Origin of the sequence: Streptomyces microflavus (genome assembly GCF_014650075.1) — a bacterium.
Taxonomy (GTDB): domain Bacteria; phylum Actinomycetota; class Actinomycetes; order Streptomycetales; family Streptomycetaceae; genus Streptomyces; species Streptomyces microflavus.
In genome coordinates this window covers 57672-115342 of record NZ_BMUG01000006.1, presented here as the reverse complement: position 1 = coordinate 115342, position 57671 = coordinate 57672, and the positions used below count along the sequence as shown (strand labels likewise).

Below are 57671 nucleotides of genomic sequence, written 5' to 3'. Positions count from 1 at the left end.
GATCCCCTCGGGGGCGGAGAGCAGGTTCACGAAGACGATGTGCTCCTCGGGCACGCCGTGGTCGAGCAGCACGCCGATCGCGGCGAGTGCGGTGCCGCCGGTGGCGAGCATGGGGTCGAGGAGGAGCACATGTCCCTGGTCGATGCCCTCGGGCAGCGCCGCGTAGTGCAGGTGCGGGAGTTTGGTGGTCTTGTCCCGCTGGATCAGGATCTTGCCCAGCCGGGTCTCCGGCGCCATCAGGCGCAGCTCGGACTCCATGCTGTCGCCGGCCCGGGCGATGGAGACGCCGTAGACCCGGGAGGCCGGGGAGAGGCCGTGGTAGGTCCGGCCGACCGGGGTGCGGACGTCGCGGGGCTCGTACGGGAGGAGGTCCAGCGCGGCGTCGAGGAGCCCGCGGATGATCCGGTTGGCGGCGGGGACGAAGTCCTCCCGCTTGGCCTGGTGGTCACGGACGATCGAGTGCAGGGCGCGCAGCCGGTTGGTCTGCGGCAGGAGGTGGATCCCGTCCTCCGCGGCGACCCGGGCGAAGGCGGCGCGGGCCTCCTGCACGAAGGTGCGCACCTTCTGGCGGTCCTTGCGGCGGGTGGTGGGGTCCTCCAGGCCGGTGTGGGAGTCCACCGCGGCGGGGCGGACGGCCTCGATGGCCGCGCCGACGTTCTCCGGGGTGAGCCCGCCGGCCATCATCAGGGGCTTGGGTGAGATCCGTACGAGTTCGGCGCTGACGGACCAGTCGTGGGTCAGCCCGGTCGCCCCCTTGGCTCCGGTGGCCGGGTTGAAGCTGTCGGTGATGAACATGTCGACCCACTCGGCGGAGGTGTCGACGATCTCGCGGAGCTCGTCGATGTTGTCCGACTTCACCACGAGGCTCTTGAGGACGTAGAGGTCCGGGGCCAGGGTGCGCAGCCGGCGCAGCTCGCCGGGGGTCACGTCACCGTGGAGCTGGATCGCGCCGACGCCCATCTCGGCGCAGAAGGCGGCTATCTCGTCGGCGTCGGTGAGGTAGGTGATGATGACGCCCTTGTTGTCGGGCTGGATCGCCTTGACGATGGCGGCGGCGTCGGCCTCCGACAGGTCCTCGTTCTTGGCGGGAAGGCGCAGGGCGAAGCCGAGCCAGTCGGCGCCCTCCTCGATGATGAGGTCGGCCTCGGACTGGTCGATGACGCCCGCGACCTGGATCAAGCCGTACATGTCTGCCTCCTCGGGCCGCGGCGGCTGGGGCCGGGGCCGGTCTGCAAGGGGAATCGTCCGGTGATGACGTCGGTGGAGCCGGGCACCGCCTCAGCGGCCGGCGGACCGGCCGAGCTCGGCGACGACGAGCCGCGCCACGGGGGCGGCGGAGGCGGGGTTCTGTCCGGTGATGACCCGGCCGTCGCTCTCGGTGTGGGCCTCGTACATGCCGGCCTTGGCGTGCAGCGCCCCGGTCTCCTTCAGCCGGTCCTCCAGGAGGAACGGCATGACCTCGACGAGGCCCAGCGAGTTCTCCTCCTCGTTGGTGAAGGAGGCGACGCGCTTGCCGCGCACGAGGAGGGTGCCGTCCGGCAGCCGCAGGTTGACGAGGGCTGCCGGGCCGTGGCAGACGGCGGAGACGATCCCGCCGCGGCCGTGGATGTCCATGGCGATACGGGCCAGGTCCGGGGAGTCGGGGAAGTCCCACATGGCGCCGTGGCCGCCGACGTAGAAGATCGCGGCGTACGGGGACGGGTCGACGTCGGCCGCCCGGCGCGTCGCCACGAGCTTGCCCTTGACGGTCTCGTCGGCCAGGAAGCCGATGATCTCCGGGTCCTTCTCCTCGCCGTCGAAGATCACGGCCGGCGGCTCACCGCCGCGCACGGAGACGAAGTCGACCTCGTGTCCGGCGCCGGTGAAGACGTTGTAGGGGTGGGCCGCCTCGGAGACGCTGTAGCCCGTGCGGTTGCCGGTGTCCCCCAAGGTCTCGTGGCTGCTGACGGCAAGCAGGATCTTGGCCATGCTTCCTCCTGGAATCGCTCGGGAATCGCTGCGGAGTGCTCTGCGGGTGGCCGGGCGCGGCCGGAGGGCCTGCGGGGCCGCGCCCGGGAGTGCGGTGGACGGCCGGGTGGGGCCGTCGGCCGTCAGGCCTTGTGGATGAAGTCCTGGACCAGCTTCACGAACTCGACCGGCTTCTCGAAGATCACCATGTGACCGCTGTCGATCTCGGTGTACGAGGAGCTCGGGATGGCGGCGGCCAGCTCGCGGGAGTGCTCGGCGGGCACCGCGGCGTCCGGGTACGGGGCGAGGACCAGGGTCTCGGCCCGTACCTTGCCGACCAGTTCGCGGATGTCGACCTCGACGAGCAGCTCCAGCTGGCGGATACGGCCGCTGGAGGGACTCAGTTCGGAGCCGAGGTTCTCGACGTCGCTCAGGCTGGGCTGGCTGCGGATGAAGCGCGGGCTGAACGCGGTGGTGCTGAGCACCCGGCCGAAGGCCTTCGCGTCGTGCTTCTGGCTCAGGGTCAGACCGATCAGGTTCTGGATGTAGAGGTCCGACTTGATCAGGCCGCCGACGGGGACCAGGCGGCGGACCCGCTCGGGGTACAGGGCCGCGGTGGCGGCGACGACCGCCCCGCCGAGCGAGAAGCCCACCAGGTCCACGGGGCCGAGGCCGGCGTGCTCGATCACGGCGCCGACCTCTTCGGCGAGCTGCTCGATGGTCAGCGGTGTGCCGTCGTCCTCGGCGGTCTCGCTGCCGGACAGTTCGGGAAGGATGACGGTGTTCCGGCGGGCGAACTCCTCGAGGAGGTGGCCGAAGGTGACCTGGCCGCCCTTGCCCACGCCGTGCACGAGCAGCAGGGCAGGACCCTCGCCGGTCACGGTGTAGTGGATACGCGAGTTACCGACGGAGATCGTGGGCATGACGGATCGCCTCCTGTGACGACGTGAAAAGGACGCGCGGGTGCGCGAAATGGGAATGTGGAACGGGAATGTGGAACGGGAATGTGGAACGGGAATGTGGAACGGGAAAGCGCGCGGCGAATTCTGTCGGCCCCGCCGGATTCGCCCGGAGGAGGGCCGCCGCGTTCCGCCGGATGCGGATGCACGGGCATTTCGCCAACGCCGTACGGCCTCGCCGGGAGGAAGCCGGACGGCTGGTGCGGAAGCCGGTCGACCGCCGGCCGTAATACCCGGGAGGCACGGTGCGGTCGCACCGGCCCCGGGGTGGAGCACAGGACAGTTGTGGAGCGGACACGGTTGTGCCGGAGATCGAGGGGCGTACCCGAGCTCACGCCCTCCGATCACCTGAAGATGAATTTATCTACTTCCAATGATCCAGTCAAGCGTTCGAGAGCCGCACCGCGACGGGTCCGGACGCCTCCCGCGCCTCGCGACAGGTGAGCGGACGACACCCCGACGGGCAGGGCCCCCCGACGGACGGGGGCCCCTCCACCACCCCCGCCCACCGGGCGGCAGCGGACCTGGCGGCGGGATTCACGGCAATTCATCCGGGCCCGGGCGGGGGTGACCCTGCGTACGCCGAGAAGAACGCGGCGGCCACCGGGAGACGACATCCGGCCCCGTGACCCCTCTGCTCTCGGTCATCGACAACCCGAGTTGGCCCCCTCACGAAAGATCAAGGCTAGAATCCTTCAACCCTCACCTTGTGGAGAATTCCTGTGCCCGACCGTGTCTTCGACGGCGATAAGTTGCGTGACCGCCGCGTCATCAAGCGCCTGTCGCAAGCCACTCTGGCCGAGGGGCTTCACGTGAAGGTAAACGCCGTCTACCGCTGGGAGAACGGCTTGGCAGCTCCCCCTCAGGAGCGATTGCCGGCGATCGCCGCATTCCTGGATGCCGATCTCGATGAACTCTTTCCGCGCACCGAATCACCGAATCTCGCCGATCTGCGGTGCGACGCCGGGATGACCCAGGCGGACACCGCGCGCTACACCAACACCTCGTCCCCCATGCCGGTGAGAGCCGCCGAGCAGGGCAAACGGCCCCTGTCCGACCAGGCGGTGAACGCGCTGACCGGCGCCTACAACGTGACCCGCGCCGAACTGCTCGCCGCTCAGCGGCGCTCCTTCGGCCAACCCGAGGAGCCGCGGGAGGAGCCGTCGGCCGAAGGGGCCCGCACAGCACGCAAGTTGGAGTCCCTGCGCACCGAGGTCTACGGAGGGGTGCTGCCGTCGGACGCACACCTCGCGTCCGAGGGGAACCGGAAGAGCGGCTCCACGGTGCTCACCGAGGCGGCGGTCAGGTCACTGCGGACCGGCGAGGCCGCCGAGCCGGCGGACGGGGCCCTCGACGCCCTGGCGCTCGCCCTCGACGTACCGCCGGTCTACTTCCGTCAGGACGATCCGGAGGTCGATGCCCTGATCCTGTCGACCCGGGCGGTGCGCAACAGGTTCACGGTGATGGTCGCACGGGGTGCGGGCCAGGACATGCCCAAGGAATCCTGGGACCAGCTCCGCGACTTCATCGGCGAGACGATGGAGGAGATCCTGGCCGACGACGAGAACGGGCGCCCGGCGTAACGGGTTCGGCCGGCGGCAGGTACCCGTCGGCGGCCCGGCCCGTGCTTCTCTCGCCGATGAGCCGCGCAACGTTGTCGGCGCGCAGTTCGATGAGCTCGTCGCGGCCCGAGGGCCCCGCCATCGGGAACTCGCCGTCCGGCTCCGTCCTGCGTGTGCGCAGCACATCGGGCGGCCCGACCGTGGCCGTGTTGTCGCCGGCCCAGAGGTGGACCAGCTGATGCACCTTCAACTGCAGTTCGTGGGGCGGCGAACAGCCTCTGTGGTGAAGTATCAGGTCGACCGGGCGGGTCTCGTGCTTGACGAGGAGGCCGCACAGACCGTCAAGTCCGGTCAGATGGTCCGGGATCGGCCTTATGACGATCTGTCGTCCGCTGACCGCGGCGATGTTCCCCACCAGCTGGTCGAAGTCGAAAGGGTCCGGGAGGGGCATGGAGGCGATCAGCTGCTCACTGTCCCGGTCGGCCTGAAAGCGCAGTCGTTCGACGCGTGGATTCCGGTATAATCCTGAGACGATTCCGGTTTCCGGATTGCTGTGGCGGGGTATCCCCTTCATTCCGCGAACCCCGTCCCGATGGGCTGCCGCCGAGCGTGGCCGCGTATCTCCGGCTCCAGACACCGTGTTTGCGAACGACCCATTCTGGACATGGTGCATTCCCCCTTCTGTGCACGGCCGCTCGCGGTTTCGCATGGGTATGCGAGCGCTGTTTACCAACTTGTCCACGTGCCGGAAACCCCTGTGCGCCATATATTCGGGAACGCGAGCATCGGTACGGACAGCCGGTGCATACGGATTGCCCACCTGTTCGGAGCGGACGCATTCCAGACCCGGTTCACGCATGCGATCGCGGACGTGAGATGAGCGCGGCGTGATGGCTTGGCTTTCTCCGTCGCGGCAGCTCATCGTCGAAATCTTCGGGCTGTGAAGTTCGCTCCTGTGGCCAGGCTGTTGATCCGGAAGCCCCCGTATACTCGCGCCTGCTGGGCGCGGGGTTTTTCAGACCGGCATAGCGAGCAAGGCGTGGTGTTGACCCCGTTTACACATACCTTATATCGCTCCCCCTGAGCCTGTCGGCCGGCCCCAGTTCCGCGCACCGAGGCTCGAACTTGCTGCAGACACGATAAATGTCAGACATCCGCAGCGGTGAGATGTTCCGAAATCTGGCCGAAACTGCGTCGGTCGAGCCGAAAGTGATGACCTTCGTCGCTGATCACGCACCTGGCGCGGCGGGCTCCCGCACGTCCGCGGGCGGCCCGGCGGCCTCACCGCGTGCCGCTGAGAACGGCAGGTCGGCCACCCGGTCGTATACCGACTTCACCCACCCTGCCGGGACAGAGACCGGCCCCGCACACATCCATGACGGCCCGGCGTCGCAGGGGATGACGCCGAGATGACCGGTATCCGAACTCCTCGCGCGGGCCGGCAGGAGCAGCGCGCGCTGCCGCTCGTTCAAAACCAGCCACCGATTCGCCCGCGGTACCGGCCGGAAATTCACAGGCGGGCCCAACTTTGGGTATTTCTTTACCCTGTCTTCCGTCCGGAGGCTGCCCTTCGGCATCCTTCTCTGCCACATTCGAGGGTGAGAAGAGAGAACCGATGAATATCCTTCGCCACGGAGCTCGGACATCTTGATTCTCACCGCCCGCCGGAGGGCGGGACCGCCTTCACTTCTTCTGCTCGCCGGGGCCGCGGGCATCGACAGCTCTCAGCCCCTCGCGCGCCATGGTGTTCTGCCGGGGGTGGTCACCGGCTCCGGGCAGGGCGAGGGCCGTCTCGAATTCGTGCCGGGCCTCGGCACGCCGGCCCGACGCCGCGTAGGTGCTGCCGAGGCGGACCCGGACCTCCATCTCCAGCCAGGTGCTCGCGCCCGGCGTGAGCGTGGACAGGGCCTCGCGGTGGATGTCGACGGCGGAGCGCAGACTGCCCTGGACGTGTTCGGCGGTGGCGAGCCGGGAGAGGCTCGCCGCGTGCAGGGGCAGGTCCTCGGCCTCACGGGCCAGTTCGACCGCCCGCCGCAGCAGATGTGTGGCCTCCGCGTGCCGGCCGAGGGCCAGGTGGGCATCGGCGGCGAAGCAGAGGGCGTTGCCGATGGCTCGGGGGCGGCCGTTCTTCTCGGCGATCGCGACGGCGGTGGCGTAGTGCTCCAGGGCCTGCTCGTGCCGCCCCTGCTGGGAGTGGACCGCCCCGAGGTTGCACAGCGCGATACCGCTCAGCCAGTCGTCGCCGAGCCGGGGGGCCAGCTCCACCGCCTCGCCCAGGTGGGCGAGGGCCTCCTCGACATCACCCAGGATCCACTCCGCGGCCCCCATCCCGGCCACCGCCCGGGCCTGCTCCCGCAGATCGTCCTGGCCCCGGCCGAGGCGCAGCGCTTCGGTGAACCAGGTGTGCGCCTGCGGGAACCGCCCCTGGTAGATGTCGACCATGCCCATGCAGTTGCGCAGCGCGGAGGGCATCCGCCGGTCGGCGGCCAGGTCCGCGCAGGGCAGCGCGAGTTCCAGGACGGCACGGCACTCGGGGTACCGGCCCTGGTGGACCAGGGGGTCGACCAGGGCTTCGGCGATCCAGCAGGCGTGGTCGAACCGGCCGGCCGCGGCCGCGTAGGCCACCACGTCGACCAGTTCGCCGCCCGCCGCCTTCAGCCAGGCCGAGGCTTCCCGCCAGCCCGGGAAGGGGGCGGGACCCGTGGTGCCGGAGCCGGTCGGGAAGCCGTCGGGGCCCCAGTCGCCGGCGATGCGGCCCGCGGCCGTATAGAGGTCCAGGACGGCGGTGCGGTACCCGGCGGCCTCCTCGGGCGCTTCGGTGGCGAGGCGCCGCGCGTGTGCCCGTACGAGATCGTGCAGCCGGTAGCGGCCGGGGTGCGGCTGCTGGAGCAGGCTCGCGTCGACCAGGTCCTCCAGGAGCTCCTCGGCCTCCTCCCGGGGGGCTCCCAGCATGGCGGCGAGGGTGAGCACATCGAAGCGTGCGGTCGGTGCCAGGCCCAACGCCCGGAATCCACGCCGCAGTTCGGGCGACAGCTGGTCGTACGACATCCGGAAGGCGGCCTCCACACTGCGGTCACCGGCGCGCAGCTCGCCCAGGCCGCGCACGTCGTCGGACATCCGGCCGGCCAGGAACGCCAGGGTCCAGGACGGCCGGTTCTGCAGCCGGGCGCTCGCGATGCGCAGCGCCAGGGGCAGGCCGCCGCACCGCCGGGCGAGCTCGGCCGCCTCCTCGGGCTCACGGTCCGCCCGGGACTCCCCGATGAGCTCCCGGAGCAGGCCGACCGCGTCGCCCGTGTCCAGCGGCTCCACGGTGAGCCGCAGATCGGCGTCGAGGCCCAGCAGCCGTTGCCGGCCCGCCACCAGGACCCGGCTCCCCGGTCCGGCGGGCAGGAGCGGACGCACCTGGGCGGCGCTGCGGGCATCGTCGACGACCAGGAGCAGCCGCAGCTCGCTCGTGGCCGCACGCCAGGCCGCCACCAGGTCCGCCACATCGTCCAGGTCGTCCGGGATCTCGTCACCGCTGCCCCGGACCGCGCGCAGCAGCCGGCGCAGGGCGCGCTCCGGGCCGACGCTCTCGTGGGCGGCGCCGTGGGTGTGCAGGTCCACGAAGAGGCAGCCGTCGGGGTAGGTGTCGCCGATCGCCCGGGCGGCGCGCACCACCAGGGCGGTCTTACCGACGCCCGCCGTGCCGTCGACCGCCACCACGGAGACGCCTTCCGGGGACACCGGGGCGGTGAGCAGGGCGAGTTCCTCCTCCCGGCCGACCAGACAGGCGGTGTCGCCGGGGAGGTCGTTACGGCGGACACGGGCGCGGGGACGGGGGTGGGGGTGGGAGCGGCCTGCGGGGCCGGATCCGTCGGAACGGCCCGGCACGGCAGGACGACCGGGCGCGTCGGGACGACCCGGCGCGTCGGGACGACCGGGCCCACCGGGGCGACCGGATCCGTCGGGACTACCGGTCCCACCAGGACGACTGGGCCCACTGGGCCCACCGAATCCGTCAGGACGACCAGTCCCACCGGGCCCGCCGGGCCCACCGGATCCGTTGGGACTACCAGTCCCACCAGGACGACCGGGCCCACCGGGATGACCTGATCCGCCAGGACGACCGTCCCTCTCGGGGAGGCGCCGCCCGGCAGAGGAGCCCTCGGCCCCGACGCCCCCGGGATCGGCCCCGACATCCCCGGGACCGCCCTCGGCGGCCCCGCGAGCCGGCTCCACGCCCCCGGCAGTCGGCGCCCCGGCAGCCGACAACCCCGCCGGGCGGCCGAGCAGCAGGTGGTCGTCCCCGCGCAGGACCGCCTGGTGCACCCGCCGCAGCTCCTCGCCGGGCTCCATGCCCAGCTCGTCCAGGAGCCGGCGCCGCGTCTCCCGGTAGAGGTCAAGCGCCTCGGCCTGGCGCCCGCTGCCGTACAGCGCGCGCATCCGCAGTCCGGCGAGCGGCTCGTCGTGCGGCTGGGCCAGGGGCGCCGCCATCAGGGCGTCCAGGGCCTCCGGGTGGCGCCCGAGCAGCACCAGGCACTCCGCCCGGTCCTGGAGCACGGTGCGCCGCTGCCGGGCGAGGCGTTCGCGCTCGGTGCCGGCGAGCGGACCGGGCAGGCCGGGCAGCGGCTCACCGCGGAACAGCTCCAGGGCACGGCCGCTCCCCACGAGCGCCGTGTCGAGGTCACCGGCGGCCTTCGCGCGGTGGATGCGGCCGACCTGTTCGGCGAGGTCGCCCAGGTCGGTCGACACCCCCTCGGGCACGAGGCGGTAGCCGCCGCGCCCGCCGCGGATCACCGACCGGGCGGCCCCTGCGCCCGCCACGTCCAGCGCCTTGCGCAGGGAGTAGACGTAGCTCGACAGGACCCGGTGGCCCGTACCGGGGGTTTCCGCTCCCCATACGTCGTCCAGCAGTTGCCGGTACGTCACGAAGGCCGGCGCCCGCAGGATCAGGGCCGCGAGGACGGCCTGCCGTCGTACCGGGCCGAGTGCGAGCGGCACCGCGCCCCGACGCGCGCTGACCGGCCCGAGCAGGTCGATCCGCACCTGCCCGCCCGTACCGGCCCGGCCCGCGGCCGAACCGCCCGCATCCGCACTCATGCCCATGTCAAGTCCCCACGTCCCCCGTGCGCCTCGTGCGCACCGTGCCCCGCGCAGCTCCCGCGACCCTGCTTCAGCGGAATTCCGTCGGCATTTCAGCGCGCCGCGACAGAGTTTGCCAGGTTGCGCCGGTACCGGCGCCGTCGGGGCGCCGGCCCGGCCGCCCGGTGAACACGGGCCACCGGGCCGGTGGAAGAGAGGAAAACAGCATGTCGCACGGCAATCGCGCGCCCGGGTCACAGCCCACCCGCCGGGGTGCGCGGTGGGAGCGCTACCGGGTCGCCCACCCGTTCTCCGCCCAGGACCTCGCGGGCCTGTGGGGGCTGATCGTGGGCGTCGTGGCCCTGGCCCTCCTGCTCGGCTGGGCGCTGGAGATGCGGGGCGGCACGGTCATCGTCCTGGCGATCCCCTTCATCATCTCCTGGTACGAGAAGCGGCGTACCGCCTTCCAGTTCGACGCGGCCGGCGCCCGGTTCGGCGAACTGCTGCTGCCGTGGCCGGACGTCACCCAGTTCGTCGTGGCCACGGTGCCGGACGGCGAACACACGCTGATCGGCGCACGGTTGCGTCCCGGCACGGGCCTGCCGCCGGGCGCGAACGGCCCCGCACCGCACCCGGCCATGCCCGCCCCGGTCCATGTCGCCGTTCCCCGTGCCAAGTTCGACCTGGACAAGATGGTCCGCAAGGCCGGCAAGTACGCCCCGCAGCACATCCAGATCGTCGTCGCCGAGCCGTCCGGCGAACGCGTCGCGTCCCGGACGAACTGATGCCGCGACCGTCACAGCCCTGGGAGCTGCCGCCCCCGGAGCACCGGCCGGTGCCGGGCAACCCGTATGCGGCCGAGGGCTTCGGCCCCCCGGTGGAACCGCCGCGCCGCAGGCGTTCCGGCAGGGTGCCGCTGATCGCTGCGGCCGTCGTCCTGCTGCTCCTGGCGGCCGGTGGCGGGGTGTACGCCGTCACCGACGGCAGGTGGGGCGGGTCCGCCGCGCCCGCGGCGCCCGCCGCGAGGAAGACGCCACCCGCCCCGGAGACACCGTCCGCTCCCCCGGCCTCCGCCGTCCCCGCACCCGAACCGAAGCGGATCCCGACGTCGGCGGAGATCAACGCCGGGCGCAAGCCGGGCGAGGCGACGGCGTGGGTCGTCGACGACCGGACGGATCTGCCGGGGCGGAGCATCCTGCTCCACGATCTGTGGGTCGTCGGTGACACCGTCGTCCAGGCCATGCACAGAAAGGTCACCGCCTACCGTCTGTCGGACGGCGCCGAGGTGTGGAGCGTGCCGTTGCCCGCCCCCGTCTGCGAGACGCCGGTCGATCCGACCCCTGACGGCAAGGTCGTCGTGGTGTACAAGAACAGCCAGGCCGTGCACGGGAACCGGTGCAACCAGCTCCAGATGATCGATCTGCGGACCGGGAAGGCGGGATGGCAGCGAGAGCTGACCGAGACCGGGTCGCTGGACGACACGATCATCGTGCACACGGCCATCAGCGGTGATGTCCTCGCGGTCGTCCAGGGCATGACGGCCGCCGCGTACCGGGTCGGCGACGGCACCGCGCTCTACGACATCCCCATGGAGAATCCCGGGAAGTGCTACCCCGACGACGTGGCGGGCGGCCCCCGGCTCCTGGTGAGCTCCAACTGCGCGATCGGCGCCGACCGGAGCAAGTCCTACAGCCAGCTCCGCGAGATCGACCCGCGCACCGGGAAGGTCCACTGGCGCTTCCGGACCCAGGCGGGCTGGAAGGTCGGCAAGGTGCTCTCCGTCGCCCCCGTCGTCCTCACCACACTCGACACCGCGGACATCATCGGCAACTGGCGGATCGTCGCGCTGGGGACCGGCGGCAAGCTCCGTACCACCATCGACGCCCGGCCCAAGGGCTTCAAGTACTGCGGCGACTCGGGCGACTCGGGCCAGGGCATCCAGAACTGTCCGGGCATGGTCGCCGGCCGGAACGCCGTCCATGTGGGCGGCACCGGGCAGGTCGGCGCCTACGACCTCGCCACCGGGAAACTCGTCTGGGGCGTGAAGTCCGAGGGAAGCACCCTCCACCCCCTGCGCGAGGAGAGCGGCACCTCCGCACTCGTCTACGAGGCGTCCCGGCCGGGCCAGGAGGGCGGGATCATCCGGTTCGGCCCGGGCGGCGTGGACACGAAGAAGCAGGTGCTGCTCCACCCGCAGTCGGCCCGTCCCACCGAGCACGCCATGCTCGCCGGGCGCCTTGCCTACGTGAACGGCCGGATCGTCATCACGCCGTCGATCGTGAGCGGCAAGGACACCGAACGCGAGGCCCGCATGATCTCGTTCGCCCCGGAGAACCCCTGAGCGTCCTGAACGGACGCCGGCCGGGGACGTACGCGTGGAGGAGTGTGCGTACGTCCCGGGCCGGTGCGCCCGTCCCCGCCTGCGGCATCCTGGGCGCATGCTCATCGTCATCGGCGGACTCCCCGGCACGGGCAAGACCACCCTGGCGCGGCTCCTGGCCGCGCGCATCGGCGCCGTCCACCTGCGCGTCGACACGATCGAGCAGGCAATCGTCCGCTCGGGCCTGGCCCGGCATCCCGTCGGTCCGGCCGGCTACACGGTGGGATACGCCCTGGCCGCCGAGCACCTCCAGCAGGGCCTGACCGTGATCGCGGAATCCGTGAACCCCCTGGCCGTCACCCGTGACGCCTGGCGCGAGGCGGGCACCGGGGCGGGCGTCCGGGTAGTCGAGGTCGAGGTGGTCTGCTCGGACCCCGCCGAGCACCGGCACCGCCTGGCCACCCGCTCCTGCGACATCCCGGGGCTGCCGCAGCCCGACTGGCAGCAGGTCCTCGACCGCGACTACGAGCCCTGGGCCCGGGAGCGCGTCGTCGTCGACACCGCGGGGCAGGACCCGCGGGAGTCCCTCGAATCGCTGGTCCACCGGCTCGGTGAACGGGGCGGGGCGGAGCCGGGCCCCCGGTAAGGAGGCGGAGTCCGGGAAGCGACCTCCCCGAGGAGGCGGAAGAACGGTCCGGTCGGCCGCGCCCGCGCTGCGCACACGGCCGCCCGCCCTTACTGTCTGTCCTGGAGCCGCCACAGAAGGTGCCGGAGTGCCGGCGCCCGGCGGGCCGCCCGACCCACCCGTACAGGAGGAGCCCATGCCGGAGCTGTTCATCGGCGGCCGGTGGACCGCCGCCGCCGACGCGGGCACGCGGGAGATCCGCTGCCCGGCCGACGGCACCCTGGTGGCCACCGTCGACGAGGGTGGGCGCAAGGACGCCGAAGCGGCCGTCGCCGCCGCCCGGGCCGCCTTCGACGACGGGCCCTGGCCCGGTACGCCGGCCGCCGAGCGCGGGCGGCTGCTGCTGCGGGTCGCGGAGCTGCTGGAGCGCGACAAGGACGTCTTCGCGCGGGCCGAGTCCCTGGACACGGGCAAGCGGCTGGTCGAGAGCGCCTACGACATGGCCGACATCGCCAACTGCTTCCGCTACTTCGGCAACCTCGTCGCCGCCGGGTCCACCGACCGGGTCGTCGACACCGGGATCGCGGACGTCGACAGCCGGATCGTGCACGAACCGGTCGGCGTCTGCGCGCTCATCACCCCGTGGAACTACCCACTGCTCCAGACCGCCTGGAAGGTCGCCCCGGCGCTCGCCGCGGGCAACACCTTCATCCTCAAGCCCAGCGAGCTGACCCCGCACACCGCCGTCCTGCTCATGGGGCTGCTCGTCGAGGCCGAGCTGCCGGAGGGGGTGGCCAATCTGGTGCTCGGGGCGGGCGCGGCCGTGGGTGCGCCGCTCACCGAGGATCCGCGGGTCGACATGGTGTCGTTCACCGGCGGGCTCACCACCGGGCGGGCCATCATGGCGGCCGCCGCGCCCACGGTGAAGAAGGTGGCCCTGGAGCTGGGCGGCAAGAACCCGAACATCGTCTTCGCCGACGCCGACTTCGAGACCGCCGTCGACTACGGGCTGATGGCGGTCTTCCTCCACTCCGGCCAGGTCTGCTCGGCCGGGGCGCGGCTCCTCGTCCAGGACGAGCTGCACGACCGGTTCGTGGACGAGCTGGTGGCGCGGGCGCGCCGGATCAGGCTCGGCGGCCCCTTCGACGAGGAGGCCCGCAGCGGTCCGCTGATCTCCGCCGCCCATCGCGACAAGGTCGAGGCGTACGTGGCCGAGGGCATCGCCGAGGGCGCGGTGCTGCGCTGCGGCGGCGCGCGGCCGGACGATCCGGCGCTGGCGGAGGGCTTCTACTACCCGCCGACGGTGCTGGACGAGTGCCGTTCGTCCATGTCGGTGGTGCGGGACGAGTCGTTCGGTCCGGTGCTCACGGTGGAGCGGTTCCGGGACGAGGACGAGGCGGTGCGGCTGGCCAACGACACGGTGTACGGGCTGGCCGGGGCGGTCTGGACGCAGGACGGGGGCCGCGCCCACCGGGTGGCCTCGCGGCTGCGGGCGGGCACCGTGTGGATCAACGACTTCCACCCCTACGTACCACAGGCGGAGTGGGGCGGCATGAAGCAGTCCGGCTTCGGCCGCGAGCTGGGGCCGGCGGGTCTCGCCGAGTACCAGGAGGCCAAGCACATCTGGCGCAATGTCGCCGCGACCCCCCAGCGCTGGTTCGAGTGAGTACGGGTACGGGCCCGGGGCCCGGCTCCGCCCCCGGAAGCGGTGACAGGACCCAGACCCAGCACGACGACGACGCGCTCGGTGAGATGGGCTACCGGCCCGAACTGAAGCGCACCCTGGGCAACTTCCACACCTTCGCCGCCGGGATCAGCTACATCTCGATCCTGACCGGCACCTTCCAGCTGTTCTACTTCGGCGTCAGCTTCGGCGGTCCCGCCTACTGGTGGTCCTGGCCGATGGTCTTCTGCGGGCAGCTGATGGTGGCCCTGTGCTTCTGCGAGCTGGCGGCCCGCTATCCGGTGGCCGGTTCGGTCTACAACTGGGCGAAGAAGATGGGCGGCCCGCACGTGGGCTGGCTCGGCGGCTGGATGATGATGACGGCCACCATGGTCACGCTCTCGGCGGTGGCGCTGGCCTACCAGATCACGCTGCCGCAGATCGACAGCTGGTTCCAGTTCGTCGGCGACGGCAGCGGGAAGAACGACCAGGCGGCCAACGCCGTCCTCCTCGGCACGGTGCTCATCCTGTTCTCCACGCTGGTGAACGCGTTCGGGGTCAAGCTGATGGCCCGGATCAACTCCGCGGGCGTCTTCATCGAGCTGATCGCGGCCGTCGCCCTGATCATCTTCCTGGCGGCCCACATCACCCGTGGCCCCAGCACCGCCCTGACGGAGACGTACGGCCTCGGCAGCGGCCAGTCGCTCGGCTACTTCGGCGCGTTCCTCACCGCCTCGCTGGCCTCCGCCTATGTGATGTACGGCTTCGACACGGCGTCCTCGCTCGGTGAGGAGTCGCACAATCCGGGCCGCAACGCGCCCCGCGCCATCCTGCGGGCGCTCATCGCGTCCTTCACGATCGGCGCGTTCATCCTGCTCTTCGCCCTGCTGGCGGTGCCGGACCTGAAGGCCGAGGAGCTGTCCACGGGCGGTCTGCAGTACGTGGTGCTGGCGACGCTCGGCGACACCATCGGGGAGGTCTTCCTCTGGGCGGTGGTCGTCGCGATCACCGTCTGCGTGCTGGCCGTGCAGGCGGCGGGGATCCGGCTGATGTTCGCCATGGCACGGGACAACAACCTCCCCGCCGGGTCGAAGCTGGCCAAGGTCAGCCCCCGCTTCCAGACGCCCGTGGCGCCCGCCGTGCTGATCGGGGTGGTGGGCGTGGTCATCCTGGTGGTGAACATCAACCAGCCGCAGATCTTCTCGGTGATCACCAGCATCGCGATCATCATGATCTACGTGGCCTATCTGCTGGTCACCGTGCCCATGCTGCTGCGCCGGCTGCGCGGCACGTGGGAGCCGCGCGAGGGCGCGTTCTCGCTGGGCCGCTGGGGGCTGCCGGTCAATGTCCTCGCGGTGCTGTGGGGCACGGCCATGTCCCTCAACCTGGCCTGGCCGCGCGCCGAGGTCTACAACGCGACCGGCCCGCAGCACTGGTACCTGCGGTGGGGCGCGTTCCTGTTCATCGGCGTCGTCGCGCTGGGCGGCTTCGCCTACTACTGGTTCGTCCAGCGGCACCGTACGGGGGTGCTCGCCGAGCACCGTTTCGAGGCCGAGGACCCCACCGTTCCGCCGCAGAATCCTTGAGTCCTGGAGACGCGATGCCCGAAGAGAGCCCTGTGCCCACGTACGACTACGTCGTGGTCGGCGGCGGTACGGCCGGTGCCGTCGTCGCCGCCCGGCTCACCGAGGACCCGGCCGTCACCGTCTGCGTACTGGAAGCGGGCCCCTCGGACGTCGGCGACGACAGCGTCCTGCGGCTGGACCGGTGGATGGCGCTGCTGGAGTCCGGCTACGACTGGGACTACCCGGTGGAACCCCAGGAGAACGGCAACAGCTTCATGCGGCACGCCCGCGCCAAGGTGCTCGGCGGCTGCTCCTCGCACAACTCGTGCATCGCCTTCTGGGCCCCGGCCGAGGATCTCGACGAGTGGGGTGCGCTGGGCTGCACCGGGTGGAGCGCGGCGGACTGCTTCCCGCTCTACAAGCGGCTGGAGACCAACGACGCGCCCGGCGACCACCACGGCCGCTCCGGCCCCGTCACCCTGCGGACGGTGCCGGCGGACGACCCGTGCGGTACGGCGCTGCTGGCGGCCTGCGCCGAGGCCGGGATCCCCACCACCCCGTTCAACACGGGCACGACGGTGGTCCGGGGCGCGCACTGGTTCCAGATCAACGCCCGCGAGGACGGGACCCGTTCCTCGGCCTCGGTCTCGTACCTGCATCCCATCCTCGGGAAGCGGCCCAACCTGGAGCTGCGGACGGGCCTCCAGGCCAAGCGCCTGCTGTTCGACGGCGAGGACGGGCAGCGGTGCACCGGGGTGGAGTACCTGGAGCCCGACACCGTTCACAGCGGCAGGGTGCACGCCCGGCGCGAGGTGGTCGTCGCCTGTGGTGCGATCGACTCCCCCAAGCTGCTGATGCTCTCCGGGATCGGCCCGGCCGGCCATCTGCGGGAGACCGGGGTGGAGGTCCGGGTGGACTCCCCCGGCGTCGGCTCGCACCTCCAGGACCACCCGGAGGGCGTGATCATGTGGGAGGCGAAGCAGCCCATGGTCACCTCCTCCACCCAGTGGTGGGAGATCGGGATCTTCGCCGACACCGAACCGGGCCTGGACCGGCCGGACCTGATGTTCCACTACGGCTCGGTCCCGTTCGACCTGAACACCTACCGGCGCGGCTACCCCACCTCGGAGAACGCGTTCTGCCTCACCCCGAACGTCACCCGGGCCCGCTCCCGGGGCACGGTCCGGCTGCGCACCCGGGACTTCCGGGACAAGCCCCGGGTCGATCCGCGCTACTTCACCGACGAGCACGACGTACGGGTGATGACGTACGGGCTCCGCCTCGCGCGGGAGATCGTCGCGCGGCCGCCGATGGCCGCCTGGGCGGGCACCGAGCTGGCCCCGGGGGCGGGCGCCACCACGGACGCGGAGCTGTTCGACTACATCCGCGAGACCCACAACACGGTCTACCACCCGGCGGGCACGGTACGGATGGGTCCGGCGGACGACCCGGACTCGCCGCTCGATCCGCAGCTGCGGGTCAAGGGGGTCACGGGGCTGCGGGTGGCCGACGCGTCCGTGATGCCGGTGCTGACCACGGCCAACCCGTGCATCACGACGATGATGATCGGCGAGAAGTGCGCCGACCTCATCAAGGGGAGCTGACCAGCCAACGCCCCCTCGTGTTCCCGTCCGGCGACTCCGGCGCGACACCTTGCTCGGCTACGCTGCGCCGGGATTCGAGGACCGGCGCGGGAGGCAGTGCGGCGTGCAGACGCAGGGGGGCGCGACGGGCGCGGGCGGGATGCAGCGCCGGCTGGGTGTGTCCGATGCCGTGGTGATCGGTCTCGGGTCGATGATCGGGGCCGGTATCTTCGCGGCGCTCGGCCCGGCGGCGGGCGCCGCCGGTTCCGGGCTGCTGCTCGCTCTGGCCCTGGCCGCGGTCGTGGCCTACTGCAACGCGACGTCCTCGGCGCGGCTGGCCGCCCTCCACCCCGAGTCCGGCGGCACCTATGTCTACGGCCGCGAACGGCTGGGCGACTTCTGGGGACACCTCGCCGGCTGGGCGTTCGTCGTGGGCAAGACCGCCTCCTGTGCGGCCATGGCGCTCACCGTCGGCGCATATCTGTGGCCCGGTCAGGAACGTACGGTGGCGGTGGCCGCCGTGGTGGTGCTGACCGCGGTGAACTACGCCGGGGTGCAGAAGTCCGTACTCCTCACCCGGGTCATCGTCTCGGTCGTCCTGGCCGTGCTCGCCGCCGTGACCGTCGCCGCCCTGACCTCGTCCGGTACGGACACGGCCCCGCTGCACGTCGGCCCGGACGCCGACGTGGGCGGGGTGCTCCAGGCCGCGGGCCTGCTGTTCTTCGCCTTCGCCGGGTACGCCCGCATCGCCACCCTCGGCGAGGAGGTCCGCGACCCCGCCCGCACCATCCCGCGCGCTGTTCCGATTGCGCTCGGCATCACCCTCGCCGTCTACGCCCTCGTCGCCGTCGCCGCTCTGAAAGTGCTGGGCCCGGCGGGGCTGGCGGACGCGGCCGCACCGCTGTCGGACGCCGTACGGGCCGCGGGGGCCGACCGGCTCGTGCCCGTCGTCCGTGTGGGCGCGGCCGTCGCCGCCCTGGGTTCCCTGCTGGCGCTGATCCTGGGGGTTTCCCGCACCACCCTGGCGATGGCCCGTGACCGGCATCTGCCGCATGCCCTGGCCGCCGTCCACGCACGCTTCGGCGTCCCGCACCGCGCCGAAGTGACCGTCGGCGCGGTCGTCGCGCTGCTCGCCGCGACCGCTGACGTACGGGGCGCGATCGGGTTCTCCTCCTTCGGTGTCCTGGCCTACTACGCCATCGCCAACGCCTCAGCCTGGACCCTCGCGCCGGACGAAGGACGCCCGAACCGCCTGGTCCCGATCGTGGGCCTGGCGGGTTGCGCGGTCCTCGCCTTCGCGCTGCCCCTGGGCAGCGTCGTCTCCGGCACCGCGGTGCTCCTGCTCGGAGCCGGCGTCTACGCCCTCCGGAAGGTCCGGGCCGGTATCTCCCGCCGCTGACGTGGTTCCGGTCCGGCCTTCACAACTCGTTCGCACACCTGTACGAATAGCGTTACGCTCGTGCCATGTCCGTACACCTGCAGACCTCGCTCTTCGACCAGGGGGACGAGGTCGCCGTCCGCCCGCTCGACGGGGTGCGCCGGGAGCAGCTCGGCCACGGCGCCTGGATCGACGTACTCCCGCAGTGGCTCCAAGGGGCCGACGCCCTGTTCGAGACGCTGGCGGGCGCCGTGGCCTGGCGGGCGGAGCAGCGGGTGATGTACGAGCGGGTGGTGGCGGTCCCCCGCCTGCTGGCCTTCTTCGGCCGCAGCGATCCCCTGCCGCACCCGGCGCTCGAAGCCGCCCGTACGGCGCTGGGCGCGCACTACGGGGCCGAGCTCGGTGAACCCTTCACCACGGCCGGGCTCTGCTACTACCGGGACGGCCGGGACGGGGTCGCCTGGCACGGTGACACGATCGGCCGAGGCTCCACCGAGGACACCATGGTCGCGATCCTCTCCCTGGGAGCCCCCCGGCACCTCGCGCTGCGGCCCCGCCGGCCGGGCCCCGCCCCCGTACGCAGGCCGCTCGGGCACGGCGACCTGATCGTCATGGGCGGCAGCTGCCAGCGCACCTGGGAGCACGCCGTACCCAAGACGGCACGGGCGGTGGGGCCGCGGATCAGCGTCCAGTTCCGGCCCGACGGCGTGCGCTGACCGCACCCGCGGGTGCCGGAGGCCGCTCCTATCGGCCGTGGCGCGGGCGTACCGCAGTTGTGCCTGCCCCGGCCAGGGCGGATTCTGAAGACCATGGACCAGGCCGGTGTGGCGCGGTGAGCGCGACCAGAGCGGCGGATGCCGCCGACTTCCGTGGCCCCCTGGACATCGCCAGGGCGGCCACGGTGGTCCTGGACGGCCGGGACACGGTCGTCGGGTGGAGTCCCGCCGCCGCCGAGCTGCTGGGCTACGGCCCGGACGAGGCCGCCGGACGGCCCCTGAGCGCGTTCCTGTCGCCCCTGCCCGTCGACCGGCCCCTCCCGGCCGCATCGGACCGCCCGGGCCCCGCCGACCGCCCGGACCCCGGCCCGTACTCCGGCAACGAGATCCGCCTCGCGCGTCACCGGGACGGCCGGGAGCTGCTGGTGGCGACCACGATGTGCCCGCTGGCGGGTGCGGCCGGAGGTGACGCGGCCGGAGCGCCGGTCCGGGTGCTGGTGGCGGCGGAGCTCGGGGCGCTGCGGCAGTGGGAGTCCCAGCTCGCCCTCCTCCAGGGGCTCGCCACCCAGTCGCCCGTGGGCCTGGCCATCTACGACACCCGCCTCCGGCTGACCTGGAGCAACACCGCCTACGAGCGGGAGATCGGCAAACCGCTCGCCGAGTACCGGGGGCAGCGGGCCGACCAGCTGTACTCCGGGGGCCGTTTCGTCACCCCGGGGTACCCGCAGACGCTCGACGCCGTGATGCACCACGTGCTGGACACCGGCGAACCCATCCTCGACCTGCACTTCCAGGGGCGGCCGCCCAGCGACCCCGGGACGGAGCACCTGTGGTCGTGCTCCTACTACCGGCTGGAGGACGCCCACGGGCATGTGTTCGGGGTCTGCGAGGACGCCTTCGACATCTCAGACCGCTACCGCGCCCAGCAGCGTCTCGCCCTGCTCGTGGAGGTCGGCCGCCGGATCGGCACGGTCCTGGACGTGGTCACCACGGCCGAGGAGATCGCCGAGGTGACCGTGCCGGAGTTCGCCTCCACCGTACGGGTCGACATCGCACGGGCGACGGTGATGAGCGGGGAGCTTCCGGCGTCCGGGAGCTCGGCGGCCATGGACCTCCTGCGGGTCGGTGAGCACTCCGTGGACCCGGGGATGGCCGATCCCGGCGAGCCGCTGTATCCGGGCGCGCCGGGGACCCAGGCCCACCGCTATCCCCCGGTCGCCTATCCGCCGGGTTCGCCGCAGGACCGCAGCCTGGCCTCCGGCGGGCTCGTGCTGGACGACAACACCCTGGTCGTCCCGTTGCGGGTCGGCGGCAGTGTGCTCGGGCTCGTCACCTTCCTGCGGAGTCCGCGCCCCGACACCTCCGGCCGTACGGTCGCCCACGGTCCGGCGAACACCTTCGACAACGGCGAGGTCGCCCTGGCGGACGAGCTGGCGGCCCGGGCCGCGGTCTGCATCGACAACGCCCGCCGCTTCACCCGGGAACGCTCCGCCTCCCTCGCCCTCCAGCGCCAGCTGCTGCCCCACCATGTGCCGCCGCAGTCCGCGGTCGAGATCGCCTACCGCTATCTGCCGTCGGACGATGTGACGGGGGTCGGGGGTGACTGGTTCGACGTGATCCCGCTCTCCGGGACCCGGGTCGGCCTGGTGGTCGGGGACGTGGTCGGCCACGGCCTCCAGGCGGCCGCCACCATGGGGCGGCTCCGCACGAGCGTGCGCGCCTTCGCCCAGCTGGACATGGCCCCAGACGAACTGCTGACCCGGCTGGACGACCTGGTGGGGCAGCCGCTGGAGGAGCGGCCGGGCACCCGGAACGGCCCGGCATCGGACGCGTACGACGAGCTGACCACGGGGGCGACCTGCCTGTACGCGGTGTACGACCCGGTGTCGCGGCGGTGCGTCATGGCCCGGGCCGGGCATCTGCCGCCGGCCGTGGTGCACCCCGACGGCCGGGTCATGTTCCCGGATCTGCCGGCCGGGCCGCCGCTGGGGCTGGGGGGCCTGCCCTTCGAGTCCATGGAGATCGAGCTGCCGGTGGGGAGCCTGCTGGCGCTGTTCACGGACGGTCTGGTGGAGGCCCGCGACCACGACATCGACCAGGGGCTCGACGCGCTGGGCCGGGTGCTCTGCGTCCCCGGCGCCTCGCTGGAGGAGCTGTGCGACCGGGCCGTCATCGAACTGGTGCCGGACGCCACGACCGCCGACGACACGGCCCTTCTCCTCGCCCGCACCCGTCAGCTGGACGAGGGGCAGGTCGCCGAGTGGGAGCTGCCGGCGGAGGCGGTGGCCGTGGGCCGCGCGCGGGAGCTGGCCACCCGTCAACTGGGCGTCTGGGGGCTGGAGGAGCTGTCCTTCGCCACCGAACTGGTCGTCAGCGAGCTGGTCACCAACGCGGTCCGGTACGCGGGCGGGCCGCTGCGGCTGCGCCTCATCCGGGACCGGACCCTGCTCTGCGAGGTCGCGGACACCGGTCACACCTCGCCGCATCTGCGCCACAGCGCCGAGGACGACGAGGGCGGGCGGGGGCTGTTCATCGTCGCCCAGCTCGTCCAGCGGTGGGGCACGCGTTACACCCCGGCCGGGAAGACCATCTGGACGGAACAAGCCTTTCCGCCGGTCGAGTTCGGCTGAATCCGATCGCTTTTCCCCACCCCATGGGCAACTTTGTTGACAACCCCAACATCACTGGACTTAGGTGTGCCTTACCTAAGTCGACTGGGTGTCCGTGGTTCTGGTTCCGATGCCGAGAAAGGTGCTCATTCGATGAGTGCTGTTCCCTCCACCCGTACCGTCGCCCGCACGGGCCTCGCCCTCTTCTCCGCCGCCGCCCTGGCGCTCTCCCTCGCCTCCCCCGCCGCCGCGGCGACCGGGACCCGCACGATCACCGACGGGGGCACCACGTACAACCTGTCGCTGACCGCCCCGGACACGGCGACCGCCACCGGGCAGAACATCACCGTCACCGGCAGCGGTTACAACCCCGGCCAGGGCGTCTACGTCAGCCTCTGCGTGGTGGACGGGGCGCAGGGCGCCAACAAGCCCTCCCCGTGTCTCGGCGGCCAGGACGAGTCCGGCACGACCGGAGCCTCGCACTGGGTCTCCAGCCTGGGCGGCGGCCTCCCCAACACCTCGCCGTTCGGCGCCGGCGGCACCTTCAGCGTGCAGATACACGTCAAGGCCGACCTCGGCGGCGGCAACGTCTGCGGCGACACCGTGGAGTGCGCCGTCGTGACCCGCGCCGACCACACCGACACCAACGACCGCAAGTACGACGTCCACACGCCGATCGACTTCGTGTAGGACACCAGCCATCGGCCCGGTCCCGGCGTTCCTCGCCGGGGCCGGGCTCCCCGCGTTGTGACGAGGAATGACATGACACCCACTCCGGGCACCCCGCCGACCGGCTCCGGCGGACCGCGCAGACCCGGCCGCCGACTCGGCGCGGCCGCCGTCGCCGCCCTCCTGCTCGCGGCGGTCCCCACCGGCGCCGCGGTCAGCGCCGACGCCGCCACCCCGAAGAGCGCCACCGGCCCCCAGGGCCAGAAGCTCACCGTCTCGGCCACCACCGGGCTCGACCCGGCGGGCGCGAAGATCCGGGTCACCGGCGAGGGGTACGGAACGACGTCCGGCATCTACGTCGCGCTCTGCAAGGACAACGGGGCGAACCGGGTCCCCTCCCCCTGCCTCGGTGGCGCCGACATGAGCGGCGGTTCCAAGAACTCGCAGTGGATCGTGCCCAAGGGCGATCCGTACGAGGGTGAGCTCGCCCTGCCCTTCGGCCCCGGCGGCACCTTCGACGTGGAGATCGAGATCCGGTCCCAGGGCGACGGCCTGGACTGCGCCGACGTGCCGTGCTCCGTCGTCACCCGGGCCGACCACCGCGCGAGCGGCGACCGTACGCAGGATGTGCGCATACCCGTGACCTTCGCGGGCCAGGAGCCCGGCGAACCGGGCGGCGGGGGTGTCGACGTACCGGCGGGGACCGTCTCCTACAAGCCCGTCGCCGACTTCACCTCGGCGGGCAAGCCGCTGGCACTCCTCCTGCACCCCGATTCGAAGAAGCTGTACGTCGGTGCGGACAACCTCCCCGACACGGCCGACACCGACGAGCGCGGGCTGTACGTGCTGAACCCCGAGGACGGGAAGGCGGAGAGCCGGATCACCGACGCCCCCGGCTCCACCGGTGCGCTGCGGGCCTCGGCAGCGGCACGGATCTCCGGGCCGCTGCCGGGCGACGGCGTGGTCTACAACTACCCGCTGCGGGGCGTCGGGAGCGCCAAGGCGGGCGACGCGGCCGCCACGGGCGTCTGGCTCGCCGGGTCGACGATCACGGACATCGCCCCCGGTACGGCTCCGGGCACGGTGCTGGTCGCCCAGGGCGCGAAGCTCTCCGAGGTCGAGCGGGCGACCGGTACGGCCACCCGGAGCCTCACACTGCCGGGCGGCACGCAGTTCGCCGCCGATCACGCCCGGGGCGCGGTGTGGTTCAGCGACTTCGCCGCCGGAAAGCTGCACCGGGTCGACCTCGCCTCCTTCGCCGTCACGGCCTCCTTCGACCTGCCGGGCACCGACTCCATCGCCGGGTTCACCGAGGTCGACCCGGCGAGCGGCGCGGTGTGGGTGGGCGTCGACCGGTCCGTGCTGGTCTTCGACGCCACGGGCAAGCCGGTGAAGACGCTCGTCGGCAAGGACCTGGCCCGGGACGCCGCGTTCGACGCGGCCGGTGGCCGCGCCTTCGTCGCCTGGCAGGACGGCGGCGACCTCTCCGACCCGGCCAACGACAACAACGGCACACTCACCGTGTACGACAGCGCGGACTTCACCCCCGCGGCGAAGGACCTCTCGCTGCCCGGCAACCAGACGCAGCTCGGCGCCGCCTCGCTCGCCGTCGAGCCGGGCGGGGCCACGGTCTTCGTGACCAGCCCCGCCGAGGGGAAGATCACCCGGCTCACCCGGCAGGTCTCGCCCCTGGTCACCCGGGCGCCCGCCGACCGCTCGGTGAGGGCCGGGGAGGAAGTGGCCCTCACCGCACGCGCGGAGGGCACCCCGGAGCCCTCGGTCCGCTGGCAGGTCAGCACCGACGGCTCGCAGACCTGGCGGGAGCTGGACGGGGCCACCGGGCCCGTGCTGACGTTCACCGCGAAGAGCGCCCAGGACGGCTACCGCTACCGCGCCGAGTTCCGCAACGACGTCGGCACCACACGTACCGCCCCGGTCACACTGACGGTCACCGAGGCCACCGGCGGCGCTGCCGGCGGGGACACGGGTGGCGGGAACGGCGGCTCCGGTGACACCACAACGGGTGGCACCGACACCGGTGGTGACGGTTCGACAGGTGACGGAAGCAACGGCAGCAGCGACGGCGGCCCCTCCACCGGGGCGTCCGGCTCCTCCGGCGACTCCGGTTCCTCGGCAGGCTCCACCGGCTCCACGGTGGGCGGCGGCAGCGTCGGGGGCAACACCGGCACGGGGACGACGTCCGGCGGCAGCCTGGCGGCGACCGGGATCACTGTGATGTCGGTAACTCTCCTTGCGGCAGCGCTCCTTGGCGGCGGGCTGCTGATCCACCGCCGGGCCAGGAGGCGCACGACCGGCCTCGCCTGACCCCGTGGGCGCCCCCTTCCACCCCGGGCGGGCCGCCCACGGACCACGAACCCCCTGGCAGCGCAGGTCGCCGCCAGGGGGTTCGTGCTTGCGCTCCGGCGTGCGCCGGAGTGAGAGCCTCCGCCTCGGGCCGCCGGGAACCACATTCCACAAGCGCTTGCCCAGCCGTTGATCCGTCAACAACCGCCCCCCATAGGCGAGATCAGCTGGTTACGGCAGATCGCGGGTGTCTGAACCGAGCCGTCTGAACTTCACGAGAACTCCAGCGAAATGGCACGTGTGTGGATATCGTGCACCGAGCGAGGGCGCATCCGTCAGTCCATGGGATCGACGGATGCGTCCCGTTTGTGGGGGTGCGACTGTGACTGGGGGGTTCATGGGGCATGTCGAAATACCGGAAACTGACATATCCGGGCCGGTAGGGCTCCGGGGCGCGCCGCGTCCCCGCACCGCCGCGTCCCGGAATCGTACGGCGGCCCTGGAACAACTGTGGCGGGCCCCGACAGCAGAGCGCGACCCGGCCGAGCGGGCTCCGGCCCGCCGGAAGCCGGGGCACCATCCGTCGGTCGGCGCGCTGACCGACCTGATAGGGCTGGCCGGGCCGGCCTGGCTGCTGCTGCACCTGGGCGAGCAGCCCCGCCCCTGGCTGGCCGCGGCGGTGGCCGGTGCGGTGTGGACCGGTCTGCGCGGTGCGCGGGGGCGGTACGCGGACCCGGTGCGGGGAGAGCCGGGCGGTGCGGTCGGCGCCCTCGGCGACTGGCTGGTGCTCCTCGGGATACTGGCCGTCCTGCACGCGGCGGCGGGGGGTTCCGTCGACCCGGCCACGGCTGTCGTGGCCGTGGCGCCGGGGCTGCTGGTCGCCACCGCCGTGGAGGGGCTGCGCCGCTGGCCCCGCACCGCACGCCGGGGCCGGGCGGTGCGCCGGGTGCTGCTGGTGGGCGAGGCCGCGGGCCTGGACCGGGCGGCCGAGCTGCTCAACTCCCGTACCGACCACGCCTATCGGCTGGTCGCCGCGATACCGGTCGGGCCCGCCCGGCCAGGGTACGAGGGGGTGCAGGTGCCGGGGCGGCTCGGCTCCGCCCCGGCGGACGACGATGTGACGACGGTGCTCGGCGGGGCCTACGCCCACGAGGCGGATCTGGTGCTGGTGGCTCCCGGGCCCCAGCTGACCGGCGACCGGCTGCGCCGGCTCGGCTGGGGACTGCACGACGCGGGCGTCGCCCTGTCCGTGGTCTCCGAGCTCTCCGGCGTCGCGGCCGGCCGGGTCCGCCCGGTGACGGCGGCCGGGCTCACCCTTCTGCACATCGCGCCACCGCTCCGCGGTGGCCCGCAGGGGGTGCTCAAGGCCGCGCTGGACCGCAGCGGCGCCCTGTTCGGGCTGCTGGTGCTCTCCCCGCTGCTGCTCGCGGTGGCGCTGTGCGTGCGGTTCTCCTCGCGCGGTCCCGTCTTCCACCGGCAGGTCCGACAGGGTCAGCACAACCGGCCCTTCACCATGTGGAAGTTCCGCACGATGGTGGCGGACGCGGAGGCGCGCAAGGAGCAGCTCACCGAGGACAACGAGGTCGACGGGCCGCTCTTCAAGATGCGCAGGGACCCCCGGGTGACACCGGTGGGACGGACCCTGCGCCGGACCTCGATCGACGAACTCCCGCAGCTGTTCAACGTGTTGCTGGGGCAGATGTCCCTGGTGGGGCCCCGGCCCCCGCTGCCCGAGGAGGCGTCCCGGTACGACGAGCGGGAGCACCGCAGGCTCGCCGTGAAGCCGGGGCTGACCGGGCTGTGGCAGGTCAGCGGGCGCTCGGACCTGTCCTGGCAGGAGACCGTCTCGCTGGACCTCTGGTACGTCGACAACTGGTCGGTGGCCACGGACATGGGGCTCCTCGCCCGTACGGTGCGCGCCGTCACCGACGGCCGCGGGGCCTACTGAGAACGGCGGGCCCGACGATGCGAGGAACCCCGGTGCGCCACTGCGCGACCGGCAAGCGCAGTGGCGAACGGTCAGGCGGTGGGAGCGAGTTGCCCCAGCCACCAGGCGTAGGTGCGGGCGATGCCGTCGCGCAGCGGGATCTGCGGCTTGAAGCCGAGGGAGGTCAGACGGGAGACGTCGAGCAGCTTGCGGGGGGTCCCGTCGGGCTTCGAGGTGTCCCAGCCGATCCGTCCCTGATAGCCCGTCACCTCGGCGATGGTCCCGGCGAGTTCGCGGATGGTGAGGTCCTCGCCGCAGCCGATGTTGACGGGCGCGTCACCGTCGTACGCCTCCAGCAGGCGTACGCAGGCGGCGGCGAGGTCGTCGACGTGGAGGAACTCGCGACGCGGCGAGCCGGAGCCCCACAGGGTGACCTCCGGCGCCCCGTCGCGCTGCGCCTCGTGGAAGCGGCGGATCAGCGCGGGCAGGACGTGCGAGGTCTCCAGGTCGAAGTTGTCGCCGGGCCCGTAGAGATTGGTGGGCATGGCGCTGATGTAGGAGGCGCCGTACTGCCGGCGGTAGGACTGGGTCTGGACGATTCCGGCGATCTTGGCCAGGGCGTACGCCTCGTTGGTGGGCTCCAGCTCCCCGGTGAGCAGCGACTCCTCGCGGATCGGCTGGGGGGCGAGCCGGGGGTAGATGCACGACGAGCCGAGGAAGAGCAGCCGCTCGGTCCCGGCCGCGTGCGCCCCGGCGATCACGCTGAGCTGGATGCGCAGGTTGTCCTCCAGGAACTGCACCGGGTAGGTGCTGTTGGCCATGATCCCGCCCACCTTGGCGGCGGCCAGCACCACGGCGTCCGGGCGGATGTCCCGCAGATACGTCTCGGTCCGCGCGGCGTCGCGCAGGTCGAGGAGGTCACGGCCGCGGGTGAGGACCTCGTGGCCGTCGTCGGCGAGGCGGCGGGCCACCGCCGAGCCGACCAGTCCGCGGTGGCCCGCGACGAATATGCGGGAGCCGGGGCGCAGTAGGGGTCGGGCGGATTCCTTGGGTGGGACGGGGAGTTCGGTCGTCATGGCTCGGATTGTGCCAGCAGTAACGGACTGCGGAGATGTTTTGCCGCAGAACGCTCTAATTCCGATATGTCGGTGACTTGTTCGTCGCACAGGCGGACAGCAGAGAAGGGGGAATCGTGGCGAAGACCGCGCTCATCACGGGAGTGACCGGCCAGGACGGCTCGTACCTGGCGGAGTTGCTGCTCGACAAGGGGTACACGGTCCATGGCCTGATACGCCGCTCGTCGAGCTTCAACACGGAGCGGATCGACCACATCTACCAGGGTCCCGAGGAGCCGGAGCGCTCCTTCGTCCTGCACCACGCGGACCTCACCGACGGTGTGGCGCTGGTGAACCTGTTGCGCGACATCCAGCCCGACGAGGTCTACAACCTGGGCGCCCAGTCCCATGTGCGGGTCTCCTTCGACGCCCCGCTCTACACCGGTGACGTCACCGGGCTCGGCACCATCCGACTCCTTGAGGCGGTCCGGGCCAGCGGGATCCAGACCCGGATCTACCAGGCGTCGTCCTCCGAGATGTTCGGCGCCAGCCCGCCCCCGCAGAACGAGAAGACCCCGTTCCACCCGCGCAGCCCGTACAGCGTGGCGAAGGTCTACGCGTACTGGGCGACGGTCAACTACCGCGAGGCGTACGACATGTTCGCCGTCAACGGGATCCTCTTCAACCACGAGTCGCCGCGCCGCGGTGAGACCTTCGTGACCCGGAAGATCACCCGGGGCGTCGCCCGGATCAAGGCCGGCCTCCAGGACCGGCTGCACCTGGGCAACCTGGACGCGATCCGGGACTGGGGGTACGCGCCGGAGTACGTGGACGCCATGTGGCGGATGCTCCAGTGCGATACCCCGGACGACTACGTGGTCGCGACCGGTGAGGGGGTCAGTGTCCGGCAGTTCCTGGAGTTCGCCTTCGAGCACGCGGGCCTCGACTGGGCCGAGCATGTGCGGTACGACCCCAAGTACGAACGCCCCAGCGAGGTCGACGCGTTGATCGGTGACGCGTCCAAGGCTGAGGAGCTGCTGGGCTGGAAGCCCGAGGTGAAGTCGCGGGAGCTGGCCCGGATCATGGTCGACGCGGACATCCGCCTGCTCTCGGACCAGCTGACCGGGGCCGCCGTCCGGGTGGACAGATGAGGGGGGCGGGGCTCCGGGAACGTACCGGCGCCCTCACCGCCGCCCTCGCGCTGGCCGCCGGGGTGCTCGCCCCGGTGGCCGCCGCGCCCCCGGCGGCCGCGCTGACCGACCCGGTCGGCTTCACCGCCGACCACCTGCCCACCTACCAGACCAACGGGATCGTGTGGGCGCTGGCGGAGGCCAACGGGGTCGTCTACGCGGGCGGCACCTTCTCCGCCGTCCGCCCGGCCGGAACGCCCTCCGGCGGCAGCTCCACGCCCGCCGTCAACTTCGCCGCCTTCAACGCGGCGACCGGGGCTCCGGCCGGCTGCCCGCTCTCCTTCACCCGGAGCAGCGGCACCGCCACCGTGCGGGCGCTCGCCGTGTCGCCGGACCGGTCGACGCTGTACGTGGGCGGGTACTTCAACGCGGTCAACGGGACGAGCGCCAACGGGCTGGTCGCCGTCGACACGGCCACCTGCACGCGGCGGGCGGGGTTCGCGCCGGACTTCTCGGCGACGGTCCGCGCGCTGGACGTGGCACCGAACGGCACGGTGTACGCGGGCGGCGACTTCCAGTCGGTGAACGGGCAGACCCGGCGCTTCTTCGGCGCGGTGACCCCGGCGGGTGCGGTGACCGGGTGGAATCCGGACGCGGACGACCCGGGGCGGACCCTGAGGGTGACGCCGGACGGGCAGTCGGTGCTGATCGGCGGCGACTTCTTCACCGTGGGCGGCGCCAACTCCCATGCGATCGCGGTGACCGGTGCCACGACCGGAGCCCTCACCCGGGGCTATCCGAACAACTTCATCCCGTCCACGGCCGTCATCAAGGACATCGTCACGGACTCCGCGTCCGGCGGCTGGTACGCGGCCGGTGAGGGCCGGGGCGGCAACTCCTTCGACGGCCGGCTCGCCATGGAGCTGGACGGCTTCGGCCAGCGCTGGCGGGACACCTGCCAGGGGGCGACGCAGGCGCTGCGGGTCCACAAGAGGGTGCTCTACGCGGCGAGCCATGTGCACGACTGCTCGACCATGGGCGGCTTCCCCAACCAGGCGCGCAAGCACCTGACCGCGCAGGGCGTCGACGATCCGGCGCTGCTGGGGTGGCTGCCCGACACGAACGACGGGATCGGGGAGCCGGTCGGGCCGCGCGCGCTGACCGTCGCCACCCGCGAGGGCCGTGACTTCCTTTGGGTGGGCGGGGAGTTCACCACCGTCAACGGGGTGCAGCAGCAGGCGCTGACCCGGTTCGCCAGCACCCCGGACACGGGTGCGCCGAGCCTTCCCGCGGCCAGTGTGTCGGCGCCGCGCGCCGGTGAGGTGCGGGTGAGCTGGCGGTCCTCGCTGGACCTGGACGACAGCCTGCTGACGTACCGGGTGTACCGGAACGGGGGTGCGGTGCCGGTACACACCACGACCGGCTCGTCCCTCTTCTTCAGCCGCCCGCAGCTGACCTTCACCGACCGCAACGTGGCCGCCGGGCAGACGTACTCCTACCGGATCACGGCGACCGACGGCGCCGGCAACACCAGCGCGCTCTCCCCCGCCGTCTCCGTGACCGCCGCCTCCACCGCCTCCCCGTACCAGGAGCGGGTGCTGGCCGACGGGGCCGATCTGTACTGGCGTTACGACGAGCCGGGCGGGGCGTTCGCGGCGGACGCGTCGGACAGCCGGAACGGCGGGGTGTACGTGAACACCCCCACGTACCGGGCCACGCCCTCCGCCGTCGCCGGTTCGGCCGCGCTCTCACTGAACGGCAGCGACGAGTACGTGTACAGCGACCGGCTGCACCGCTACACCTCGCCCACCCCGTACTCCATCGAAACCTGGTTCCGTACGACGTCGACGAGCGGGGGGCGGCTCGTCGGGTACGGCAACAACATCGGTACGGCACAGGGCCACACGAGCTCCGTCTCCGACAAGCTGCTCTACCTCACCGACAACGGCCGGCTCGCCTTCGGCGTCCAGGTCGGCAGCACCAACAGCCGCCCCACCCTGACCAGTTCGGCGGGCTTCAACGACGGGCAGTGGCACCACGCCGTCGCCACCCAGGGGCCCGGCGGGATGGCGCTGTACGTGGACGGGGCGCGGGTCGCCGCCAACACGGCCGCGGGCAACCGCTCGTACAACGGGTACTGGCGGGTCGGCGGTGACGCGATGAACAACGCCTGGCCGAACCGGCCCTCCTCCACCTACTTCGCGGGGCAGGTCGACGAGAGCGCCATCTACCCCTCCGCACTCACCGCCGCCCAGGTCGCCGCCCACCACCAGCTGGCCCAGGCACCCGCCCCGCCCGGCGACACCACGGTGAGCCTCCTGCCCACCGAGGACGCGTACGTCAACGGCGTGGCGGCCAACGCGAACTACAACGACCAGCAGCTGGCCTGCCGGGGCACCACGCCCTACCTGGGCTATCTGCGCTTCACCCTGCCCGCCGCCCCGGCCGGGCAGGTCCTCAAGGGGGCCCGGCTCCAGTTCCGTACGTCGTCGGATCCGACGGCGGGCTCCACCGACAGCCACACCGTGGTGCCGGTCACCGGCGCCTGGACCGAGTCGGCGGTCACCTACAACTCCCGGCCGGCGCTCTCCGCGTCCGTGCTGGGGACCATCACCGGCGCAACCGCCGTCTCCACCGACTACTCGGTGGAGCTCACCGCGCCGGCACTGGGCGGGGCCCTCGGCTCCGCCTACTCACTCGCCCTGACCAGCAGCGGGACGGACAGTCTCCGCATCTGGTCGAGCGAGGCAGGATCGGCGGCCTCCAGGCCGCAGCTCGTTCTCACCTTCGGAGCTGAATGATGAACGGAAGTACGGGGCAAAGATCCGGAGGACGCGGCCGTGTTCGGGCCGCCTCCGCCGCTCTCTGCCTGCTGGCCGGAGCCCTGACCGCCACGGCGGTCGGGGGTTCCCCGGCAGCGGCGCTGACCCCTCCGGTGGCCATCACCGCGGACGACCTCTCCACCTGGCAGACCAACGGCATCGTCTGGTCGATGGCGGCCGGCGACGGCGTCGTCTACGCGGGCGGCACCTTCTCCACCCTGCGGCCGCCCAAGGCCGCACCCGGGACCAATGAGCAGCCCGCGGTGAACTTCGCCGCCTTCGACGCGGCGACAGGGGCGCCCACCGACTGCTCGCTGTCGTTCACGATCTCCTCGGGGACCGCGACCGTACGCTCGCTGGCGCTCTCCCCCGACGGGGAGACGCTCTACGCGGGCGGCCAGTTCGGGGCGGTGAACGGGGAAGGGGTCAGCAACTTCGCTGCCATCGACACCGCGACCTGCACCGTCCGCTCCAACTTCAAGATCGCCGTATCGGCCACCGTTCGGGCGCTCGCCGTCACGTCCGACACGGTCTACCTGGCCGGCGACTTCACCAGCGTCGGAGGCCAGAGCAGGAGCCACTTCGCGGCCGTCTCCACCGCCGGGGCCTCCCTGCTGCCGTTCACGGCCAACGCCGACGAGGTGGCCCGGGCGATCGAGGTGACCCCGGACGGGCAGAACGTGCTGCTCGGCGGGGACTTCTTCCGGATCAACGGCACCACCACCCACGCCCTGGCCGTGGTGAACGCCACCACCGGACAACTCACCAAGACCTACGCGGGGTTCATCCACAACAACTCCACCGTCCAGGACATCACCACCGACGCCACCGGCTTCTACACCGGCAACGAGGGCACCGGCGGCGGGGTCTTCGACGGCCGGATCGCCCTGAACCTGAGCGACTTCCAGCAGCGCTGGCGCGACACCTGCCTGGGCGCCACCCAGGCCGTGGCGGTCTACTCCGGAGTGCTCTACAGCGGCAGCCACGCCCACGACTGCTCCTCCATGGGCGCCTTCCCGGACCAGCCGCGCAAGCACCTGCTGGCCCAGTCGGTCGACGACCCGACGCTGCTGCCCTGGTTCCCGGACACCAACGACGGCATCGGGGAGCCGGTCGGTCCGCGGGTGATGACCCAGACCGCCAAGGGCGACCGCCACTACCTGTGGGTCGGCGGCGAGTTCACCACCGTCAACAGCGCCCCCCAGCAGGGGCTGACCCGGTTCTCGGACGCCCCGGACACCGGGGCGCCCTGGGTGCCCAACGTCAGCCTGTCCACGCTGAATCCGGGGAAGATCGAGGTGAACTGGCAGACCAGCTTCGACACCGACGACGGTGAGCTGACCTACCGGATCTACAAGGACGGGTCGAACACCCCCATCCACACCACGACCGGCTACTCGGTCTTCTGGAACCGGCCGCAGCTGAGCTGGACGGACACCGACGTCGTACCGGGCGAGACCTACTCGTACCGGATCACCGCGAGCGACGGCACCAACACCAGCGCCAAGTCCCCAGCCCAGTCCGCCACCGTGGCCACCACGACCGAGGCCTACCCCGCCCGGGTCAAGGCCGACGGGGCGACCCTCTACTGGCGCTACGACGAGGGCACCTCCACCTTCGCCCACGACAGCAGCGGCAACCTCAACAACGGGTTCCTGCGCAACGGCCCCGCCTACCGGCAGACCCCGGCGGCCGTCGCCGGACCGTCCACCGCGATCGGGTTCAACGGCACCGACGAGTACGCGTACAGCAACCGTCAGCACGCCCAGCCGACCCGCTTCTCGGTGGAGACCTGGATCAAGACCACCACCACCCGTGGCGGGAAGATCATCGGCTTCGGGAACCTGAACCAGCAGAACAGCAGCCGCCACGACAAGCACGTCTACATGCGCAACGACGGGCGCCTCGTGTTCGGCGTCCAGAGCGGTGGAACGCGCACGGTCGCCACCTCGGCCGCCTACAACGACGGCCAGTGGCACCACGTCGTCGCCACCCAGGGCCCCCTCGGCCAGGGGATGTCGCTGTACGTCGACGGGCAGCTGCGCGCGTCGAACATCCTGTACTCCACCAACGAGAACTACCCGGGGTACTGGCGGGTCGGCGGGGACAACCTGTCCGGCTGGCCCAACCGTCCCACCAGCAACTTCTTCGCCGGGGAGATCGACGAGACCGCCGTCTATCCGACCGCGCTGACCGGTTCCCAGGTCAGTGCGCACTACGCCCTGAGGAACAGCTGATCCGATGAGGAATCCGTTCCTGGCCTGCGCCGCCGTCGCCCTGACGGCGGCGGTGCTGGCCTCCTGCGGCTCGTCCGCGGACGGGAACGACCCGGAGGCCGCGGGCGCCCAGCGCCCCGCGGCCTCCGGGCCCTCCGTCCCCGGCCCGTCCGCCACCACGCCCACCACACCCGCTCCGCCCGCCGCGCCCGCCACCGAGGAGCCGGCGGCCCCCGGGCCGTCCGCTCCCGCCGCGACCGCCGAGGGCCCGAAGACACCTTCCGACGAGATCACCCCGGCCACCGGGACCTTCACCAAGAAGCAGAAGGAGTATCTGGAGGACCGGGTGCCCAAGGGCATGGACCCGGCCGCCGTGCTCCAGACCGGCCAGGAGACCTGCGACAAGCTGCGCTACCTGGTCAAGGCCGACCGGGACACCGCCGTGGGCGCGATCGCCACCCAGGAGATCCCCGACGCCCCGGCCGCGGTGGCGGGGCTCTGCCCCCAGCACCAGGACCTGGTCGACGAGGCCGCGTACGCCTATGTGGACGGCACCCACGCCGGGAAGACGCTCCGGCCCGGCGTCTACCGCTCCGCCTCCCCCACGACGAGCTGCTCGTGGCAGATCACCGGGGCCGGCGGCAAGGAGCTGGCCTCCGGTACCTCCGACACCGGAAAGTCCCGGAAGATCACCATCCCGAAGTCCGCCCGTACGTTCACCTCCACAGGCTGCTACGCCTGGCTGGCCGAAGGAGCCAAAGGATGACCGCCGGCAAGACCAAGCTCCCCATAGCCGTGGCGATCCCCACGAAGAACGAGGGCCTGAACATCGCCGAGGCGGTGAAATCGGTGCTCGGCCACTTCGAGGCGGTCGTCGTGGTGGACTCCCACAGCACCGACGACACCGTCAAGATCGCCGAGGAGTGCGGGGCCGAGGTGGTCACGTACACCTGGGACGGGGGCCATCCGCGGAAGAAGCAGTGGTGCCTGGAGAACGTCCGCACCGACCTGGACTGGATCCTGCTGCTCGACGGCGACGAGCGGCTCAGCCCGGGGCTGCTGGCCGAGCTGCGGGAGACCTTCCGTGATCCGTCGGCGCCGAAGCCCGCCGCGTACGACATCCCGCTCGGGTACTGGTTCTCGGGGAAGCGGCTGCGGCACGGATACACCATCCGCAAGCGGTCGTTGACCGACCGCACCCGCTCCTACTACCCGGAGGTCGGGGACCTGGACGCGCCGGGCATCGGGGAGGTGGAGGGCCACTACCAGCCGGTCGCCGCGACCGTGGGGACGCTGGAGAACCCCATCGAGCACCAGGACCTCGACCCGGTCACCGCCTGGTTCGAGCGGCACAACCGGTACTCGGACTGGGAGGCGTGGCTGGAGCAGCACCCCCAGGTGAAGGAGCAGGTGCGCCAGGTCAAGTCACGCCAGGGGCAGTTGTTCCACAAGGCGCCGTTCAAGCCCGTGGTGTCGTTCGCGTACATGTACCTCTACCGGCGGGGCTTCCTGGACGGCCGGGCCGGGCTCGACTTCGCGCTGGCGATGAGCTTCTACCGCTGGCAGATCGCCCTCAAGTCCCGCGAGAAGCCGATACGTTGAACCGCGCGCCGCTCACCCTCGCCTCCGGCGGACCACGTCCTCGTAGGTCCGCCGGAGGGTGGCGGTGACGACCTCGATGGTGAACTGGTCGTTGACCAGGTCCCAGGCGGCCTTGCCCGCCTGCTCGGCGGCCTCCGGCTCCAGCAGCTCCAGGATCGCGTCGGCGACCTTGCGGGCGTTGGCCGCGTCCTCGCCGACCCGGCTGTCGATGACCCGGCCCGCCCCGGCCTCCGCCACATCGGGGGCCTGCCCGCAGGTGCGGGTGATGACGACGGGGGTGCCGACCGACATCGCCTCCAGGACCGAGACCGGGAACGGCTCCTCGATCGCGGGCAGCACGTACACATCGGCCTCGCGTCCCGCGGCGAGGACCTCGTCGTGCTCCAGCGGGCCCACATGGTCCAGGGAGTCCGTGACGCCCAGCTTCCGGGCGAGGGCGAGGGTGCCGGGCAGCGAGCCGGTGTCCGGTCCGGCCAGGACGAAGCGGGCGTCCGGGTGGCGGGCGAGGACGTGCGGCATCGCGGAGACGAAGTCCTCGGGCCGCTTGCGCTTCTGGATCCGGGCGAGGTAGAGCACGGTGGGCGGCCGGCCGGGGTCGCGGGCGGGCTTGCGCTCCTGCGGGCGGACGCCGTTGACCAGCCGTACGGTGCGGGTGAGCGGGACGGGGGCGGCGACGGCGTTCACATCGAGCCGCTCCATCTCGGTGAGGTGCAGGACGGCGTCCGCGCTGCGCAGCACCTTGCGCACCCCGAGCAGGTCGGTGAGCTGGGCGACCTTTTTCTCGGTCGGGTCGATCATGCCGTGGGTCTGGACGACCAGCGGCGTCCGGGTCGCCAGTGCGAGCAGCGCGGCGGGCAGGGTCACCAGGTCCCGCATCAGATGGACGTGTACGAGGTCGGCGCCGCGCATCATGCGGCGTGCGGTGTTCAGCAGCGCGGCGGAGGTGATACCGCTGACCTCGAACATCGGGAGCAGGTGCCGGGCCTGGAAGAGGTGGACCGGAACTCCCTCGACATGGCTGGGCAGTTCGCCGTCGGGGAAACCGTCTCCGAGGGCCATGATGCGGGCGTCGTCCCCGGCGGCCCGCTGGACCTTGGACAGGTTGAGCGCCACCCGGGTCGGACCGCCGAAGGCGTGGTCCGGGGTATGGAGCGTGACGACGTGCAGGATTTTCACCAGAGTTCCCCTCGACTGCGGCAAGTTGTTCACAGGGTAGTCATTGGATCCCCTCAAGTGGGTTGATTCGTTAGAGTGTTCAGCGGTTCACTGAACGGGGGGCGCATGACGTCGGTGCACACGTCGGCGCACGGACCGGCCGAGGAGATGGCCGGGGGACCGGCAGTCGACGCGGCCGCGCGTCCGGAGCGGTCCAGGGCCCGCGGCGGGCCCTTCGAACCCCCCGAGCGGCCGATCGCCTGGGCGATGCTGTCTCGGGCGGTGTCGGTGCCGCTCATCCTGGGTCTGGTCTGCTTCCTGCCCGCGGTGATCGCCGCACAGCCCGGCAACGGCGTCCGGGACACCGCGTACTGGCTCCAGCTGGTCCTGACCTGCTATGCGGGGGCCCGGCTGGCGACGATGATCCTCTCCACCCGGCGGCGGCTGCTCCAGGGCGTCTTCTGGATGTTCGTGTACATCGCCATGGGCGTGGCCCCCTTCGCCCAGGTGGTGATCGGGCAGACGCCGACACCGATGGTGGGGCCGCGGCAGGATCTGATCACGGCCGTCGCGATGGTCCTGCTGGGGTGTGCCGCCTACGATCTGGGGGCGCTGCTGGCCTCACGGCGCCCGCTGCGGCGCCGTACGCCCTCCGCGCGGAGCGCGGGCGGCGGGCCGGCCGTGGCCCACCCGGTGCGGCTGCGGCTGCTGGTGGTGCTGGCGTTCGCGGCGAGCGCGTTCTACGTGCTGAAGCTCGGCGGGCCGGCGGTCTTCTTCTCCAGCCGCCAGGAGATCACCGAGACCGTCGCGGCGAGCGGGGTGGTCACGGAGGGGTCCAATGTGGGCTCGGCCTTCATCAAGGGCTTCGGCCAGGTCCCGGCGCTGCTGGCGCTGCTCCTCTACACCCGCCGCCTGGCGACCTCCTACCGGGCCCGCCGCACCCCGTCGACGGTGCTGGTCTGGGTGGCGCTGGGGGCGCTGAACCTGGTGGTGAACAACCCGATCTCCAACGCCCGTTACTGGTTCCTGACGGTGCTGATGGCGTTCGTGTTCACCGCGATGCCGAGCAGTGCGGCGGTCTACCGCACGGTGCTGGCGACGGGAGTGGTGGGGGCGCTGGTGGTGTTCCCGTACGCGGACAAGTTCCGGTACGACGACGAGGGGCAGCGGCCCGCGCAGTCGGCCTCGGTCTTCGAGCCGCTGGTGACCAAGGACTACGACCAGATGGTGATGTTCGCCAACACCATCTCGTGGGTCGACACCCGGGGCCACACCTACGGCCGCCAGCTGACGGGCTCCGCACTGTTCTTCGTGCCGCGCGCGGTGTGGAGCGGGAAGCCGGAGGACACCGGGGTCCGGGTCGGGCAGTGGATGGGGCTGCGGATGACCAACCTCTCGGCCCCGCTGTGGACCGAGTTCTGGGTCGACTTCGGCGCGACCGGGATGGCCGGCGGGATGGCGCTGATCGGGTACGCGGCGGCCCGTACCGACCGCCGGTACGCGCGGGCCGTCACCCGTGCGGGGCCCGGCCCCGGGAGTGTGCTGGCCATCGCCGCGCCGCTGATCGCCGGGTACACCTTCATCCTGCTGCGCGGCCCGCTGCTCCAGGCGGCGGGGAAGCTGGCCATCGCCGCGCTCTGTCTGCTGCTGATCAGCACGTTCAGGGAGCAGAGGGCAGGACGCCGGCGGTGACGGCCTCGTCGGGGGCCGCCTTCCGGCGCCGGATCCGGGCGACCCGGATCCAGGTGGCGGCGGCCTTGCAGAGCGAGCCGAGGAAGAGCCCCCAGGCGGCGCCGAGGACGCCCCCGATAACGTAACCGCCCGCGAGGAACGCCACGGCGGTGAGCGAGAAGACCACCTGGACGGCGAGCGTGGTGCGCGGGTCGAGCATCCGCAGGGCGAGCATTCCGCAGGTGCCGACGGCCATCGCCGCGTACTGGCTGCCGGTCGCGGGCAGCAGGGCGGCGGCCACGGACCAGGTGTCGCCGAGGAGTTGGCGCCCCGCGCTGTCGGGGAGCAGGGCCAGGACGGTGGCCCAGAGTCCGGCGGTGGCGGCGAGGGCGGCGGCGAGGGCGGCGGTGGCCCGGACGCGTCGGCGCTCCTCGGTGATGCGGCCGAGCAGCGGGGGGCCGAAGGAGGTGGCGGAGGTGAACAGCACGTTGAGCGGCCCGAACAGGGTGGTCGCCCCGCGCAGGGCGCCGACGAGCAGCGGGTTGCCGACGGCGCCGAGTCCGAGGACGGAGAGCTGGCTGGTCGCGTTGCCCACCCCGAACTCGACGGTGAACCGCTGCCCGAGGTGGCCGCGCCGGAGCATCGGCCGCAGCACCAGCGGGGCCCCGGCGGTGGAGCGGTGGAGCAGGGCGGCGGAGAGCAGGAGCGCGGGCAGGGCGGAGAGGCCCCAGACGGTGATCAGGAGGGCCGGGGACGCCCCGTACACCTGGGCCCCGAGCGCCCCGAGGACGCAGGCCAGGCGCAACAGGTCGGAGAGCAGGGCGAGATGGGGCTGCTGGAGGGTGGAGAAGGCGTACCGGACGGCGTCCTGGCCCAGCACGACCGGCAGGACCAGGCCCAGCGTCAGGAGGGCCCACGCGGTGTCCCCGGGGACGAGGAAGCAGACGGCGGCCAGGAGCGCGCCGAGCGCGGCGGCGGCGAGGACGGTGAAGACGACGGCGGAACGGCAGGCGCTCCGGGTCTCCTCCCCTCCCCCGCGCCTGAGGACCAGCGGCTGCCCGGTGTACGCGCCCGAGACGCCGAGCAGCACCGTGAAGACCAGGTAGACCGCGGAGAAGCGGGCGAAGTCGGCGACGGTGGAGAGCCGGGCGGCGGCCACCAGCACGAGGATGTTGGTGAGCGCCGCCACGCCCTGGTCCGCGACCGAGCAGAGGACGGCCGTACGGGCTCTCACCGCCGCGCCGCCGGAAGCGTTAAGGAGCGCAGGCCGAGGGTCTCGGTGGGATCGCCGGTGATCTCGGGTGCGTCCGGCTCGGCGGTCGGGGTGGGCCCGCCGCCGCCGTTGCGGCGCCGGCCGGACTTCGGCCGGCGCTCCGACCGGGTCAGCCGCCGCCGGCCCGGGTGGAGCAGGGCGCCGAGGACGGAGCCGCCGGAGGCGCCGATGATCTCGCGGATGCGCTCCAGGTCGCTGCGGTGCACCGCGCGCGGGTCGCAGACGATCATGACGCCCTCCACCCGGTCCACCAGGGCGACCGCGTCCGCGTAGGAGAGGACGGGCGGGGCGAGGACGATGACGACGCTGCCGGGCCGGTCGGCCTCGGCGACGATGCGGCCGACAGGGGTGGAGGTGAGGGCGCGCGGGACGTTGTCGACGGTGGTGCCGGGGATCAGGGCGAAGGCCCCGGAGCCGGGGACGTCCACGTTGGAGCGGCCGCCGGTGGGCCAGCTGCCGTCGCCCTCCTCGGCGGCCCAGCGCGGCGGGCGGACCTCGTGCGCGGCGGGGCCCAGGGCGCGGGCGAGGGAGGGCGTACGCAGATCGGCCTCGACGAGCAGGACGTCCCGGCCCATCTCGGCGAAGGCGGCGGCCAGGTTGGCGGCGGCTGCCGCGGCCTCCTCGTTGTCGCCGCGCGGGGCGGTGACCAGCAGTCGGCGGCTCTCGGCGAACGAGGGGTCGTAGGCGAGCCGGAAGGCGACGGCCCGGTACTCCTCGGCGAGCCGGGAGCCGCTGCGGCCGATGGCGAGCACCGACCCGGTGGCGGTGCGTTCGCGGGGCAGGGTGCCGAGCAGCGGGGCGCCGAGCGAGCGGACCAGCTCGCGGCCGGAGCGTACGGCGGGGTCGAAGACGAGCCGGACCCAGGAGAGCAGCAGCCCGAGGGCGAGGCCGACGACACCGCCGAGGCCGAGCAGCAGCGGCAGGCCGGGGCCGGTGGGCGCGGTGGGGGCGACGGGCTTCTTGTTGAGGTAGCCGGGGGTGGTGTCCAGGGCCTTGAGCTCGGAGATCTTCCGGCTGAGCTCGGAGATGGAGACGATGATGTTGGCCCGGGCGCTGGTGACGTCGTCGGCCGCGCCCGAGCCGGTCTGCTTCTCCAGCAGGTCGCGCTTCTCCTCCAGCGGGTCGAGCTGGGCCCGGTAGCCGTCGGACATGTTCTTGATGGATTCCTCGGTGCGCGCCTTGCGGTGGGCCAGATAGGCGCCTGCCAGGGCTTCGGCGCGGGCCCGGGACTGCTCGGGGGTGGCGCCGGTGTAGGCGAAGCGGAGGGTGAGGGTGTTGGGCGGGTTGGTGACCTGGAGCCCGGCGAGCAGCTCCCGGGCGGTCACGTCGTCGCCCTTCTTGAGCAGGGTGCCCGCGGCGAGGGTGCCGACGGTGTCGCTGACGGCGGTCTGCCGCTCGGAGCCGATGTTGATGCCCTTGTCGGCGGTGGCGCCGCTCGCGAAGGGGTCGGAGATGGCGGAGCGGACGAGCACCTCGCCGGTGGCGGTGTAGGTGTCCTCGCCGCTGAGGGCGAGGTAGCCGCCGCCGAGCAGCCCGATCACGACACCGACCGCCAGCAGCGCCCGGTAGCGCAGGAGCTGGCGGAACTGGTCGCGCAGCAGCGCCGGTTCGTCCTGGTCGTCCAGGACACGGTTCACAGGTGTCATCGGCTCGGGCTCCCTTGTCCGTCCTGCAGGGCCTCGGCGAGCAGGGCGTCGAAGCGGGCGAGGCCCGCCTCCCGGCTCAGGTGGCGTGCGACATACTGCGGCCCCTCCGCCCCGAGGGCGTCGGCCGCGGCCGGGTCGGCGGCCAGCTTCCGCAACGCCGCCAGCAGGGCGGCCGGGTCCTCGGGGGCGACGAGCACCCCGGCCCCGGAGCGGCGCACCTCGTCGGCGGTGCCGCCCTCGTCGGCGACGGAGGCGATGACCGGGCGGCCGGAGACGAAGTACGAGGTGAGCTTGGAGGGGACGCTCATGTCGAGGACGGAGGCCCGCTGGGTCACCGCGAGGACGTCGGCGGCGGCGAGGACGTCGGTGAACTCCCCGGCCCCCGCGGGCTCCAGGAAGTCCACGTTGGGCAGCCCCTCGGCGCGGGCGCGCAGGGCGTCGCGCTGGTTGCCGTCGCCCATCAGGACGATCCGGACGTCCGCGGCGAGGCGGGCGGTGTCGATCAGGACTTCGAGGCCCTGCTTGAGGCCCATGTTGCCGGAGTGCAGCAGGACGGGTGTCGAGGGGCCCCAGCCGAGCCGGGCCCGGGTGGCGGCCCGGTCGGCGGTGGGGGCCTGCACATGGGTCCAGTTGGGGACGATCCGGATGCGGCCGGGGTCGACGCCGAGGGCGGTGACGCCGGGGACGAAGCTCTCGTGGATGACCCCGACGAGGGCCGCGCCGCTCAGGGCGTACCGCTCGGCCGCCGCGGCGACGGTGGCCGCCCGGCCGCCGCCCCGTATGCCGCTCTGGGCGGCGGCCGCGCCCATCAGGTCCTGGACGACGGGGAGGTACGGGACGCGGTGGCGGCGGGCCAGGCGGGCGCCGATGACACCGCCGGCGAGGCTGGGCATCTGCGCGATCACGGCGTCGGGTCTGCCCGGCGGCGGCGCGATCAGCCCGGTGGCGAGCACGGAGGCCTCGAACGCGGCTCTGCGCAGGGCGGTCTGACGGGGCGGCACATAGTGTCTGCGCCGGTGCACGCCGACGCCGCCGCGTATCTCCACCGTCCGCCACACGCTCCGGTACGCCTCGTCCAGCTGCCAGGACGGGTAGTGCGGCATACCGGTGAGCGCACGCACCCGGGCGCCGGACGCGGCCCAGTGCTCGGCGAGTTGAGTGGCGTACGGGCCGATGCCCGTGACCTCCGGTGCGTAGTTCGTCGAGACCACCAGAAGGCGGCGGTTCAGAAACGGCCTGTGCCGTTCGGCATCGGACATCGGACGATCGCCTTCCCCCCACGACAGCCGCTGCCCCCTGCGGGAACAGCCCCTGTCGAGCTTATCCGTTCACGGCTTGCACAAGTGTTCTTCACAGTAAGGTCGTTGGAACATCACCGGATCACGTTGACCGTGGGGGGAGAGATACGGATGGTGCAGCACAGGGTGGGGTACGCGCCCGGGGTGTACGACCTGTTCCACGTGGGCCACCTCAACATCCTGCGGCATGCCCGCAGTCAGTGCGACTACCTGGTCGCGGGGGTCGTCTCGGACGAGATGGCCGCGCTCGCCAAGGGCCACACGCCCGTGATCCCGCTGCGCGAGCGGCTGGAGATCGTCCGCAGTGTGCGGTTCGTCGACGCCGCGTTCGTGGAGACCGTGCCGGACAAGGTCGAGACCTGGCAGCAGGTCCGGTTCGACGTGATCTTCAAGGGCGACGACTGGCGGGGCACGGAGAAGGGGAAGAAGCTGGAGCGCGACTTCGCCGAGGTCGGCGTGGAGGTCGTCTACTTCCCGTACACCGTGCACACGTCCAGCACCCAGCTGCGCCGGGCGCTGGACGTCCTGGTCAGCCGGGACGGAGCGCTCTCAGCTCCCTGAACCACTTGGTGAGGAACGCCGCCAGGAAGAGCGTGTGGACCACCGCGAGCGCGGCGTACCCGGCCCGGAAGGCCCCGGGTGCGCCGAGCAGCAGGAAGACCAGGCAGAACACCCCGTAGTCGGCGGGCAGCAGGGCGACTGCCCGCGCCCTTGATACGGGAGCGGCCGTGGAGCCCGCCGGTGCGCCGGCAGCCGCCGCCTTTCCGAGCTGTTCGCGCAGCAGCCCCGCGCAGAAGGTCACCACGGCGGCCAGCTGGAAGCCCAGCGGCAGCAACAGCCATGCGTCCGAGGGCAGTTCGCCGAAGCGGTAGAAGGAGATCAGTACGGCGGCGTGGACGAGCAGCAGTTTGCCGCAGTCCACGACGTGGTCCAGCCACTCCCCGTCGGGCCCGCCCCGGCCGGTGAGCCGGGCGAGCTGGCCGTCGGCGGAGTCGAAGGCGAAGCCGACTGCCAGCGCCGCGTAGACCACGAGCCCCAGCGTCCAGGACGGCTGCACGAGTGCCACTGCCGCAAGTGCTGCGTAGGTGAAAACCGCGCTGACCAGTGTGACTTGATTGGGTGTCAGCCCGGCCCGGTACGCGCCCGCCGCGAGCACCCGCCCGGCCGGGCGGTTCACGTACCGCGAGTAGAGCGAGACGCCCTTGGCGCTCTTCTGTGCGCCGCGCAGTTCGCGCAGCACTGTGCCCGTGCTTCCCATACGCCCCCCAGCGTCCGGCATTGCCCGCATCATGGCATGCGGGCAGCGGGGCCGTGGCGTGATTGGCGGGGACGGAACAGTTCCGTGATCATGCCGGGCCGGGGGGCTGCTTCCCGTCGGTGAGCTGCTCGTCCAGTTCGTCGAAGAGCAGCTCCTCGTGCTGGACCTGTCCGGTGCGGTACGCCGAGCGGGCGACCAGGTGCGAGGCGACCGGGCCGGTGAGCATCTGGAAGAAGCCGATGAGCGAGAGCGTGGCGAGGTCCATGCCGCTGCGCAGCCGGAGTGCGACCCCTGCCAGGACCAGGAGGATGCCGAGGGTCTGGGGCTTGGTCGCGGCGTGGCTGCGGGAGAGGACGTCGGGCAGCCGGAGCATGCCGATCACTCCGAGCAGGCAGATCGCGGCGCCGAGGAGGACGAGCAGGGCCCCGGCGGTGTCGAGGATCTGGAGCCAGACGTTCACTGCGTGCCCTCCTCGGTCCGGCCGGCGTCCGGACCTGGGGAGTGGGTCGGGACCGTGACGGCGGGCCGGTCGCGTACGGCGATGAAGCGGGCGATGCCCACCGAGCCGGTGAAGCCGAGGAACGCCAGCACCAGCATGATCGGGAAGTAGAACGGGTCCCGCGCGAAGGCCGACTTGGCGCCGAGACCGGCGATGATCAGGGCGGCGATCACGTCGAGCGAGATCGCCCGGTCCAGCATGGAGGGGCCGAGCCAGATCCGGACCAGCAGCAGGAGCCCCGCCACCAGGACCAGGACGATGGCGGCGGTCAGCAGAATACGGTCGACGTGTTCGAGAACGCTCATGGTGCGGGCCTTCCGGCGGCGAGCTGTGGCGGTGGGGGCGGTGCGGCGACGCGGGCGATCTCGTCCCGGGTGCCGAAGGCCCGTACGGTCAGTTCTTCCAGCCGCCAGACCTGACGCCGGGCGGCTTCGAGCTCCTCGGGCCGGTCCGCGTCCAGGACGTGCAGGAAGACGGTGGCGGTGGCCCGGCGCACCTCGATGACGGAGCCGCCCGGCACGTTGGAGACGGCCACCGCGACGGCGGCGAGCATCAGGTCGCCGCGGCAGCGCAGGGGCACGCCCATGACGGCTGCCCGGTGCGGGGTCTCGCCGAAGATCTGCCGGGTGACCCGCACGCCCGAGGTGTACATGTCGTAGAGCAGGTATCCGGCGAGGCGGACGATGCCCCACGGGTGGAGCCGCAGCCCCAAGTCGACCGGCGGCAGCGGGAAGGCCAGGCAGACGGCGCTCGCGACGATCACGCCCGTGATGATGTTGGCCAGGTTGAAGGTCGACCAGAGCAGCACCCAGATGAGGGTGAGCCAGGCGATCAGCGGCAGGTCCAGCACCCGTCCGCGTCGGCCGACCTTGCAGCTCATCGGCGGCAGGTCGGAGTCGCGGAACGAGAGCCGCAGGAATCGGCTCACCTGCCCAGCACCTCCTCGATGTAGGGCGTGCGCTTCAGCAGTTCGACGGCCGACCGGTCGGTGAAGGTGGTGAGCGGTCCGGCGAACACCGTGAAGGACAGGGCCAGCACGATCGTCGCGGCGGTCGCCGCCATCATGGGCCGGGGAAGCCTGCTGGTGGTGATGACCGCCTTCCCCCGGAGCGTCGCCGCCACGGGTCCGCCGGCCGGCTGCCGCACGATGGTGACGCCCTCGTCACCGGTGCCGGGGACCCCGTCGGGGCCCTCGTCGGTGTCGTCGTCGCTGTCGTCCCCGGACTCCAGGACCGTCCCCGCCTCGGCCAGCCCCGGCGGAGCGGCCCGCCAGAACGCCAGGTTCCAGACCTTGGCGACCACGTACAGCGTCAGGAGGCTGGTGACCACCGAGCCGGCGACCAGGATCCAGGCCCAGGCGGAGCCGTCGGCGACGCCCGCGCGCATCAGCCCGAGCTTGCCGATGAAACCGGAGAGCGGAGGGATGCCCGCCAGGTTCATCGCGGGGACGAAGAAGAGGAGGGCCAGCATCGGCGCGGCCTTGGCGAGTCCGCCGAGCCGGGTCAGCTCCGTGGTCCCGCCCCGGCGCTCGATCAGACCGGCGACCAGAAACAGGGTGGTCTGCACGGTGATGTGGTGGACGACGTAGACGATGGCACCGCCGTACGCCTCGCGGGTGGCGAGGCCGATCCCGAAGACCATGAAGCCGATGTGGCTGATCAGAGTGAAGGAGAGCAGCCGTTTGAGGTCGGTCTGGGCCACTGCGCCGAGGATTCCGATGATCATGGAGGCCAGCGCGACGGCCATCAGGAGGTCGCCGATGCGGTTGCCCGGGAAGAGCAGGGTCTCGGTCCGCATCATGCAGTAGACGCCGACCTTGGTGAGGAGTCCGGCGAACACCGCGGTGACGGGGGCGGGCGCCGTCGGATAGGAGTCGGGGAGCCAGGCGGCGAGGGGGAAGACGGCGGCCTTGATCGCGAAGACGGTGATCAGCATCGCCTGGATGAGGGTCTGCACGCCGAGCGGGAGGCCGGGCAGCCGCTCGGCGAGCTGGGCGAAGTTGACGGTGCCGAGGGCCGCGTACGTCATCGCGATGGCGATGAGGAAGAGCATCGACGAGAACAGCGAAATGATCACGTAGGTGGAACCGGCCCGCATGCGGGGCCCGGTGCCGCCCAGCGTGAGCAGCACGAAGCTGGCCACCAGCATGATCTCGAAGCTGACGAAGAGGTTGACGAGGTCACCCGCGAGGAAGGTGCAGGAGACTCCGGCGACGAGGATCAGGTAGGCGGGGTGGAAGACGGCGAGCGGGGTCTCCTTGTCCCGGTCGGTCATGCCCTGGCCGAGGGAGTAGATCAGCACGCAGAGGGTGACGGCCGAGGAGACGGTGAGCATCAGGCCGGAGAGCCGGTCGGCGACCAGGGTGATGCCGAGCGGCGGGGCGAAGTCGCCGAGGTGGACGGAGAGCGGGCCCTGGCGGTCGGCGGCGATCATCAGGATGACCGAGAGCGCCAGGACGGCGGTGAGTACGGCGACGCTGATGAAACGCTGGAAGCGCTGCATCCGGGTGCCGAAGGTGAGGCTGAGGCCGGTGGCGCAGAGGGGAAGGAGCACCGGCAGCGGGACGAGCGCGTTCATCCGGTGGCTCCTCGGTCGTCGCGGGGGTAGCGGTCGTCCGCCTTGGCGTCGCCGTCGCGTTCGTAGTCCTCGGGGTCGGCGCCGATGACGTCGTTCCAGAGGTCGCCGGAGGCATCGCGGCCTCGGGCCTGGCGGGCCCGGTCGGCGCGCAGCCGGTCGCGGAGTCTGCGGCGCTCCTCGCGGTAGCGTTCGCGCTCGTCGGCGGTCGGTTCGGCGCCGGAGCGGAAATCCTCGCGCAACTGGGCGCGTTCGGAGAGCACTTCGGCGCGGAGCACGATGCGCCGGTCCTCCAGGTCGTCGTGCACCTCGTCGGTGCCGGTGATCTGGTGGCTGCGGTAGGCCATGGCGAGCAGGAACGCGGTGGTGCCGAGGGTGATCACGATGGCGGTCAGCGCGATGGCCTGCGGCAGCGGGTCGGTGACCCGGCGCAGGTCGACCCCGTAGAGGAGGGGGGCGGCGCCGGCGGTACCGGTCGAGGCGAGGATCAGCAGGTTGATCCCGTTGCTCAGGATGACGGCGCCGAGCAGGATGCGGGTCAGTGGCCGGGTCAGCATGAGGATGCCGCCGACGGCGCAGAGCACCACGGCCGTGGCGAGGAGCGAGGCGCTGACAGTCATCGGGGATCCCCCTCCGTCATGGCGCTGTTGGAGGCGGTGAGGGCTCCGGCGGCCCGTTCGATCTGCCGGTCGATCTTGGCACCGAGGGCCCGGACGATGTCCAGGACGACGCCGAGCACCAGGAGGTAGACGCCGAAGTCGAAGAGGACCGGCGTACTCATGTGGAAGTCGCCGAAGACCGGCAGGTGGCCGTGGTACGTGAAGGCGTGCAGCACGGTTCCGTCCAGGAGGCCGAGGAGCCCCACGGCGGTCGAGATGAACAGCCCCAGTCCCGTGAAGAGCCCCGGTTGCAGGGGCGCGGCCCGGGCCAGTTCGAAGCGGCCGCCCGCCAGGTAGCGGGTGATGAAGGCGACTCCGGCGACGAGCCCCGCGACGAAGCCGCCACCCGGCATGTTCTCGGCGCAGAACAGCAGGTAGACCGAGAGGATCAGGATCGGGTGGAAGATCAGCCGGGCCACCACCTCGAAGACGATCGAGCGGTGCTCGGGTGCCAGGGTCGAACCGGCGGCCAGCCAGCTGCGTTCGGGCGCGACGTCGTCGCCCTGTGGCAGCCGGGACGAGTGCTGCGCGGAGAGCGACCAGGCGGTACGGCCCTTCAGCTCGTCCTGGACCATGGATCCGTCGCTGCGGCGGTGCAGGTAGATCAGGCTGGTGACACCGATGGCGGCGGCGGCCAGCACGGCGGACTCCCCCATGGTGTCCCAGGCGCGCAGGTCGACCAGGATCGTGGCGACCACGTCCTTGTACCCGTGATCGGCGACCTCCTCGACCATGGCGGCGCCGGCGGGCTCCGCGGTGCGCGCGGCCGCGGCCACCCATACGGCGACGCCGATGGTGGCGGCCGCGAGGAGGGCCACCGGGATGCGGATCGCCCGCCGCCAGGGAGAGACGGTCTCCTCGAAGTGCACCGGCATCCGACGCAGCACCAGGACGAAGACGATCATCGCCACGGTCTCGACGCAGAACTGGGTGAGCGCCAGGTCGGGGGCGCCCTGGACGACGAAGAGCAGGGCGGTGCCGTAACCGATCAGACCGCTGAGGACGACCGCCTTCATACGGCGCCGTACGGTCAGGCAGAGCAGCGCCACGATGCAGGTGAGCAGGGCCACGCCGCCCTGGAGCACGTTGTCCCAGAGCCGGGGGGCCGGTGCGCCCTCCCACGGCTCGTCGGTGAGGAGCACGGCGAGCTGTCCGCCGACCATGACGAGCAGCGTGGTGGCCAGGTAGACGGAGAGGGAACCGCGCTGGATGAAACCGGTGACCTGGAGGGCGAGACGTTCCTGCCCGAGCAGGAGATGGCCGAAGACGCTGTCGGCGGTGGGCCAGGCGATGCGGCGGGAGACCTTGGTGACGGTGGTGCGCCCGAGGAAGAGGACGGTACCGGCGGCCCAGGCGACGGCCGACAGGAGCAGGGCGGTGCCGAGCCCGTGCCAGAGGGAGAGGTGGTAGGGGTCCGCGGGGGCGGGATAGGTGTCGGCGTACGCGCCCAGCAGCCGGTCGGTCCAGCCGACACCCGGGCCGAGGACCAGGCCGAGGACGGCGAGCAGGGCGGGCGGGGCGAGGAAGGCCCGGCCCACGCGGTGTACGGGGGTGTCGGGTACGCCGGGCTTCCGGGCGAAGGCGCCCCAGACGAACCGCAGGGTGTACGCGGTGGTCAGCGCCGAGCCCGCGACGACGACGGCCAGCGCCCACCGCTCGGCGGCCGTGCCGTGCAGCAGCGCCTCGAAGGCGGCCTCCTTGGCGGCGAAGCCGAGCAGTGGCGGCAGGGCGGCCATGGAGGCGGCGGCGAGGACGGCGACCCCGGCGACGTACGGCAGGGAGCGGCCGACTCCGGAGAGCTTGCGCAGGTCGCGGGTGCCGGTGGCGTGGTCGACGATGCCGGTGACGAGGAAGAGGGGCGCCTTGAACAGGGCGTGGCCGAGGATCATGGCGGCGGCGGCGAGGGCCGCGTTCCGGTTGCCGGTGCCGGCGAGCAGGATGAGGAAGCCGAGCTGGCTGACGGTCCCGTAGGCGAGCACGAGCTTCAGGTCGTTGAGGCGCAGCGCCCGCCAGCCGCCGAGCAGCATGGTCGCACCGCCGAGGACCAGGATGACGGGCTTCCACACGGGTACGTCGGCGAAGGCCGGGGAGAGCCGGGCGACCAGGTAGACCCCGGCCTTGACCATCGCGGCGGCGTGCAGATAGGCGCTGACCGGGGTGGGTGCGGCCATGGCGTTCGGCAGCCACATGGAGAACGGCCAGATCGCGGACTTCGACAGCGCCCCGCACAGGATGAGGACGAGGGCGATGGAGACGGCGAGGGTCGCCTCGGGCGGGTCGGCGACGATCGTGGAGATCCGGTAGGTGCCCGCCGCCTGACCGATGACCAGGAAGCCGACCAGCATGGCGAGCCCGCCGAGTGTGGTGACCACGAGGGCCTGGAGCGCGGAGCGGCGGCTGTGGCGGTGTTCGCTGCCGTGGCCGATCAGCAGGTAGGAGAAGACCGTGGTCAGCTCCCAGAAGACGTACAGCGTGATGAGGTCGTCGGCGAGGACGAGGGCGAGCATCGCGCCCGCGAAGGCGAGCAGGTTCCCGGCGAACCGGCCCAGTTGCGGGGTGTCGTCCCGGAAGTAGGAGGCGCAGTAGAGCAGGACGAGCGCGCCGACCCCGGCGGCGAGGAGCACCATGAGTTCGGCCAGCGCGTCGAGGCGCAGGTCGAAGGAGACGTCGTAGTCCGGGATCCACTGCCAGGACCAGGTGTCCGCGTCACCGGAGGCGGCGGTGTTCCAGCGGGTGAAGGCCCAGACGGTGGCGGCGGCCGGGGGCAGGGCGAGCACGAGGAAGGCGCGCCTGCCGAGCCGGTGCACCAGCGGGCCCGCGCAGGCCGCCAGCACGAAGTGGCTGACGATGAGCGCGATCACAGGGGAGTGTCCGGGTCGGGCGGCAGGGCATCCGGAATAAAGTGCACTAAATACAGATATATCCCCGGGGCCGATTCACCCGACCGGCGCGCCGCGCACCCCCCGGCCCACTGCGCAGGGAGCCGTTTCAGCCTTTTTCGGCACCTTGGTCGTGTCGGGCGCAGGCTCCGCTGTGGTCGCAGTACGGGGTGTTCCCGGTGGCGCCGCAGCCGCAGAGCATGACCCGGGTCTCGTGGTGCGGCCCGTGGGGGGTGGCGACTTCCAGGTCCCCGCGCAGGTGCAGCACCCCGTCCGGGTGCAGCGACACATGGGTGGGGACGTCGGGGATCTCGTCGGGCAGGCCGTCGGTGCGGTGGTACTGGAGGGCCCCGCTCGGGCAGCGGTGGATGACGTCGGCCACCTCGTCGGCGGGGGCGTTGCCGGGGAGGATCCATGGTTTCCGGCCGACCTCGAAGACGGCGGGGAGCCCGCGTACGCATTCGGCCGCGTGCAGGCACCGGTGCGCGTCGAAGCTGACGGTGATGCCCTCGCCGTCGTAGGACCGGGCGGCGGGGTGCGGCGGGGTCGGTCGGCTGTCGCTGGTCACCGCGGACCCTCCTGGCGGCTCGGTGTCCGTACGGGCTCCTCCAGCCTCGCCCGCCCCGCCCGGGGCCGCGACTCGGGCGGGCGGGGCCCACCGTCGCGACCACGGCTGCCGTGGAGCCACCGTCCCCGCCGTCAGGGCAGCACGGCGACCCCGTCGATCTCGACCATCGCCTGTTCGTCCCAGAGCCTGGCCACTCCGATGACCGCCATCGCCGGGTAGTCGCGCCCCGCCAGCCGGCGCCAGATCCGGCCCAGTTCGGGGGCGTTGGACCGGTAGTCGGCCACATCGGTGGCGTACACCGTGACGCGGGCCAGGTCGGCGGGGGCGCCGCCCGCCGCGTGCAGGGCGGTGAGCAGGTTGGTGAGGGCGGTGGTGAACTGTTCGGGCAGGGTGGCGCCGACGACCTTGCCGTCCTGGTCGAGGGCGGTCTGCCCGGCCAGGAAGACCAGATGGCTCCCGGTGGCGACGACGGCGTGCGAGAAGCCGGTGGGCGGGGCGAGTTCGGCCGGGTTGATCCGGTGGGACGGGCTCATACGGGCGGCTCCTGGGACTCCTGGGCGGCGGCGGACGCGTACAGCTCCTTGGCGATGATGGTGCGCTGCACCTCGCTGGCGCCCTCGTAGATCCTGGGCGCGCGGACCTCGCGGTAGAGGTGTTCGAGCAGATGGCCGCGGCGCAGGGCGCGGGCGCCGTGCAGCTGGACGGCGGTGTCGACGACGTACTGCGCGGTCTCGGTGGCGTACAGCTTGGCCATGGCGGCGCGGCGCGGCACGCCGCTCTCCCCCGCGTCGTACGCCGCGGCCGCCGCGTACACCAGGAGGCGGGCGGCCTCGGTGCGGGTGGCCATCTCGGCGACCTGGTGGGAGACGGCCTGGAGGTCGCTGAGCGGGCCGCCGAACGCGGTGCGCCGGGCGGTGTGGGCGAGGGTGGCGTCGAGGGCGGCGCGGGCCATCCCGACGGCGAAGGCGCCGACGCTGGGGCGGAAGAGGTTGAGGGTGTCCATCGCGACCCGGAAGCCCCGGTCGGGTTCGCCGAGCATGTCGTCGGCGGTGACCGGTACGCCGTCGAACTCCAGGGTGCCGATGGGGTGCGGGGAGAGCATGTCCAGGGCCTGGCCGGTGAGTCCGGGGCGGTCGGACGGGACCAGGAACGCGGTGATCCCGCGCGGACCGGCGCCGGGTGTGGTGCGGGCGAAGACGGTGGCGAAGTCGGCCTCGGGGGCGTTGGAGATCCAGCACTTCTCGCCGGTGAGCCGCCAGCCGCCCGGGGCGGGTTCGGCGGCCAGGCTCAGGGCGCCGGCGTCGGACCCCGCGCCCGGCTCGCTCAGCGCGAACGCCGCGACGGCGCGGCCCGCCCGGACCTCGGGGAGCCAGCGTGCGCGCTGGGCGGGGGTGCCCGCCCGGACGACGGGGGTGGTGCCGAGGCCCTGGAGGGCCAGCGCGGTCTCGGCCTCGGTGCAGCCCCGGGCCAGGGACTCCCGCAGCAGGCACAGGTCCAGCGCGCCGGAGCCGAACATCCGCTCCAGCAGGCCCAGCTCGCCGAGGGCGGCCAGCAGCGGGCGGTTGACGCGCCCGGTCTCTCCCTTCTCCGCCAGCGGGCGCAGCCGCTGCTCGGCGAGGGTGAGCAGCTCCTCACACCAGGCGGTCTGTGCCGGTTCGAGGGAGAATGCCGTCATGGCGGCGCCCTTCTTGTCGCGTCTCTGCTCCGGTCGCGTCTTCTTCTTGTCGCGTATCTGTCTTGTCGCGTCTCTGTTCTTACCGCGTTTCTGTCTTATCGCGGACCGTTGACTACCGTCACCCAAACGATACGCTCCAGAGGCGACAAGGGGGCGATCCTTCATGGAGCCGAATTCCTCGCCGAACACGCCCGCAGCCGCCGCCGACGCGTCCGTACGCGTCCCCGGTGCGCACACCGACACGTTCACGCGCGACCATCTGCCACCGCCGCAGCAGTGGCCGGAACTCCTTCTGGACGATCCCGCGCCGCACTACCCCGACCGGCTGAACTGCGGGCACGAGCTGCTGGACCGCACGGTCGAGGAGCGGGGTCCCGACCGCCCCGCGCTGCGCTCCGGCGACGGGGGCGTCTGGAGCTACGGCGAGCTGCGGGAGACCGTGGACCGCATCGCCCATGTGCTCACCGACGACCTGGCCGTGGTGCCCGGCAACCGGGTGCTGCTGCGCGGACCGACCACACCCTGGCTGGCCGCGTGCTGGCTCGCCGTCATGAAGGCGGGCGCGGTCGCCGTGACCGTACTGGCGCAGGCACGCACGAGTGAACTGTCCACCATCTGCTCGATCGCCCGGGTGAGCCACGCGCTGTGCGACGCGCGCTCGGCCGAGGACCTGGCCAAGGCGGACGTGGAGGGGCTGCGGACGACCCTGTTCGGTGGGGACGGCCCCGAGGACCTGACCCGGCTGGCGGCCGCGCACTCCGGCTCCGGCCCGTACCGGGCGGTCGACACGGCCGCCGACGAGGTCGCGCTGATCGCCTTCACCTCGGGGACCACCGGACGCCCCAAGGGCTGTATGCACCTCCACCGGGACCTGCTCGCCATCGCCGACACGTTCTCCCGCCAGGTGCTGCGGCCCGTCCCGGACGACGTGTTCGCGGGCAGCCCGCCGCTCGGCTTCACCTTCGGCCTCGGGGGTCTGCTGGTCTTCCCGCTGCGGGCCGGGGCCTCGACGCTGCTGCTGGAGCAGGCCGGGCCGAACCATCTGCTGCCCGCACTGGCCCGCCACCGGGTCTCGGTCCTGTTCACCGCGCCGACCGCCTACCGCACGATGCTCGGCCAGCTGGACGGCCACGACCTGTCGGCGCTGCGCCGCTGTGTGTCGGCCGGGGAGAACCTGCCCGCGGCGACCTGGCAGGCCTGGTTCGAGGCGACCGGGCTGCGCATCATCAACGGCATCGGGGCCACCGAGCTGCTGCACATCTTCATCTCCGCCGCCGACGACGCCATCCGCCCCGGCACCACCGGCGTCCCCGTGCCGGGCTGGCAGGCCAAGGTGGTCGACGAGCACGGCGAGGAGCTGCCCGACGGCGAACCCGGGCTGCTCGCAGTGCGCGGCCCCGTCGGCTGCCGCTATCTCGCCGACCCCCGCCAGACGGAGTACGTGCGGCACGGCTGGAACATGACCGGTGACACGTTCGTCCGTGAGCCGGACGGCTACTTCCGTTACGTGGCCCGCGCCGACGACATGATCATCTCGTCCGGCTACAACATCGCGGGCCCCGAGGTGGAGGACGCCCTGCTGCGCCATCCGGAGGTCGCGGAGGCGGCCGTGGTGGGCCGGGCGGACGAACTGCGCGGGGAGATCGTGGTGGCCCACGTGGTGCTGACGCAGGGGTCGGAGCAGACGGCGGACTCGCTGCGGGCCCATATGAAGGCCAACCTCGCCCCGCACAAGTGCCCGCGCGTCTTCGCCTTCGAACAGTCCCTGCCACGCACCGCGACCGGCAAGCTCCAGCGGTTCCTGCTCCGGGACCGGCACTAGAGTGATCACGTGGCCGAGCTGCGCACCCCCCGTTCCCTGATCGTCACGCTCTACGGCGCCTACGGCCGTCCGGCGGACGGCTCGCCCTTCGCGGTGGCGGAGCTGATCCGGCTGCTGCACGCCGTGGGTGTCGACGCGCCTTCCGTACGGTCCTGCGTCTCGCGGCTGAAGCGGCGCGGGCTGCTGGTCGCCGCGCGGGCGGCGGACGGCTCGGCGGGGTACGCCCTGTCGCCGGACGCCCGCCAGTTGCTCGACGACGGCGACGGGCGCATCTACGGCCGTCCGGCGCACCGACTCGCCGACGGCTGGGTCCTCGCGGTCTTCTCCGTCCCCGAGGCCGAGCGCGCCAAGCGCCATCTGCTGCGCTCCCGGCTGGCCCGTCTCGGCTTCGGCACGGCCGCCCCCGGGGTGTGGATCGCCCCGGCCGGCCTCTACGAGGAGACCCGGCACACCCTGGAGCGCCTCGAACTCGCCCCGTACGTCGACCTGTTCCGCGGCGACCACCTGGGCTTCGCCGCGACCCGTGAGTCGGTGGCCCGCTGGTGGGACCTGGACGCGGTGGCCCGCCTCCACCGGGACTTCCTGGAACTGCACGAGCCGGTGCTCCGGGAGTGGGAGTCGCCCCCGGGAACCGAGGAGGGCCCCCGGCCGCAGGACGCCTACCGGGACTATCTGCTGGCCCTGGACTCCTGGCGCCAACTCCCGTACGCGGACCCGGGGCTGCCGGAGGAGCTGCTGCCGAAGGGGTGGCCGGGCGGCCGCTCGGCGGAGGTCTTCGGCAAGCTGCACGAGAGGCTGCGGGACGCCGGGGAGCGGTTCGTGCGGGGGTGAGCGCGGGGCTCGCCGAGGGCCCGCGCGGGGAAAATCCGGGTGCCCCGGGGGTGACCCGGAGGGGAGGATGAGGCATGACCCCGCCCCTCGCTCCCCCACCCGAGCCGCTCTGGCTGATCGCCGCCAATGTGGTGCGGTGGCGGCGGTACGGGGACGGCGGGCAGGAGCTGCGGCCCGGGACCAAGGCGTACCGGGGCGGGGCGAAGGTGTACGTCATCGGCTCCCGGCCCGGCGGCCACGAGCAGGTGACGACCGTGGGGCCGGGGCGGCACACCGGTGCCTACATCACCCTGGACATGGCCACGCACCACCTGCACACCTTCCGGGCCGCCCTGGTCCGCAGCCCGGCGGTGCTGCGGCGCGAGGCGGAGAACGACGCGGGCCAGGTCTGGGACGGCCGGGAGGAGGCGGAGGAGACCGCCGCACGGCTCGAAGGGCTCGCCGCCGAGTTGCGCGCCGAACGGTGGCACACCTTGCCCCACCCCACACCCTGCCTCTGCCACACCTGCCTGACCGCGGCCGGGGCGGCGGGGGTCACTCCAGCCTGAGCCGCGGCTTCGGCCCGTCCGTGCGGCCCGTGGGCGGGGGGCGGCTGCCCGCGCCGTACGGGAGCGGCCAGGGTGCGCCCGGTCCGGTGTAGCCCTGTTCGGCCGCCGCGTGGAGCGTCCAGTGCGGGTCGTACAGGTGGGGGCGGGCCAGGGCGCAGAGGTCGGCGCGGCCCGCCAGGAGCAGGGAGTTGACGTCGTCCCAGGAGGAGATGGCGCCCACCGTGATGACGGGGACGTCCACAGTGTTGCGGATCCGGTCGGCGTACGGGGTCTGGTAGGAGCGGCCGAACTCGGGGCGTTCCTCGGGGACGACCTGGCCGGTGGACACGTCGATGGCATCCGCCCCGTGCTCGGCGAAGGCGCGGGCGATCGCGACGGCGTCCTCCGCGTCGGTGCCGCCCTCGGCCCAGTCGGTGGCGGAGATCCGGACGGTCATCGGGCGGTCCTCGGGCCAGACCTCGCGGACGGCGTCGAAGACTTCGAGGGGGAAGCGGAGTCTCGCGGCCAGTGATCCGCCGTAGCCGTCGGTGCGGTGGTTGGTGAGCGGGGAGAGGAAGCCGGAGAGCAGGTAGCCGTGGGCGCAGTGGAGTTCGAGGAGGTCGAAGCCGGCGGTAGCCGCGCGGCGGGCCGCCCGGACGAACTGCTCGCGTACGGTGGCGAGTCCGGCGGTGTCCAGCTCCTGCGGGAATTGGTTGACGCCTGGCCGGTACGGCAGGGGGGAGGCGGCCGACAGCGGCCAGTTGCCGGTCTCCAGGGGCTGGTCGATGCCCTCCCACATCAGCCGGGTGGAGCCCTTGCGGCCGGAGTGGCCGAGCTGGACGCCGATGGCCGCGCCGGGGGCCGAGGTGTGGACGAAGTCGGTGATCCGCCGCCAGGCGGTGGCCTGTTCGTCGGTCCACAGGCCGGTGCAGCCGGGGGTGATACGGCCCTCGGGGCTGACGCAGACCATCTCGGTCATGGTGAGTCCGGCGCCGCCGAGCGCCCGGGCGCCGAGGTGGACGAGGTGGAAGTCGGCGGGGAGCCCGTCGGTGGCCGAGTACATGTCCATGGGTGAGACGACGACCCGGTTGCGCAGTTCGAGGCCGCGCAGCCGCAGCGGGGTGAACATCGGCGGGGTGGCGGGCGGGCAGCCGAACTCCTCCTCGACGGCGGCGGTGAAGGAGGCGTCGCGCAGCCGCAGGTTGTCGTGGGTGACCCGGCGGCTGCGGGTGAGCAGGTTGAACGCGAAGCGGCGGGGCGGCTGGTCGACGTAGCCGGCCAGTTCCTCGAACCAGCGCAGACTGGCCGCCGCCGCCCGCTGGGTGGAGGCGACGACCGGGCGGCGCTCGGCCTCGTACGCGGCCAGCGCGGCGGGCAGGTCCGGCTGTTCCTCGATGGAGGCGGCCAGCGCGAGGGCGTCCTCGACGGCGAGCTTGGTGCCGGAGCCGATGGAGAAGTGCGCGGAGTGGGCGGCGTCCCCGATGAGGACCGTGTTCCCGTGCGACCAGCGGGAGTTGGTGACCGTACGGAAGGTGAGCCAGCTGGACCTGTTGGCGCGCAGGGGCCTGCCGTCGAGGGCCTCGGTGAAGAACTTGGCGCAGCGGGCGGTGGATTCGGCCG

At 72.3% G+C, this 57671-nt stretch carries 44 protein-coding genes and 1 pseudogene (2 of these 45 cut by a window edge); 23 read left to right on the top strand and 22 right to left on the bottom strand.

Translation table 11 applies throughout. The features are described 5' to 3' along the window. From upp to IE264_RS18650, 4 genes and pseudogenes are all read right to left on the bottom strand, one after another. A protein-coding gene (gene upp / locus IE264_RS18660) for a uracil phosphoribosyltransferase (protein ID WP_032753936.1) crosses the window boundary here: on the bottom strand, nt 1–501 show its 5' portion. The gene continues 138 nt to the left of window position 1, outside the view; 501 of the gene's 639 nt are visible here — the first part of the coding sequence; its start codon is at nt 499–501; its stop codon lies off the left edge, out of view. Between the two features lie 54 nt (nt 502–555). Continuing rightward, a pseudogene (locus tag IE264_RS37975) lies at nt 556–1188 on the bottom strand (phosphoribosylanthranilate isomerase); the annotation flags it as partial. Nucleotides 1189–1278: 90 nt separating this feature from the next. Then, nucleotides 1279–1968, bottom strand: coding sequence for a type 1 glutamine amidotransferase domain-containing protein (locus tag IE264_RS18655; RefSeq protein ID WP_015612115.1), 690 nt, complete (start codon nt 1966–1968; stop codon nt 1279–1281). A 122-nt stretch (nt 1969–2090) separates the two neighbouring features. Next, complete coding sequence (locus IE264_RS18650; RefSeq protein WP_032753552.1) at nt 2091–2870, bottom strand: alpha/beta fold hydrolase; 780 nt, start codon at nt 2868–2870, stop codon at nt 2091–2093. A 758-nt stretch (nt 2871–3628) separates the two neighbouring features. Here IE264_RS18650 and IE264_RS18645 point away from each other — a divergent pair. Then, nucleotides 3629–4489, top strand: a complete 861-nt coding sequence (locus tag IE264_RS18645) for a helix-turn-helix transcriptional regulator (RefSeq protein WP_015612113.1) — start codon at nt 3629–3631, stop codon at nt 4487–4489. On the opposite strand, the gene IE264_RS18640 is transcribed toward IE264_RS18645, so the two are convergent. Further along, nucleotides 4431–5042, bottom strand: coding sequence for a hypothetical protein (locus IE264_RS18640; RefSeq protein ID WP_143675032.1), 612 nt, complete (start codon nt 5040–5042; stop codon nt 4431–4433). The two genes, IE264_RS18645 and IE264_RS18640, sit on opposite strands and share 59 nt — an antisense overlap. Nucleotides 5043–6151: 1109 nt before the next feature. Then, nucleotides 6152–9550, bottom strand: coding sequence for an AfsR/SARP family transcriptional regulator (locus IE264_RS38420; protein ID WP_267884095.1), 3399 nt, complete (start codon nt 9548–9550; stop codon nt 6152–6154). 209 nt (nt 9551–9759) lie between these two features. On the opposite strand from IE264_RS38420, the gene IE264_RS18630 reads away from it, so the two are divergent. The 12 genes from IE264_RS18630 to IE264_RS18575 all read left to right on the top strand — a co-directional run bounded on the left by IE264_RS18630 (nt 9760) and on the right by IE264_RS18575 (nt 26912). Next, complete coding sequence (locus IE264_RS18630) at nt 9760–10317, top strand: hypothetical protein (protein ID WP_229887624.1); 558 nt, start codon at nt 9760–9762, stop codon at nt 10315–10317. Next, complete coding sequence (locus IE264_RS18625; RefSeq protein WP_032753548.1) at nt 10317–11873, top strand: outer membrane protein assembly factor BamB family protein; 1557 nt, start codon at nt 10317–10319, stop codon at nt 11871–11873. The genes IE264_RS18630 and IE264_RS18625 overlap by 1 nt, the downstream gene beginning before the upstream one ends. Before the next feature lie 97 nt (nt 11874–11970). Then, nucleotides 11971–12498 (top strand): P-loop nucleotide/nucleoside kinase family protein, encoded by a 528-nt coding sequence (locus IE264_RS18620; RefSeq protein WP_032753546.1) that lies wholly within the window; start codon nt 11971–11973, stop codon nt 12496–12498. A gap of 175 nt (nt 12499–12673) precedes the next feature. Continuing rightward, nucleotides 12674–14143 carry an aldehyde dehydrogenase family protein gene (locus IE264_RS18615; protein ID WP_032753545.1) on the top strand — a complete coding sequence of 490 codons (1470 nt, stop codon included), beginning with the start codon at nt 12674–12676 and terminating at the stop codon, nt 14141–14143. Next, nucleotides 14131–15726: an APC family permease gene (locus tag IE264_RS18610; protein ID WP_051821687.1), complete on the top strand. Its 1596-nt coding sequence runs from the start codon at nt 14131–14133 to the stop codon at nt 15724–15726. The genes IE264_RS18615 and IE264_RS18610 overlap by 13 nt, the downstream gene beginning before the upstream one ends. Before the next feature lie 14 nt (nt 15727–15740). Then, on the top strand, nt 15741–17309 hold the full coding sequence (locus IE264_RS18605; RefSeq protein ID WP_015612105.1) for a GMC family oxidoreductase: 1569 nt from the start codon (nt 15741–15743) through the stop codon (nt 17307–17309). A 139-nt stretch (nt 17310–17448) separates the two neighbouring features. After that, the gene (locus IE264_RS18600) at nt 17449–18687 is read left to right on the top strand and encodes an APC family permease (RefSeq protein WP_051821686.1); all 1239 of its coding nucleotides are present in this window, start codon (nt 17449–17451) and stop codon (nt 18685–18687) included. 65 nt (nt 18688–18752) lie between these two features. After that, nucleotides 18753–19382, top strand: coding sequence for an alpha-ketoglutarate-dependent dioxygenase AlkB (locus tag IE264_RS18595; protein WP_031127026.1), 630 nt, complete (start codon nt 18753–18755; stop codon nt 19380–19382). Between the two features lie 116 nt (nt 19383–19498). Beyond that, nucleotides 19499–22012: a SpoIIE family protein phosphatase gene (locus IE264_RS18590; protein WP_032753537.1), complete on the top strand. Its 2514-nt coding sequence runs from the start codon at nt 19499–19501 to the stop codon at nt 22010–22012. A 132-nt stretch (nt 22013–22144) separates the two neighbouring features. After that, nucleotides 22145–22681, top strand: coding sequence for a hypothetical protein (locus IE264_RS18585; protein WP_015612101.1), 537 nt, complete (start codon nt 22145–22147; stop codon nt 22679–22681). A gap of 72 nt (nt 22682–22753) precedes the next feature. After that, entirely contained in the window at nt 22754–24985 is a 2232-nt protein-coding gene (locus IE264_RS18580) for an LPXTG-motif cell wall anchor domain protein (protein ID WP_032753535.1), read from the top strand. A 376-nt stretch (nt 24986–25361) separates the two neighbouring features. Further along, nucleotides 25362–26912, top strand: a complete 1551-nt coding sequence (locus IE264_RS18575) for a sugar transferase (protein ID WP_051821673.1) — start codon at nt 25362–25364, stop codon at nt 26910–26912. Nucleotides 26913–26983: 71 nt separating this feature from the next. Here IE264_RS18575 and IE264_RS18570 read toward each other — a convergent pair whose 3' ends face one another. Beyond that, on the bottom strand, nt 26984–27967 hold the full coding sequence (locus tag IE264_RS18570) for a GDP-L-fucose synthase family protein (protein ID WP_032753533.1): 984 nt from the start codon (nt 27965–27967) through the stop codon (nt 26984–26986). A gap of 116 nt (nt 27968–28083) precedes the next feature. Between IE264_RS18570 and gmd the strand changes: the two genes are divergently transcribed. From gmd to IE264_RS18545, 5 genes are read left to right on the top strand one after another with little or no spacing between them, the layout of a single operon-like run. Further along, on the top strand, nt 28084–29097 hold the full coding sequence (gmd, locus tag IE264_RS18565; RefSeq protein ID WP_015612097.1) for a GDP-mannose 4,6-dehydratase: 1014 nt from the start codon (nt 28084–28086) through the stop codon (nt 29095–29097). Further along, nucleotides 29094–31877 (top strand): DNRLRE domain-containing protein, encoded by a 2784-nt coding sequence (locus IE264_RS18560; protein ID WP_051821672.1) that lies wholly within the window; start codon nt 29094–29096, stop codon nt 31875–31877. Before gmd ends, IE264_RS18560 begins: the two co-directional genes overlap by 4 nt. Further along, a complete protein-coding gene (locus tag IE264_RS18555; protein WP_032753532.1) occupies nt 31874–34135 on the top strand; it encodes a LamG-like jellyroll fold domain-containing protein in 2262 nt (753 codons plus the stop codon). The genes IE264_RS18560 and IE264_RS18555 overlap by 4 nt, the downstream gene beginning before the upstream one ends. A gap of 4 nt (nt 34136–34139) precedes the next feature. Next, complete coding sequence (locus IE264_RS18550) at nt 34140–34880, top strand: Rv1352/Rv1906c domain-containing protein (protein WP_015612094.1); 741 nt, start codon at nt 34140–34142, stop codon at nt 34878–34880. Then, on the top strand, nt 34877–35716 hold the full coding sequence (locus IE264_RS18545; protein WP_032753531.1) for a glycosyltransferase family 2 protein: 840 nt from the start codon (nt 34877–34879) through the stop codon (nt 35714–35716). The genes IE264_RS18550 and IE264_RS18545 overlap by 4 nt, the downstream gene beginning before the upstream one ends. Nucleotides 35717–35728: 12 nt before the next feature. On the opposite strand, the gene IE264_RS18540 is transcribed toward IE264_RS18545, so the two are convergent. After that, entirely contained in the window at nt 35729–36892 is a 1164-nt protein-coding gene (locus tag IE264_RS18540) for a glycosyltransferase (RefSeq protein ID WP_032753530.1), read from the bottom strand. A 105-nt stretch (nt 36893–36997) separates the two neighbouring features. Between IE264_RS18540 and IE264_RS18535 the strand changes: the two genes are divergently transcribed. Beyond that, nucleotides 36998–38563 (top strand): hypothetical protein, encoded by a 1566-nt coding sequence (locus IE264_RS18535; RefSeq protein ID WP_032753529.1) that lies wholly within the window; start codon nt 36998–37000, stop codon nt 38561–38563. Here the strand turns inward: IE264_RS18535 and IE264_RS18530 are convergent. From IE264_RS18530 to IE264_RS18520, 3 genes are read right to left on the bottom strand one after another with little or no spacing between them, the layout of a single operon-like run. Then, nucleotides 38532–39776, bottom strand: coding sequence for an MATE family efflux transporter (locus IE264_RS18530; RefSeq protein ID WP_032753528.1), 1245 nt, complete (start codon nt 39774–39776; stop codon nt 38532–38534). The two genes, IE264_RS18535 and IE264_RS18530, sit on opposite strands and share 32 nt — an antisense overlap. After that, a complete protein-coding gene (locus tag IE264_RS18525; RefSeq protein ID WP_032753527.1) occupies nt 39773–41461 on the bottom strand; it encodes a tyrosine-protein kinase domain-containing protein in 1689 nt (562 codons plus the stop codon). Before IE264_RS18525 ends, IE264_RS18530 begins: the two co-directional genes overlap by 4 nt. Next, nucleotides 41458–42720 (bottom strand): glycosyltransferase, encoded by a 1263-nt coding sequence (locus tag IE264_RS18520; RefSeq protein WP_032753526.1) that lies wholly within the window; start codon nt 42718–42720, stop codon nt 41458–41460. Before IE264_RS18520 ends, IE264_RS18525 begins: the two co-directional genes overlap by 4 nt. Nucleotides 42721–42870: 150 nt before the next feature. On the opposite strand from IE264_RS18520, the gene IE264_RS18515 reads away from it, so the two are divergent. After that, complete coding sequence (locus IE264_RS18515; RefSeq protein ID WP_015612087.1) at nt 42871–43320, top strand: FAD synthase family protein; 450 nt, start codon at nt 42871–42873, stop codon at nt 43318–43320. Here the strand turns inward: IE264_RS18515 and IE264_RS18510 are convergent. From IE264_RS18510 to IE264_RS18465, 10 genes are all read right to left on the bottom strand, one after another. Further along, nucleotides 43289–44017, bottom strand: coding sequence for a CDP-alcohol phosphatidyltransferase family protein (locus IE264_RS18510; RefSeq protein ID WP_032753524.1), 729 nt, complete (start codon nt 44015–44017; stop codon nt 43289–43291). The two genes, IE264_RS18515 and IE264_RS18510, sit on opposite strands and share 32 nt — an antisense overlap. A gap of 88 nt (nt 44018–44105) precedes the next feature. Then, nucleotides 44106–44477 carry a monovalent cation/H(+) antiporter subunit G gene (gene mnhG, locus IE264_RS18505; RefSeq protein ID WP_015612085.1) on the bottom strand — a complete coding sequence of 124 codons (372 nt, stop codon included), beginning with the start codon at nt 44475–44477 and terminating at the stop codon, nt 44106–44108. Beyond that, nucleotides 44474–44821: an MrpF/PhaF family protein gene (locus IE264_RS18500; protein ID WP_015612084.1), complete on the bottom strand. Its 348-nt coding sequence runs from the start codon at nt 44819–44821 to the stop codon at nt 44474–44476. The genes mnhG and IE264_RS18500 overlap by 4 nt, the downstream gene beginning before the upstream one ends. Further along, entirely contained in the window at nt 44818–45444 is a 627-nt protein-coding gene (locus tag IE264_RS18495; RefSeq protein ID WP_015612083.1) for a Na+/H+ antiporter subunit E, read from the bottom strand. The genes IE264_RS18500 and IE264_RS18495 overlap by 4 nt, the downstream gene beginning before the upstream one ends. Beyond that, nucleotides 45441–47093, bottom strand: coding sequence for a Na+/H+ antiporter subunit D (locus IE264_RS18490; protein WP_015612082.1), 1653 nt, complete (start codon nt 47091–47093; stop codon nt 45441–45443). Before IE264_RS18490 ends, IE264_RS18495 begins: the two co-directional genes overlap by 4 nt. Next, on the bottom strand, nt 47090–47710 hold the full coding sequence (locus IE264_RS18485) for a Na(+)/H(+) antiporter subunit C (protein ID WP_015612081.1): 621 nt from the start codon (nt 47708–47710) through the stop codon (nt 47090–47092). The genes IE264_RS18490 and IE264_RS18485 overlap by 4 nt, the downstream gene beginning before the upstream one ends. Next, the gene (locus IE264_RS18480; protein WP_032753522.1) at nt 47707–50610 is read right to left on the bottom strand and encodes a Na+/H+ antiporter subunit A; all 2904 of its coding nucleotides are present in this window, start codon (nt 50608–50610) and stop codon (nt 47707–47709) included. Before IE264_RS18480 ends, IE264_RS18485 begins: the two co-directional genes overlap by 4 nt. A gap of 127 nt (nt 50611–50737) precedes the next feature. Then, nucleotides 50738–51196: a (4Fe-4S)-binding protein gene (locus tag IE264_RS18475; protein WP_032753520.1), complete on the bottom strand. Its 459-nt coding sequence runs from the start codon at nt 51194–51196 to the stop codon at nt 50738–50740. Nucleotides 51197–51327: 131 nt separating this feature from the next. Continuing rightward, complete coding sequence (locus IE264_RS18470; protein WP_015612078.1) at nt 51328–51729, bottom strand: RidA family protein; 402 nt, start codon at nt 51727–51729, stop codon at nt 51328–51330. After that, entirely contained in the window at nt 51726–52871 is a 1146-nt protein-coding gene (locus tag IE264_RS18465) for an acyl-CoA dehydrogenase family protein (RefSeq protein ID WP_032753518.1), read from the bottom strand. The genes IE264_RS18470 and IE264_RS18465 overlap by 4 nt, the downstream gene beginning before the upstream one ends. 163 nt (nt 52872–53034) lie before the next feature. On the opposite strand from IE264_RS18465, the gene IE264_RS18460 reads away from it, so the two are divergent. The 3 genes from IE264_RS18460 to IE264_RS18450 all read left to right on the top strand — a co-directional run bounded on the left by IE264_RS18460 (nt 53035) and on the right by IE264_RS18450 (nt 56072). Beyond that, nucleotides 53035–54693, top strand: coding sequence for an AMP-binding protein (locus tag IE264_RS18460; protein ID WP_032753516.1), 1659 nt, complete (start codon nt 53035–53037; stop codon nt 54691–54693). Nucleotides 54694–54702: 9 nt separating this feature from the next. Next, entirely contained in the window at nt 54703–55524 is an 822-nt protein-coding gene (locus tag IE264_RS18455; RefSeq protein WP_032753514.1) for a PaaX family transcriptional regulator, read from the top strand. A gap of 74 nt (nt 55525–55598) precedes the next feature. Next, nucleotides 55599–56072 carry a hypothetical protein gene (locus IE264_RS18450; RefSeq protein WP_032753512.1) on the top strand — a complete coding sequence of 158 codons (474 nt, stop codon included), beginning with the start codon at nt 55599–55601 and terminating at the stop codon, nt 56070–56072. Here IE264_RS18450 and IE264_RS18445 read toward each other — a convergent pair. After that, nucleotides 56059–57671: the 3' portion of a bifunctional salicylyl-CoA 5-hydroxylase/oxidoreductase gene (locus IE264_RS18445; RefSeq protein ID WP_032753932.1), read on the bottom strand. The gene runs 670 nt beyond the window's last position; the window shows 1613 of its 2283 coding nt (coding positions 671–2283); the start codon falls outside the window, past its right edge; its stop codon occupies nt 56059–56061. The two genes, IE264_RS18450 and IE264_RS18445, sit on opposite strands and share 14 nt — an antisense overlap.

Bases quoted from the DNA above. Each gene is read 5' to 3' on its own strand.
- IE264_RS18535 (WP_032753529.1), top strand. From the start codon at position 36,998: ATGACGTCGGTGCACACGTCGGCGCACGGACCGGCCGAGGAGATGGCC.
- IE264_RS18510 (WP_032753524.1), bottom strand. From the start codon at position 44,017: ATGGGAAGCACGGGCACAGTGCTGCGCGAACTGCGCGGCGCACAGAAG.
- IE264_RS18620 (WP_032753546.1), top strand. From the start codon at position 11,971: ATGCTCATCGTCATCGGCGGACTCCCCGGCACGGGCAAGACCACCCTG.
- IE264_RS18485 (WP_015612081.1), bottom strand. From the start codon at position 47,710: ATGACTGTCAGCGCCTCGCTCCTCGCCACGGCCGTGGTGCTCTGCGCC.
- IE264_RS18515 (WP_015612087.1), top strand. From the start codon at position 42,871: ATGGTGCAGCACAGGGTGGGGTACGCGCCCGGGGTGTACGACCTGTTC.
- IE264_RS18545 (WP_032753531.1), top strand. From the start codon at position 34,877: ATGACCGCCGGCAAGACCAAGCTCCCCATAGCCGTGGCGATCCCCACG.
- IE264_RS18520 (WP_032753526.1), bottom strand. From the start codon at position 42,720: ATGTCCGATGCCGAACGGCACAGGCCGTTTCTGAACCGCCGCCTTCTG.
- IE264_RS18550 (WP_015612094.1), top strand. From the start codon at position 34,140: ATGAGGAATCCGTTCCTGGCCTGCGCCGCCGTCGCCCTGACGGCGGCG.
- IE264_RS18450 (WP_032753512.1), top strand. From the start codon at position 55,599: ATGACCCCGCCCCTCGCTCCCCCACCCGAGCCGCTCTGGCTGATCGCC.
- IE264_RS18575 (WP_051821673.1), top strand. From the start codon at position 25,362: ATGGGGCATGTCGAAATACCGGAAACTGACATATCCGGGCCGGTAGGG.
- IE264_RS18585 (WP_015612101.1), top strand. From the start codon at position 22,145: ATGAGTGCTGTTCCCTCCACCCGTACCGTCGCCCGCACGGGCCTCGCC.
- IE264_RS18625 (WP_032753548.1), top strand. From the start codon at position 10,317: ATGCCGCGACCGTCACAGCCCTGGGAGCTGCCGCCCCCGGAGCACCGG.
- IE264_RS18490 (WP_015612082.1), bottom strand. From the start codon at position 47,093: ATGAACGCGCTCGTCCCGCTGCCGGTGCTCCTTCCCCTCTGCGCCACC.
- IE264_RS18555 (WP_032753532.1), top strand. From the start codon at position 31,874: ATGATGAACGGAAGTACGGGGCAAAGATCCGGAGGACGCGGCCGTGTT.
- IE264_RS18650 (WP_032753552.1), bottom strand. From the start codon at position 2,870: ATGCCCACGATCTCCGTCGGTAACTCGCGTATCCACTACACCGTGACC.
- IE264_RS18640 (WP_143675032.1), bottom strand. From the start codon at position 5,042: ATGAAGGGGATACCCCGCCACAGCAATCCGGAAACCGGAATCGTCTCA.
- IE264_RS18615 (WP_032753545.1), top strand. From the start codon at position 12,674: ATGCCGGAGCTGTTCATCGGCGGCCGGTGGACCGCCGCCGCCGACGCG.
- IE264_RS38420 (WP_267884095.1), bottom strand. From the start codon at position 9,550: ATGAGTGCGGATGCGGGCGGTTCGGCCGCGGGCCGGGCCGGTACGGGC.
- IE264_RS18465 (WP_032753518.1), bottom strand. From the start codon at position 52,871: ATGACGGCATTCTCCCTCGAACCGGCACAGACCGCCTGGTGTGAGGAG.
- IE264_RS18630 (WP_229887624.1), top strand. From the start codon at position 9,760: ATGTCGCACGGCAATCGCGCGCCCGGGTCACAGCCCACCCGCCGGGGT.
- IE264_RS18580 (WP_032753535.1), top strand. From the start codon at position 22,754: ATGACACCCACTCCGGGCACCCCGCCGACCGGCTCCGGCGGACCGCGC.
- IE264_RS18560 (WP_051821672.1), top strand. From the start codon at position 29,094: ATGAGGGGGGCGGGGCTCCGGGAACGTACCGGCGCCCTCACCGCCGCC.
- IE264_RS18605 (WP_015612105.1), top strand. From the start codon at position 15,741: ATGCCCGAAGAGAGCCCTGTGCCCACGTACGACTACGTCGTGGTCGGC.
- IE264_RS18460 (WP_032753516.1), top strand. From the start codon at position 53,035: ATGGAGCCGAATTCCTCGCCGAACACGCCCGCAGCCGCCGCCGACGCG.
- IE264_RS18500 (WP_015612084.1), bottom strand. From the start codon at position 44,821: ATGAGCGTTCTCGAACACGTCGACCGTATTCTGCTGACCGCCGCCATC.
- IE264_RS18525 (WP_032753527.1), bottom strand. From the start codon at position 41,461: ATGACACCTGTGAACCGTGTCCTGGACGACCAGGACGAACCGGCGCTG.
- IE264_RS18600 (WP_051821686.1), top strand. From the start codon at position 17,449: ATGCAGCGCCGGCTGGGTGTGTCCGATGCCGTGGTGATCGGTCTCGGG.
- IE264_RS18470 (WP_015612078.1), bottom strand. From the start codon at position 51,729: ATGAGCCCGTCCCACCGGATCAACCCGGCCGAACTCGCCCCGCCCACC.
- IE264_RS18655 (WP_015612115.1), bottom strand. From the start codon at position 1,968: ATGGCCAAGATCCTGCTTGCCGTCAGCAGCCACGAGACCTTGGGGGAC.
- IE264_RS18570 (WP_032753533.1), bottom strand. From the start codon at position 27,967: ATGACGACCGAACTCCCCGTCCCACCCAAGGAATCCGCCCGACCCCTA.
- IE264_RS18595 (WP_031127026.1), top strand. From the start codon at position 18,753: ATGTCCGTACACCTGCAGACCTCGCTCTTCGACCAGGGGGACGAGGTC.